Annotated in this window: 50 protein-coding genes (2 of these 50 running past the window's edge); 18 read left to right on the top strand and 32 right to left on the bottom strand. The window is 63.1% G+C overall.

The features are described from left to right. Positions 1-434 carry the beginning of a CysB family HTH-type transcriptional regulator gene (locus ACXZ1M_RS22030; protein ID WP_459049759.1) on the bottom strand. The gene continues 508 nt to the left of window position 1, outside the view, so 434 of the gene's 942 nt are visible here — the first part of the coding sequence; it begins with the start codon at positions 432-434; the stop codon falls past the left edge of the window. A gap of 153 nt (positions 435-587) precedes the next feature. Between ACXZ1M_RS22030 and ACXZ1M_RS22025 the strand changes: the two genes are divergently transcribed. The 8 genes from ACXZ1M_RS22025 to ACXZ1M_RS21990 all read left to right on the top strand — a co-directional run bounded on the left by ACXZ1M_RS22025 (position 588) and on the right by ACXZ1M_RS21990 (position 8,157). After that, the gene (locus ACXZ1M_RS22025; RefSeq protein ID WP_459049758.1) at positions 588-2,282 is read left to right on the top strand and encodes a nitrite/sulfite reductase; all 1,695 of its coding nucleotides are present in this window, start codon (positions 588-590) and stop codon (positions 2,280-2,282) included. Continuing rightward, entirely contained in the window at positions 2,275-2,862 is a 588-nt protein-coding gene (locus tag ACXZ1M_RS22020) for a DUF934 domain-containing protein (protein WP_459049757.1), read from the top strand. Before ACXZ1M_RS22025 ends, ACXZ1M_RS22020 begins: the two co-directional genes overlap by 8 nt. A gap of 11 nt (positions 2,863-2,873) precedes the next feature. Further along, complete coding sequence (locus ACXZ1M_RS22015) at positions 2,874-3,590, top strand: phosphoadenylyl-sulfate reductase (protein WP_459049756.1); 717 nt, start codon at positions 2,874-2,876, stop codon at positions 3,588-3,590. A 20-nt stretch (positions 3,591-3,610) separates the two neighbouring features. Beyond that, on the top strand, positions 3,611-4,540 hold the full coding sequence (gene cysD, locus ACXZ1M_RS22010) for a sulfate adenylyltransferase subunit CysD (RefSeq protein WP_373991195.1): 930 nt from the start codon (positions 3,611-3,613) through the stop codon (positions 4,538-4,540). After that, complete coding sequence (locus tag ACXZ1M_RS22005) at positions 4,540-5,838, top strand: sulfate adenylyltransferase subunit 1 (RefSeq protein WP_459049755.1); 1,299 nt, start codon at positions 4,540-4,542, stop codon at positions 5,836-5,838. The genes cysD and ACXZ1M_RS22005 overlap by 1 nt, the downstream gene beginning before the upstream one ends. A 17-nt stretch (positions 5,839-5,855) precedes the next feature. Further along, positions 5,856-6,575 (top strand): uroporphyrinogen-III C-methyltransferase, encoded by a 720-nt coding sequence (gene cobA, locus ACXZ1M_RS22000; RefSeq protein WP_459049754.1) that lies wholly within the window; start codon positions 5,856-5,858, stop codon positions 6,573-6,575. A 92-nt stretch (positions 6,576-6,667) separates the two neighbouring features. Next, a complete protein-coding gene (locus tag ACXZ1M_RS21995) occupies positions 6,668-7,384 on the top strand; it encodes a hypothetical protein (RefSeq protein ID WP_459049753.1) in 717 nt (238 codons plus the stop codon). Continuing rightward, positions 7,384-8,157 carry a glutaminyl-peptide cyclotransferase gene (locus ACXZ1M_RS21990; protein WP_459049752.1) on the top strand — a complete coding sequence of 258 codons (774 nt, stop codon included), beginning with the start codon at positions 7,384-7,386 and terminating at the stop codon, positions 8,155-8,157. The genes ACXZ1M_RS21995 and ACXZ1M_RS21990 overlap by 1 nt, the downstream gene beginning before the upstream one ends. Positions 8,158-8,166: 9 nt before the next feature. On the opposite strand, the gene ACXZ1M_RS21985 is transcribed toward ACXZ1M_RS21990, so the two are convergent. Genes ACXZ1M_RS21985 through lptF form a run of 3 tightly spaced genes read right to left on the bottom strand, consistent with a single transcriptional unit; the run spans position 8,167 to position 10,813 of the window. Then, positions 8,167-8,541, bottom strand: a complete 375-nt coding sequence (locus ACXZ1M_RS21985; RefSeq protein ID WP_459049751.1) for a sirohydrochlorin chelatase — start codon at positions 8,539-8,541, stop codon at positions 8,167-8,169. Continuing rightward, positions 8,541-9,710, bottom strand: coding sequence for an LPS export ABC transporter permease LptG (gene lptG / locus ACXZ1M_RS21980; protein ID WP_459049750.1), 1,170 nt, complete (start codon positions 9,708-9,710; stop codon positions 8,541-8,543). Before lptG ends, ACXZ1M_RS21985 begins: the two co-directional genes overlap by 1 nt. Continuing rightward, positions 9,707-10,813: an LPS export ABC transporter permease LptF gene (gene lptF / locus ACXZ1M_RS21975; RefSeq protein WP_459049749.1), complete on the bottom strand. Its 1,107-nt coding sequence runs from the start codon at positions 10,811-10,813 to the stop codon at positions 9,707-9,709. Before lptF ends, lptG begins: the two co-directional genes overlap by 4 nt. Before the next feature lie 116 nt (positions 10,814-10,929). Between lptF and ACXZ1M_RS21970 the strand changes: the two genes are divergently transcribed. Continuing rightward, positions 10,930-12,423 (top strand): leucyl aminopeptidase, encoded by a 1,494-nt coding sequence (locus ACXZ1M_RS21970; protein ID WP_459049748.1) that lies wholly within the window; start codon positions 10,930-10,932, stop codon positions 12,421-12,423. A gap of 31 nt (positions 12,424-12,454) precedes the next feature. On the opposite strand, the gene ACXZ1M_RS21965 is transcribed toward ACXZ1M_RS21970, so the two are convergent. Further along, positions 12,455-12,925: a hypothetical protein gene (locus ACXZ1M_RS21965; RefSeq protein WP_459049747.1), complete on the bottom strand. Its 471-nt coding sequence runs from the start codon at positions 12,923-12,925 to the stop codon at positions 12,455-12,457. 114 nt (positions 12,926-13,039) lie between these two features. Then, on the bottom strand, positions 13,040-13,450 hold the full coding sequence (locus ACXZ1M_RS21960) for a hypothetical protein (protein WP_373991185.1): 411 nt from the start codon (positions 13,448-13,450) through the stop codon (positions 13,040-13,042). A 419-nt stretch (positions 13,451-13,869) separates the two neighbouring features. Here ACXZ1M_RS21960 and xth point away from each other — a divergent pair, with 419 nt between their 5' ends. Continuing rightward, positions 13,870-14,634, top strand: a complete 765-nt coding sequence (xth, locus tag ACXZ1M_RS21955; RefSeq protein WP_459049746.1) for an exodeoxyribonuclease III — start codon at positions 13,870-13,872, stop codon at positions 14,632-14,634. Here xth and ACXZ1M_RS21950 read toward each other — a convergent pair. The 8 genes from ACXZ1M_RS21950 to prpB form a co-directional block, all read right to left on the bottom strand. Beyond that, positions 14,631-17,897, bottom strand: coding sequence for a bifunctional diguanylate cyclase/phosphodiesterase (locus ACXZ1M_RS21950; protein WP_459049745.1), 3,267 nt, complete (start codon positions 17,895-17,897; stop codon positions 14,631-14,633). The genes xth and ACXZ1M_RS21950 overlap by 4 nt on opposite strands. A 127-nt stretch (positions 17,898-18,024) precedes the next feature. Continuing rightward, positions 18,025-19,701, bottom strand: coding sequence for a cation acetate symporter (locus tag ACXZ1M_RS21945; RefSeq protein WP_459049744.1), 1,677 nt, complete (start codon positions 19,699-19,701; stop codon positions 18,025-18,027). Beyond that, positions 19,698-20,006 carry a DUF485 domain-containing protein gene (locus tag ACXZ1M_RS21940; protein ID WP_459049743.1) on the bottom strand — a complete coding sequence of 103 codons (309 nt, stop codon included), beginning with the start codon at positions 20,004-20,006 and terminating at the stop codon, positions 19,698-19,700. Before ACXZ1M_RS21940 ends, ACXZ1M_RS21945 begins: the two co-directional genes overlap by 4 nt. 82 nt (positions 20,007-20,088) lie before the next feature. Further along, positions 20,089-21,957, bottom strand: coding sequence for a propionate--CoA ligase (locus ACXZ1M_RS21935; RefSeq protein ID WP_459049742.1), 1,869 nt, complete (start codon positions 21,955-21,957; stop codon positions 20,089-20,091). A gap of 114 nt (positions 21,958-22,071) precedes the next feature. Further along, positions 22,072-23,253, bottom strand: a complete 1,182-nt coding sequence (gene prpF, locus ACXZ1M_RS21930) for a 2-methylaconitate cis-trans isomerase PrpF (RefSeq protein WP_459054062.1) — start codon at positions 23,251-23,253, stop codon at positions 22,072-22,074. After that, the gene (acnD, locus tag ACXZ1M_RS21925) at positions 23,253-25,850 is read right to left on the bottom strand and encodes a Fe/S-dependent 2-methylisocitrate dehydratase AcnD (protein ID WP_459049741.1); all 2,598 of its coding nucleotides are present in this window, start codon (positions 25,848-25,850) and stop codon (positions 23,253-23,255) included. The genes prpF and acnD overlap by 1 nt, the downstream gene beginning before the upstream one ends. Positions 25,851-25,852: 2 nt before the next feature. Further along, positions 25,853-27,001, bottom strand: coding sequence for a bifunctional 2-methylcitrate synthase/citrate synthase (prpC, locus tag ACXZ1M_RS21920; RefSeq protein WP_459049740.1), 1,149 nt, complete (start codon positions 26,999-27,001; stop codon positions 25,853-25,855). Positions 27,002-27,093: 92 nt separating this feature from the next. Beyond that, a complete protein-coding gene (gene prpB / locus ACXZ1M_RS21915) occupies positions 27,094-27,981 on the bottom strand; it encodes a methylisocitrate lyase (RefSeq protein WP_459049739.1) in 888 nt (295 codons plus the stop codon). Positions 27,982-28,126: 145 nt separating this feature from the next. On the opposite strand from prpB, the gene prpR reads away from it, so the two are divergent. From prpR to ACXZ1M_RS21895, 4 genes are all read left to right on the top strand, one after another. Continuing rightward, a complete protein-coding gene (gene prpR / locus ACXZ1M_RS21910) occupies positions 28,127-29,779 on the top strand; it encodes a propionate catabolism operon regulatory protein PrpR (RefSeq protein WP_459049738.1) in 1,653 nt (550 codons plus the stop codon). Positions 29,780-29,880: 101 nt separating this feature from the next. Further along, the gene (locus ACXZ1M_RS21905; RefSeq protein WP_459049737.1) at positions 29,881-30,753 is read left to right on the top strand and encodes an alpha/beta fold hydrolase; all 873 of its coding nucleotides are present in this window, start codon (positions 29,881-29,883) and stop codon (positions 30,751-30,753) included. A 4-nt stretch (positions 30,754-30,757) separates the two neighbouring features. After that, positions 30,758-31,792 carry a sensor histidine kinase gene (locus tag ACXZ1M_RS21900; RefSeq protein ID WP_459049736.1) on the top strand — a complete coding sequence of 345 codons (1,035 nt, stop codon included), beginning with the start codon at positions 30,758-30,760 and terminating at the stop codon, positions 31,790-31,792. After that, positions 31,792-32,484, top strand: coding sequence for a LytR/AlgR family response regulator transcription factor (locus ACXZ1M_RS21895; RefSeq protein WP_459049735.1), 693 nt, complete (start codon positions 31,792-31,794; stop codon positions 32,482-32,484). The genes ACXZ1M_RS21900 and ACXZ1M_RS21895 overlap by 1 nt, the downstream gene beginning before the upstream one ends. A gap of 7 nt (positions 32,485-32,491) precedes the next feature. On the opposite strand, the gene ACXZ1M_RS21890 is transcribed toward ACXZ1M_RS21895, so the two are convergent. The 4 genes from ACXZ1M_RS21890 to clpS form a co-directional block, all read right to left on the bottom strand. After that, on the bottom strand, positions 32,492-34,921 hold the full coding sequence (locus ACXZ1M_RS21890) for an FtsX-like permease family protein (protein WP_459049734.1): 2,430 nt from the start codon (positions 34,919-34,921) through the stop codon (positions 32,492-32,494). 95 nt (positions 34,922-35,016) lie between these two features. Then, a complete protein-coding gene (locus ACXZ1M_RS21885) occupies positions 35,017-38,334 on the bottom strand; it encodes a S41 family peptidase (protein ID WP_459049733.1) in 3,318 nt (1,105 codons plus the stop codon). A gap of 117 nt (positions 38,335-38,451) precedes the next feature. After that, positions 38,452-40,758, bottom strand: a complete 2,307-nt coding sequence (gene clpA, locus ACXZ1M_RS21880; RefSeq protein WP_459049732.1) for an ATP-dependent Clp protease ATP-binding subunit ClpA — start codon at positions 40,756-40,758, stop codon at positions 38,452-38,454. Continuing rightward, on the bottom strand, positions 40,755-41,057 hold the full coding sequence (gene clpS, locus ACXZ1M_RS21875) for an ATP-dependent Clp protease adapter ClpS (RefSeq protein WP_008446470.1): 303 nt from the start codon (positions 41,055-41,057) through the stop codon (positions 40,755-40,757). The genes clpA and clpS overlap by 4 nt, the downstream gene beginning before the upstream one ends. Positions 41,058-41,381: 324 nt before the next feature. On the opposite strand from clpS, the gene cspE reads away from it, so the two are divergent. After that, positions 41,382-41,585 (top strand): transcription antiterminator/RNA stability regulator CspE, encoded by a 204-nt coding sequence (gene cspE / locus ACXZ1M_RS21870; RefSeq protein WP_008446468.1) that lies wholly within the window; start codon positions 41,382-41,384, stop codon positions 41,583-41,585. Between the two features lie 108 nt (positions 41,586-41,693). Here cspE and icd read toward each other — a convergent pair whose 3' ends face one another. Next, positions 41,694-42,947: an NADP-dependent isocitrate dehydrogenase gene (gene icd / locus ACXZ1M_RS21865; protein ID WP_459049731.1), complete on the bottom strand. Its 1,254-nt coding sequence runs from the start codon at positions 42,945-42,947 to the stop codon at positions 41,694-41,696. A gap of 123 nt (positions 42,948-43,070) precedes the next feature. On the opposite strand from icd, the gene ACXZ1M_RS21860 reads away from it, so the two are divergent. Further along, a complete protein-coding gene (locus tag ACXZ1M_RS21860) occupies positions 43,071-43,625 on the top strand; it encodes a pseudouridine synthase (protein ID WP_459049730.1) in 555 nt (184 codons plus the stop codon). 77 nt (positions 43,626-43,702) lie between these two features. Here ACXZ1M_RS21860 and rpsT read toward each other — a convergent pair whose 3' ends face one another. After that, positions 43,703-43,969 carry a 30S ribosomal protein S20 gene (rpsT, locus tag ACXZ1M_RS21855; protein WP_131422548.1) on the bottom strand — a complete coding sequence of 89 codons (267 nt, stop codon included), beginning with the start codon at positions 43,967-43,969 and terminating at the stop codon, positions 43,703-43,705. A gap of 195 nt (positions 43,970-44,164) precedes the next feature. Between rpsT and murJ the strand changes: the two genes are divergently transcribed. After that, on the top strand, positions 44,165-45,703 hold the full coding sequence (gene murJ / locus ACXZ1M_RS21850; RefSeq protein ID WP_459049729.1) for a murein biosynthesis integral membrane protein MurJ: 1,539 nt from the start codon (positions 44,165-44,167) through the stop codon (positions 45,701-45,703). A 59-nt stretch (positions 45,704-45,762) separates the two neighbouring features. On the opposite strand, the gene ACXZ1M_RS21845 is transcribed toward murJ, so the two are convergent. The 12 genes from ACXZ1M_RS21845 to gspG all read right to left on the bottom strand — a co-directional run bounded on the left by ACXZ1M_RS21845 (position 45,763) and on the right by gspG (position 55,837). Further along, positions 45,763-46,278, bottom strand: a complete 516-nt coding sequence (locus ACXZ1M_RS21845) for an FxDxF family PEP-CTERM protein (protein WP_459049728.1) — start codon at positions 46,276-46,278, stop codon at positions 45,763-45,765. A gap of 229 nt (positions 46,279-46,507) precedes the next feature. Beyond that, entirely contained in the window at positions 46,508-47,239 is a 732-nt protein-coding gene (locus tag ACXZ1M_RS21840; protein WP_459049727.1) for a type II secretion system protein, read from the bottom strand. A gap of 1 nt (position 47,240) precedes the next feature. Beyond that, entirely contained in the window at positions 47,241-47,612 is a 372-nt protein-coding gene (locus ACXZ1M_RS21835) for a type II secretion system protein (protein ID WP_459049726.1), read from the bottom strand. A gap of 2 nt (positions 47,613-47,614) precedes the next feature. Next, complete coding sequence (locus tag ACXZ1M_RS21830; RefSeq protein ID WP_459049725.1) at positions 47,615-48,091, bottom strand: type II secretion system protein; 477 nt, start codon at positions 48,089-48,091, stop codon at positions 47,615-47,617. Positions 48,092-48,098: 7 nt separating this feature from the next. Beyond that, complete coding sequence (locus tag ACXZ1M_RS21825) at positions 48,099-50,093, bottom strand: secretin N-terminal domain-containing protein (protein ID WP_459049724.1); 1,995 nt, start codon at positions 50,091-50,093, stop codon at positions 48,099-48,101. Continuing rightward, entirely contained in the window at positions 50,093-50,626 is a 534-nt protein-coding gene (locus ACXZ1M_RS21820; RefSeq protein ID WP_459049723.1) for a hypothetical protein, read from the bottom strand. Before ACXZ1M_RS21820 ends, ACXZ1M_RS21825 begins: the two co-directional genes overlap by 1 nt. Then, positions 50,623-51,183 (bottom strand): hypothetical protein, encoded by a 561-nt coding sequence (locus tag ACXZ1M_RS21815; RefSeq protein ID WP_459049722.1) that lies wholly within the window; start codon positions 51,181-51,183, stop codon positions 50,623-50,625. Before ACXZ1M_RS21815 ends, ACXZ1M_RS21820 begins: the two co-directional genes overlap by 4 nt. Beyond that, positions 51,180-51,725 (bottom strand): hypothetical protein, encoded by a 546-nt coding sequence (locus ACXZ1M_RS21810; protein ID WP_459049721.1) that lies wholly within the window; start codon positions 51,723-51,725, stop codon positions 51,180-51,182. Before ACXZ1M_RS21810 ends, ACXZ1M_RS21815 begins: the two co-directional genes overlap by 4 nt. Next, complete coding sequence (locus ACXZ1M_RS21805) at positions 51,722-52,513, bottom strand: hypothetical protein (RefSeq protein ID WP_459049720.1); 792 nt, start codon at positions 52,511-52,513, stop codon at positions 51,722-51,724. Before ACXZ1M_RS21805 ends, ACXZ1M_RS21810 begins: the two co-directional genes overlap by 4 nt. After that, a complete protein-coding gene (locus ACXZ1M_RS21800) occupies positions 52,506-54,185 on the bottom strand; it encodes a GspE/PulE family protein (protein WP_459049719.1) in 1,680 nt (559 codons plus the stop codon). Before ACXZ1M_RS21800 ends, ACXZ1M_RS21805 begins: the two co-directional genes overlap by 8 nt. Next, complete coding sequence (locus ACXZ1M_RS21795) at positions 54,182-55,372, bottom strand: type II secretion system F family protein (RefSeq protein ID WP_459049718.1); 1,191 nt, start codon at positions 55,370-55,372, stop codon at positions 54,182-54,184. The genes ACXZ1M_RS21800 and ACXZ1M_RS21795 overlap by 4 nt, the downstream gene beginning before the upstream one ends. 21 nt (positions 55,373-55,393) lie before the next feature. Beyond that, on the bottom strand, positions 55,394-55,837 hold the full coding sequence (gspG, locus tag ACXZ1M_RS21790; RefSeq protein ID WP_459049717.1) for a type II secretion system major pseudopilin GspG: 444 nt from the start codon (positions 55,835-55,837) through the stop codon (positions 55,394-55,396). Positions 55,838-56,205: 368 nt separating this feature from the next. On the opposite strand from gspG, the gene ACXZ1M_RS21785 reads away from it, so the two are divergent. Beyond that, positions 56,206-56,582 carry the 5' portion of an NF038120 family PEP-CTERM protein gene (locus ACXZ1M_RS21785; RefSeq protein WP_459049716.1) on the top strand. 364 nt of this gene lie beyond the right edge of the window, so 377 of the gene's 741 nt are visible here — the first part of the coding sequence; it begins with the start codon at positions 56,206-56,208; its stop codon lies beyond the right edge, outside the window.

Genomic DNA, 56,582 nt, shown 5'->3' with positions numbered 1-56,582 from the left:
AGGTCGGCCTGGTCGCGCTGGACCATTTCGGCGATCTGCTGCGGATTTCCTTGCAATAAAGACAAGCGCACCTTGGGGAACTTCACCATGAAGGCCTGCACCACCTTGGGCAGCGTGTAGCGCGCCTGCGTGTGTGTGGTGGCGATGGTAAAGCTGCCGCTGTCCTGGGCCGCATACTCCTTGCCGATGCGCTTGAGCGAGTCGATTTCCTGCATAATCAACTCCACCGACTGCAGCACCAGCCGCCCCGGCTCCGTCAGGCCCCGGATGCGCTTGCCGTGCCGGGTGAAGATATCGACGCCCAATTCCTCTTCCAGTTCGATAATCGCCTTGGACACGCCCGGCTGCGAGGTGAATAGCGCCTTGGCGGCGTCGGTCAGGTTGTAGTTCTGGCGTACTGCTTCGCGCACAAAGCGCAACTGATGAAGGTTCATTGCAGGTCTTGGCCCATCTTAAAATTATTAGCGTCCATGCTTATGCCCAATCCTTATATAAGCAAATAAAGACTAAGTCGTATGGAATAAAGACGAAGTTTATTACTATTAGCGCTAGTTTGGGGAATCAGCGACTATTCAGGAAGAATATACATGTATCAATACGACCAATACGACCACCTCATCGTCCGTGAGCGCATCGCCCAGTACCGCGACCAGGTACGCCGCCGCCTTGCCGATGAGCTGACTGAAGCAGAATTCCTGCCGCTGCGCCTGCAAAACGGCCTGTACATGCAGCGCCACGCCTACATGCTGCGCATTGCCGTGCCCTACGGTTTGTTGGCAAGCAAGCAAATGCGCATGTTCGCCCACATCGCCCGCAAGTACGACCGCGGCTATGGCCACTTCACCACCCGTCAAAACATCCAGTTTAACTGGATCGAGCTGGAGCAGACTCCGGACATCCTGACCGACCTGGCCTCGGTGGAGATGCACGCCATCCAGACTTCGGGCAACTGCATCCGCAACACCACCTCCGACCCGTATGCCGGCGTGGCCGCCGACGAGATCATCGATCCGCGTCCGTACGCCGAGGTGCTGCGCCAGTGGTCGACCTTCCATCCTGAATTCCTGGCCCTGCCGCGCAAATTCAAGGTCGCCATCAACGGCGCCGTGGAAGACCGCGCCGCCATCGCGATTCACGACATCGGCCTGACCGTGGTGCGCAACGACGCCGGCGAGATCGGCTTCAAATTCATGGCCGGCGGCGGCATGGGCCGCACGCCGATCATCGGCAGCGTGATCCGCGACTTCCTGCCGTGGCAGCACCTGCTGACCTACACCGAAGCCGTGATGCGCGTGTATAACCAGCACGGCCGCCGCGACAACAAGTACAAGGCCCGCATCAAGATCCTGCTGAAGGCACTGGGCGTGGAAGAGTTCACCCGCCAGGTGGAAGCGGAATGGGTCGACCTGAAGGACGGTCCGGAAACCCTGACCATCGAAGAAATGCAGCGCGTGATCGACTACTTCCAGCCGCCGGCCTACAAGCAGCTGGACGACAGCGACGTGGTGGCTGCGCAGGCGGGCAACAAGGCCTTCTCGAACTGGGTCAACCGCAACGTCAAGCCGCACAAGACGCCGGGTTACGCCGCCGTGGTGCTGTCGCTGAAAAAAACCGGCGTGCCGCCGGGCGATGCCACCGCCGAGCAGATGGACTTCATGGCCGATCTGGCCGACCGCTACAGCTTCGGCGAACTGCGCGTCACCCACGAACAGAACGTGGTGCTGGCCGACGTCGAGCAATCGCAGTTGTTCGCGCTGTGGCAGGAAGCCAAGGCGCACGGCCTGGCAACGCCGAACATCGGCCTGCTGACCGACATGATCTGCTGCCCTGGCGGCGACTTCTGCTCGCTGGCCAACGCCAAGTCGTTGCCGATCGCCGCCGCCATTTCGGAGCGCTTCGACAACCTGGACTACCAGCACGACATCGGCGAGATCGAACTGAACATCTCGGGCTGCATCAACGCCTGCGGCCACCACCACGTCGGCAGCATCGGCGTGCTGGGTGTGGATAAAGACGGCAGCGAATGGTATCAAGTGTCGATCGGCGGCGCGCAAGGCAACAACGCCGCCATCGGCAAGATCATCGGCCCGTCGTTCTCCGCGCTGCAAATGCCGGAAGTGATCGATCGCCTGCTGAAGGTTTACCTGCGCGACCGTTTTGAAGATGAATCGTTTGCCGACTGCGTGCATCGCATCGGCATCGCGCCGTTCAAGGAATTTGTGTACGCCACGCCGATCGCTGAAAAAGGCGGCCGCCTGGTTGGAGAGGATGAATATGTCTGAAGCAGTGAAAAACCTGGTAATCAAGGGCCGTGAAGTCGTCGAAGATGCCTGGCAGGTGCTGCGCCTGGCCGAACCGGTGGAAGGCGCTCCGGCGCACGACCCGGCCACCGTCAGCGTCCCGGCGGGCAAATTCATCGTGCCGCAAAGCCTATGGCTGGTGCAGCGCGACGTGCTGGCTGCGCGCGCCGCCGCCGGCGAGATCGGCGTATGGATCGCCAGCGACGAACGCGCCGACACGATCAAGGACGATCTTTCGAAGTTCGCCGTGATCGCCGTCGACTTCCCGAAATTCACCGATGGCCGTGGCTACTCGATCGCCTACAACCTGCGCACCCGCCTGGGCTGGACCGGCGAACTGCGCGCCATCGGCGACGTGCTGCGCGACCAGTTGTTCTCGATGCAGCGCGTGGGCTTCAACGCCTACTCGGTGCGCGCCGACCGCGATCCGCACGACGCGCTGAAAGGCCTGTCCGACTTCTCCGAAACCTACCAGGCGTCGGTCGACCAGAAAGTGCCGCTGTTCCGCCGCTTTGCGCGTCCCGCGCCGGGCAGCGTCAATAACGACGGCGCTGGCATCTGATTGGAGCTGCAATGAGTGACCTGAGCAAGCTGATTGCGGATACGCGCGCCACGCTGTCCCGCATCGCCAGCGATTTTTTCCCGGCCGTCTTCGCCTCCTCGCTGGCGGCGGAAGACATGGTGCTGACCGACCTGATTCTGAAGGGCGGCTACGACATCGGCATCTTCTCGCTTGAAACCGGCCGCCTGCACAAGGAAACGCTGGCGATGGTGGACAAGGTGAAAGCGCACTACGGCTACGACATCGCGCTGTTCAAGCCGCAGACCGAAGCGGTGGACGCCTACGTTGCGCAGAACGGCTTGAACGCCTTCTACGACAGCGTCGAGATGCGCAAGGAATGCTGCCGCATCCGCAAGGTCGAGCCTTTGGGCCGCGCCCTGGCCGGCAACAAGGCCTGGGTCACGGGCCAGCGCCGCGCGCAAGCGGCCACCCGCACCTCGCTGATGGTGGAAGAGGATGATCCCGGCCATCTGATGACCAAGTTTAATCCGCTGGCCGATTGGTCGGAGGAGGATGTGTGGAACTACATCCGCGAGAACGGCGTGCCGTACAACGCGCTGCACGACCAAGGCTTCCCGTCGATCGGCTGCGAACCGTGTACCCGCGCCATTGAGCCAGGCGAAGATGTCCGCGCCGGCCGCTGGTGGTGGGAAAACCCGGAATCGAAAGAGTGCGGCCTGCACGTCGTTGACGGCAAACTGATACGCATTAAATCTGTCGCAGCATAAGCGACCTGAAAGAGATCGAAATGAACGCTTTAGTAGAAAACAATGTGCACGTGAATTCGCGCCACCTCGATGCCCTGGAATCGGAAGCGATCCACATCATGCGTGAAGTCGCCGCCGAATGCAGCAACCCTGCCCTGCTGTTCTCGGGTGGTAAAGACTCGGTGGTGCTGCTGCGCATCGCGGAGAAGGCTTTCCGCCCTGGCAAATTCCCGTTCCCTCTGGTGCACGTCGACACCGGCCACAACTTCGCCGAAGTCATCACCTTCCGCGACAAGCGCGTGGCCGAACTGGGCGAACGCCTGATCGTCGGCTCGGTGGAAGACTCGATCAAGAAAGGCACCGTGCGCCTGCGTAATCCGCAGACCGATTCACGCAACGCCGCGCAAGCGGTAACGCTGCTGGAAACCATCGCCGAACACGGCTTCGACGCCTGCATCGGCGGCGCCCGCCGCGATGAAGAGAAGGCCCGCGCCAAGGAGCGCATCTTCTCCTTCCGCGACGAATTCGGCCAGTGGGATCCGAAGTCGCAGCGCCCGGAACTATGGGACCTGTATAACACCCGCGTTCATCCAGGCGAAAACATGCGCGTGTTCCCGATCTCGAATTGGACCGAACTCGATGTGTGGCAGTACATCGCCCGCGAAAAGCTGGAACTGCCGCCGATCTACTTCGCCCACGAACGCAAGGTCATTCCGCGCAACGGCCTGCTGGTGCCGCTGACCGACCTGACGCCGGCGCGCGAAGGCGAAACCGTCGAAACCCAAGTGGTGCGTTTCCGTACCGTGGGCGACATCTCCTGCACCTGCCCTGTGTCCTCGGACGCGGCCACCGTGGAGCAGATCATCGCTGAAACCGCGATCACGCAGGTAACGGAACGCGGCGCCACCCGCATGGACGACCAGACTTCCGAAGCATCGATGGAAAAACGTAAAAAAGCAGGATACTTCTAATGAGCGCTACCAATACCTTGACCGAACGCGGACTGCTGCGTTTCATCACCGCCGGTTCCGTCGACGACGGTAAATCCACCCTGATCGGCCGCCTGCTGTTCGACAGCAAAGGCATCTTCGCCGACCAGTTGGACGCCATGTCGCGCTCCAAGCACAAACGCACCGTGGGCGACACCGTCGACCTGTCGCTGCTGACCGACGGCCTGGAAGCCGAACGTGAGCAAGGCATCACCATCGACGTGGCCTACCGCTACTTCGCCACGCCGAAACGCAAGTTCATCATCGCCGACACGCCGGGCCACGAGCAGTACACCCGCAACATGGTGACCGGCGCTTCGACCGCCGATGCCGTCATCATCCTGGTGGACGTGTCGAAAGTGAAGCTGCGTGAAGACGGCGGCGTGGACCTGCTGATCCAGACCAAGCGCCACTCGACCATCGCCCACCTGCTGCAGATCGAGCACGTGATCGTGGCGGTCAACAAGATGGACCTGGTGGACTACAACCAGGACATCTACAACCGCATCGTCAAAGCCTACGGCGAGTTCGCGCAGTCGCTGGGCCTGAAGGACATCACGCCGATTCCGCTGTCCGCGCTGAGCGGCGAGAACGTCGTTGAGAAAAGCGAGAAGCTGGACTGGTACCAAGGCCCGACGCTGATCGAGCTGCTGGAATCGCTGTCGGTGTACGACGAAGCGCACGACGCGCCATTCCGTTTCCCGGTGCAGCTGGTGGCGCGCCACAACGGCCACGAAGCCAACGACTTCCGCGGCTACATGGGCCGCATCGAGGCCGGCAAGGTGTCGGTGGGCGACAAGCTGGTGGTGCAGCCATCGGGCCAGAGCGCGACCGTAAAAGACATCCTGACGCTGGAAGGTTCGCACCAGTCGGCGGTGGTGGGTCAGTCGATCACGCTGCTGCTGAACGAGTACCTGGATATCTCGCGCGGCGACCTGCTGGCCAGCGCCGACAAGCCGGCCGCGCAGCTGAAACAGCTGAAGGCCGACGTCTGCTGGATGTCCGACGAGCCGCTGGACCAGCGCCGCAAGTACTGGATCAAGCACGGCACCAAGCAGACCTCGGCCAAGGTGACGGCCATCGAGTCCCTGCTGGACATCAACACCCAGCAGCGCCACGGCGCCGAAGGCCTGAAGCTGAACGACATCGCCAGCATTGCGCTGACCGTGCAACAGCCGCTGGCGGCCGACGACTACAGCGACATCCGCGCCACCGGCGCCTTCATCCTGATCGACGAAGTGACGCACCAAACCGTCGCCGCCGGCATGATCCGCCTGTAAGCCTTTTAGCCAGCACCATGCCAGCTCTCGGAAAAGTGTATTTGATCGGCGCCGGCCCCGGCGCCCAGGACCTCATCACCCTGCGCGGCGCGCGGCTGCTGGCGCAAGCCGACATCGTGCTGCACGACGCCTTGGTGACGCCCGAGATGCTGGAACTGTGCCCGCAGGCGGAGAAAATCTCCGTCGGCAAGCGTAGCGGCCAGCGCTCGGTGGCGCAGCAGGTCATCAACCAGCAACTGGTGGACTGCGCCGGCCGCGCCAAGCTGGTGGTGCGCCTGAAAGGCGGCGACCCGATGATGTTCGGCCGCGCCGACGAAGAGCTGCGCGCCCTGGAAGAAGCCGGCATCGAAGTCGACATCGTCCCCGGCATCACCACCGCGCTGGCGGCAGCAGCAGCCACCAAACAACCGCTGACCAAGCGCGGCGTGGCGCGCAGCGTCGGCTTCTTCACCTCCTCCACCGCCCCCGAGCATTCGGAGCACGATGCCATTCCGGAAACCGACACCCTGATCCAGTACATGGGCGGGCGCGAAGCCATCGCCACCGCAGAGCGCCTGCTGGCGCATGGCCATGCGCCGGACAAACCGGTGGTGGTCATCGAAAACGTCAGCCGCCCGGATCAGCAGATCCAGCGCATGACCGTCGCCGAGCTGACCCAGGGCCTAGGCACGCCGCACGGCCCGGTGCTGGTGATGATCGGCGAAGCCATGCGCGCGCGCGAGCACCAACAATCCTGATACCGGGATTAGCAGGATAATAGCCAGCCAACTCCGCGCCTGAATTCCGCTTTTCCGTAATAGAATGTCCACTCTGACCACAAGAGGTAGCAATGGACACTGTGCACGAAGTACTGGACCGCGCCTGGAACGCACACTCGGCCGGCGAATTCGACGCCGCCCTGCGCGATTACATCTGGCTGTTCGACGCCACCACCACCGACGCCGAAACCGCGCCGCTGCGCCTGTCCTACGTGCTGGCGGCGTGGGCCAAGCTGGCGGAAGAGCACCTGCCCGCGCGTCACGCGCTGGTGGCGCTGCGCGACCGCCTCACGCAACAACTGGCGACCGAGCCGGGCCTGTTCCACGACATCCGCGTCATCAACGACAAGCTGGGCGACTTGCAGAACACCTATCACCTGTTCCAGCGCCTGCCGGAAGCGCAGGCGCAGCAAAACGCCCGTGCCGCCCTGCCCTCGCTGATGGCCTGCGGCGACTACGAACTGGCGCAGCGCTACCTGCCGCATCCCGAGCACCACCTGGCGCTGGCGGCCATGCAGCTCAATGAACTCAAGAACAATATCAACGTCCTCACCACCGAAGGCATGGCCGAGCTGCTCGCCGACGTCTTCAACTACACGACCGAAGTTCTGCTGGTACTGGACTTGCTGAACGGCTGCGGCGATACTGCGGCTGCGGCGATCGCGCGCCAGCAGGCCATCTCGCTGGTGCAGTCGCCGGAAGCGCGCGCCTGCGTGCAGGCGGAGCTCGATGCTCCGGGCAGCACGCTCGACGCGATGGTGGAACTACAAAATTCGGTGACTGCATAGTGAACAAGATTGTTGCGCAAACCCTTATCCTGGCGGCCCTGCTGCCTGCCGCCGCTTCGGCGATTGCGGCCCTGCCGACGTATGACTACAAGGTAGTGCGAAGCTACCCGCACGACGCCGATTCGTTCACCCAGGGCCTGCTCTACCGCGACGGCTTCCTGTACGAGAGCACAGGCCTGAACGGCAAATCGTCGATCCGCAAAGTGAATCTCGAGAGCGGCAAGGTACTGCAAAACAAAGACATCCCGCCACAGTATTTCGGCGAAGGCCTGACGGTATGGGACGACACGCTGGTCGGCATCACGTGGCAGACGCAGACCGGCTTTGTGTTCGACCTGAAGACCTTCGAACTGAAAAACCAGTTCGCCTATCCGGGCGAAGGCTGGGGGCTGGCGCAGAACGGCAAGGAGCTGATCCTGAGCGACGGCAGCTCCACGCTGCGCTTCCTCGATCCGAAAACCTTTCTGGAAGTGCGCCGCGTGAAAGTCACGGCGGACGGCATCGCGGTCGATCAACTGAATGAATTGGAAATGGTGGAAGGTGAAATCTACGCCAACATCTGGCATACCAACACGATAGCGCGGATCGACCCGGCCACCGGCAAGATCACCGGCTGGATCGACTTCGGCAAGCTATATCCGGATGCGGGCAAAGGCCGCAACGGCGAAAACGTCATGAACGGCATCGCCTACGACGCCGAGAAAAAGCGCTTGTTCGTCACTGGCAAACTCTGGCCGAAACTCTACGAAGTAAAAATCGTCCCGCGCAAATAAGCGGGGACGTCAGGCAAGCGCGCCGAGGCAGTAGTCCGACAAGGCTTTCAACACTTCCGGATTTTCGCCGGCCGCTTCCACCACCTTGATGGTCACCTGCGGATACAGGGCGCGCTGTTCGTCCAGTATCAACGGCAAATCACGCAGCACATGGCCGCCCTGTCCCAGGAACACCGGCACCACGGTAATGTCGTCGACACCGTCGGCCGCCAGCGCCGCCACCAGCTCCGGCAAGCGCGGCGTCATTAGCTCCAGGAACGCCAACTCCACCCTGACCTGCGGTTCGCGCGCCTGCGTCAAATCGCGCAGGCGTTCAAACGGCGCCGCCCAGGACGCGGCGCGCGCGCCATGCGCAAACAACACCAGTGCACGTTGAGCAGCCATCAATGTCTCTCCACCCACCACAAGGCCCATAGCGCCAGCAGCATGAATAATAAACTCGGCGCTATCGCCGTCAATATCGCCGGCCAGGTACTCAGCACACCCAGATGCGAGAACAGCGTATTCACCAGCAGGAAGCTCACCCCCAGCATAATCCCGAGGAAGATCTTCAAGCTCACGCCACCACTACGCGTGTGCAGATAACCGAACGGCAGCGCCAGCGCCATCAACACAAAAATCGCCAGCGGATCGAACAGCTTTTTCCAGAACGCGATCTTGAAGCGCTCCGTCTCCTGCTTGTTCTCCTGCAGGTGGCGGGTGTACACCGCCAGCTCGTTGGCCGACATGCGCTCCGGGTCCGAACGCGACACCGACAAAATCTTCGGCGTAATCTCGGACAGCACATCCTTGCTGTCGCTGCGGCGCGTCTCGATCAGGCTCGATTCCTGCGCATAGTTGTTGGCCAGCGTCGCCTCCATGCCCGGCTTGAGCAGCCCGGGGTTGGTGAAGAGATTCTCCGTCACGTCCTTCAGCAGCCACTTGTTGTTGCCCTGGAAGGTGCCGGTCTTGGCCAGCGTGATCGAGCGCAGGCGGAAGCTGGTGTCGAACTCGTACAGCTTCACGTCCTTCAGCACGCCGTCCGCCCCCACTTCGCGCACATTGAAGAAGCGCGAGCCGATGACGGTGCCGGTCATGCCTTCCGACTTGACGACATCCTTGGTCCACAGCCCGGAGCGGAACTCGGTGGAGATGGTCGTGCCGCGCGAAGACAGCTTGATCTTCTCCGCCAGCGGCGCGGTGCGCGGCACCACCAATTCGCCGACGATGAAGGTCAGCACCACCAGCACCAGGCCGATCTTGGCCAGCATCCACGCCACCATGCCGGTCGACATGCTGGAGGCGCGCATGATGGTGAATTCCGACGTCGCCGCGAATTGCGCCATCGTGTAGATGGTGCCGATCAGCGCCGCCAGCGGCATCACTTCATACACGTGGCCCGGCAACTGTACCAACACGTAAAGGAAGGCATATTGAATAGCGTAGCCGTTCTTGCTGACCTTGGGCAGTTCGCCGGTCAGGTCCATGAACGCTTGCAGCGCCAGGAAGGCGACCAGCACGAAGGCCACCGCTTGCAGTATCGAGACCGCGAAATAGCGTTGCAGGATTTTCATTGCGAGACGACTTTCTTGTTCGCGCGGCGCGAGCGCTTGAACGACGCCAGCAACGCCAGCGGGTGATAGCGATGGTTCAGGTTCAAGCGCCATGCAAACAGGGCGAGCACGGTCAGCGCGACGACCAGGTGCAGCGGCCACCACGACAGCGCGAAGGTGTATTTGCCCTGGCGGACGCTGGCCTCCAGCAGCTTGACGAAGTTGTTATAGCTGAAGAAGACCAGCAGCGCGATGATCAGGTTGGCCGAGCTGCCGGCGCGCGGGTTGACGAAGCCCAGCGGAATCGCCAGCAGGATCAGCACCAGGCAGGTCAGCGGCGAGGCCACGCGCCACAGCAGCTCGGCGCGCGCGCCGTTGCTGTTGTCATGCAGCAGCTGCATGGTCGGGATGCTGTCGGTATCGTGATCGCCTTCCAGATCCTGGTTCTGGCTGGTGACGCGCATGCTGTAGCTCTCGAACTCCATGGTCTGGAAGTCGGACTGGCCGGGCACGCCCTGATAGCGGCGGCCGTTCTTCAGCACCAGATAACGCTCGCCTTTCGGGCCGGTGTTGATCACGCCTTCGCGCGCGACGATGACGGCGGTGCCCTTTTCATCGACCGTGTTGACGAACACGTTCTGCACCACGGCGGTCTTGCCTTCCACGCCTTCGACAAAGAAGATACGGTTGGACGACGCCGATTCCTTGAACTGGCCGGGCGAGACTTTTTGCAGGTCTTCGCGCTTTTCGAAGCGCTCCACATACTCCGTGCTTTTCTGTTTGGCCCACGGCGTGGCGACGAAACTGAGCACGCCGGTCAACAGCACGATGGGCAGGCCGAAGGTCAGCACCGGCACGACCCAGCGCGTCAGCGACAGGCCGGAGGCGAACCACACCACCATCTCGGAATCGCGGTAGCTGCGCGTGACCACCATCAGTACAGAAATAAAGCTGGTGAGGATGAGGATAGTTGGCAGATAATTCAGCGTCGCGAAGACGATCAGCGCGATCACGTCGCTGGACGCCACCTTGCCGCCTGCGGCCTTGCCCAGGACCGCGATCAGGGTCCAGGTGACGCAGATGCTGAACAGGACCGTGAAGGAAGCGCCGGCGGTGGCCGCCATTTCACGTCGTAAGGCGCGTTGAAATATCATTGAAGATTATAATTCGGTAGTTTTGGCCCATACATACACTGTATGGGACCACAAGTTTTAAGAACGTACACGACACGGAGAATCAAATGGACTTTAGCATAAAAGCATTCGACACAAAAAACACCATCGCTACGGCCAAAGCCGGCGTCATCGCCGTCGCGGTCTTCGAGAACAAGAAGCTGTCGCAAGCGGCCAAGGCGCTGGACGGCGCTGGTGAAATCACGGCTGCGCTCAAGTCCGGCGACATCACCGGTAAAACCGGCACCACCCTGCTGCTGCGCGGCCTCAAAGGCGCCGGCGCCGAGCGCGTGCTGCTGGTCGGCCTGGGCAACGACGAAACCGTCAGCGAGAAAAGCTTCGCCGGCGGCGTGGCCGCAGCACTGAAGGCTTTCGCTTCCCTGGGCACGAGCGACGCTATTATCGCATTGCCGATGACGGAAGTGAAAGAGCGCGATGTCAATTGGGCGATCCGCTGCGTGGTGCAGAGCGCGCACGAAGCCGTATTCCGCACCGATGGCCAGAAGAGCAAGAAGGATCCGGCCGCCGCCGGCGTGAAGAAAGTCGCCCTGGCCGTGCCGAACACCGCCGCCACCAAGTTGGCGCTGGCGCAAGCCGTCTCCATCGCCAACGGCATGGACCTGACCAAGGAACTGGGCAACCTGTCGCCGAACGTCTGCACCCCGACCTACCTGGCCAACACCGCCAAGAAACTGGGCAAGGACTACAAGTTCGACGTCGAAGTATTGGACCGCAAGCAGCTGGAAGCGCTGAAGATGAACAGCTTCCTGTCGGTGACCAACGGCAGCGAACAGCCGCCGAAATTCATCGTCATCAAGCACATGGGCGGCAAACCGAAGGACGCGCCGGTGGTGCTGGTCGGTAAAGGCATCACCTTCGACACCGGCGGCATTTCGCTGAAACCGGGTCCTGGCATGGACGAGATGAAGTACGACATGGGCGGCGCCGCTTCCGTGCTGGGCACCTTCCGCGCCATCGGCGAGATGAACCTGAAGCTGAACGTGATCGGCATTATCGCCTCGTGCGAAAACATGCCGTCGGGCCGCGCCACCAAGCCGGGCGACATCGTCACCTCGATGAACGGCCTGACCATCGAGATCCTGAACACCGACGCCGAAGGCCGCCTGATTCTGTGCGACGCCCTGACCTACGCCGAGCGCTTCAACCCGGCCGCCGTGATCGACATCGCCACCCTGACCGGCGCCTGCATCGTGGCCCTGGGCCACCACAAGAGCGGCCTGTTCACGCGCGACGACGACGTCCACAACAAGCTGGCCGACGAGATCATGGCCGCCGGTAAAACCGCCAGCGACACCGCATGGCGCCTACCGATCGGCGAAGAGTACAACGAGCAGCTGAAGTCCAACTTCGCCGACCTGGCCAACATCGGCACGCCGGGCGGCGCCTCGTGCACCGCTGCTGCGTTCCTGGAAAACTTCACCCGCAAGTACACCTGGGCGCATCTGGATATCGCCGGCACCGCGTGGAAATCGGGCGGCGCGAAAGGCGCAACCGGCCGTCCGGTGCCGCTGCTGTCGAACTTCCTGATCAATCGTACTTAACAGCGCGTACCTAACTGCGCGTACGTAGTTATCAGAACAGGGTCACGCCGGGCGCCGGCGGTTGCCCTTCTTCCTTCTCCGGCGCGGGATGCATGACCACGGTCAGTACGGCCGGATAGTCATAGCCCGCGCCGGTGTTCTTGTCGACGAGATAGCCGACACCGGCCGTCAGCGCCAGATTCCCCCACAGATTGCCGTCCGCCTTGGACTCCACCTTCTCGTAGGCCCAGCCCTTGTCCGCCTTCTGGCAGTCGATGCGCAGCGGACCCGCGCTCTTGCGCAGCGTCACGCGCGCCGGCGTGGTCACGAACCATTTGCCGACGTCGTTGTACAGCACGCAGCCGACCCCGGCGATCTCGCGGTGATCGAGCACGGTTTGCACCATGACGTTTTGTTCAGTGGATTCGGTGAGGGAAGCGCAACCGGCCAGGGTGGCCAGGATGGCCAGGATGGCCAACGGGGCCAATAGCACGGTTACCGCAGCGGCGGGACGGAGATACATGGTCTGCCTCAAAAAGTAGAGTCATGCCAGTGTAGCAGCCCGCCGTCGGGTTTATTCGCTGGATCAAACGGCGTAAAGCCTTGCACTTTACGCCTTGTACATCACATCTTTGCTTCAGGCGTTGTGGCGGTCCGGGGTTTTGGACACCATCGGCGTTTCCGCCTGCTCCTGCTGCTTCTTCTTCAAGCCCTGCACGACCTTCAGGATGTCGTCCATGCCGCGCTCGCCACCAAGGGTGGAGAACGCATCCAGCACTTCGTTCAGCACCTGGTTGCGGACAGCTGCCTCATCGGAATTGATCGCCGGTGCGCGCTGCACAGCTTCGGTGGCGCGCTTTTCAGCTGCTGCTGCCTCTTTCTGTGCGGCGGTCTTGCGGCCGCCAGGCGTTTTGCCATGTTCCAGCGCCGCTTGCCAGATGACCCAGCGGCGTTGCGTTTCAAAAACCAGATATTCGTCTGGTTTGTCTTCTCGGCGTCGCACGATGTGACCATCGCGCTGTGCCCATGCCTCAAATGCAGTTCGCATTTTCTATTCCTTTGTAAACGCGCTACGCGCAATTCACTATCAAGACGACTGTTTATTTCCGTATAGTATCATTTATTGCGCCATCACAACACATAAATATACGCAGGCGTGGTTATTTTTAGTTGCTAAACAGAAATACAAGTTTTCCATTCAATTTGTACCAGTATATTTCCTTTTTGCTTACTTTGTCTTGTTTTTCAGTTCTATTTTGACAACAACGAGACACTATTGGCAATTTTTTTTTAATTTCACACATTTTGCAACATTTTATGCCCTCCGGGCTCCGGAGCGAAGCGGTTTTTCATGTTTTTTCATACAGCTTTACAAACCTGCAAGTAGATCTGTTAAATCCCAATGCTGTAAGATGCAAGCCAGCCCGGGCAACCGCCCTCCCCGAACCCGCAAGGAACCTCAGCATCATGAAATTAGCCACCTGGAATGTTAACTCTTTGAACGTAAGACTGCCGCACGTTATGAAATGGCTAGAGGAGAACCCCACGGATGTGCTATGCATTCAAGAAACAAAATTAACTGACGACAAGTTTCCGCTGGCCGCCATCGAAGCCGCCGGTTACCACGTGGCGTACTCAGGTCAGAAGACCTATAACGGTGTGGCCATCATTTCCAAGTTGCCGCTGGCGGATGTTGTAAAAAACAATCCAAAATATCCCGATCCGCAGCAACGTATCCTTGCGGCAACGGTCGACGGCGTGCGCGTGGTCTGCGCCTACGTGCCGAACGGCCAAAGCGTCGACTCCGACAAATACGAATACAAGCTGGCCTGGCTGTCGGCCTTCCACGACTGGATCAAAGAAGAGGCGGCGCAGCACCCGCAGTTGGCGGTGCTGGGCGACTACAACATCGCGCCGGAAGACCGCGACGTGCACGATCCGGCCGCGTGGGAAGGCCAGGTGCTGGTGTCGGACAAGGAACGCGCGGCGCTCAACCGCCTGCTGGAGATCGGCCTCACCGACTCCTACCGCCTGTTCGAGCAACCGGAAAAATCGTTCAGCTGGTGGGACTACCGCGCACTGGGCTTCCGCTTGAACAAGGGCCTACGGATCGACCACATCCTGCTGTCGGCGGCGCTGGTCAAGCGTTGCAGCGCCTGCGTCATCGACCGCGTGCCGCGCAAATGGGAACAGCCGTCCGATCACGCACCGGTGATCGCCACGCTGGACTAGCAGCGCGGTAGCAGCAGCTGGGCCGTCACGTGCGGCACCGGCTGCGAGAACAGATAGCCCTGCGCGAACTGGCAACCGTCGCGCTGCAGCAGGGCGTACTGCCCTTCCGTCTCCACGCCCTCCGCCACCACCGACAGCTGCAAGCTGTTCGACAGCGCGATGATCGCCGCCACGATGGCGCGGTCTTCCGCACTCTCTTCCAGATCCTTGATGAAGGCGCGGTCAATCTTGATCTTCTTGACCGGGAAGCGCTTCAGGTAAGCAAGCGACGAATAGCCGGTGCCGAAATCGTCGATCGACAGCCGGATGCCCATGGCGTTGATATGGCCGAGAATCTCCAGCGTCTGCTCGCCGTGCTCCATCAGCGCCGTCTCCGTGATCTCGAATTCGATCAGCGCCGGATCGATGCCGGTTTCGTCGAGGATGGCGCGGATCGACTCCACCAGCCCGCGATGCATGAACTGGCGCGGCGACAGGTTGACCGCCAGCGGCACCGGCGTCATGCCCTGGCTTTGCCACGCCATGCTTTGCCGGCAGGCCTGGCGTATCACCCACTCGCCGATCGGCACGATCATGCCGTTTTCCTCGATGATGGGAATGAACTGGTCCGGCGTGATCAGCTCCGTGCCGCCGCGCCGCCAGCGCAGCAGCACTTCCATCGCGTGCAGGCGGCGCGTGCCGATGTCCATGATGGGCTGGAAGTACAGTTCGAACTCGCTCGCCGCCAGCGCGCCGCGCAGGCTGGACTCGAGCTCGAAGTGGCGCGCCGCCGTCTGGTTCATCGCCTCCTTGAAGAACTGGTAGTTGTTACGGCCGCTGGCCTTGGCGTGGTACATGGCGCCGTCGGCGTTGCGCATCAGCGTTTCGACGTCGGCGCCGTCGTCCGGATAGACGCTGATGCCGATCGATGGCGTGATGTGCAGGTTGCGACCCTCCAGCGGGAAGCTCTCGGCCAGCGCCTCGATGATCTTCTCGGCCACCTGGCTGGCCTCCTCGTTGCCGCGGATGCCGGGCACCAGCACCACGAATTCGTCGCCGCCCAAGCGGGCCACGGTGTCGCTGGCGCGCACCGCGCGGCATAGGCGGCTGGCCACTTCCTTGAGCAACTGGTCGCCGGTCATGTGGCCCAGCGAATCGTTGATCATCTTGAAGCGGTCAAGGTCGATGAACATCACCGCCAGCTTGCGCTCGGTGCGCTGGGCCGCCAGCATGGCGCGGTCCAGGCGGTCCGACAACAGCGCGCGGTTCGGCAGGCCGGTCAGGCTGTCGTGGTAGGCCATGTGGTGCACACGCGCCTCGGCCTGGCGGCGTTCGACGATCTCGCCCTGTAGCTGGGCGTTGGCGCCGGCCAGTTCGGCGGTGCGCTCCTGCACCCGCAGCTCCAATTCGTCGCGCGCGCGCGCCACCGCTTCGGCGGCCTCGCGCCGCGTGGTGATATCGTCCACCAGCCACACCGAGCGGCCGTTGGCCTGTTCCAGGTCGAAGGGACGGCCCGACAGGCGTCCCCAGAAGGTGCTGCCGTCCTTGCGCACCAACTGGTACTCGGCGACGTTCACCTGGCCGCGACGGAAGTCGTCTGCGGTGGCGGCGCGCGCTTCGTCCCACTCTTCCTTGCTGGCGTAGAAGGCCTGCACGCTCAGGTGGTTCATCTCGCCCGGCCCGTAGCCGAACAGCTCTTCCATCTTGCGGTTGCAGCGCAGGTTGCGGCCGTTCTCCACCACCGAAATGCCCAGCACCGCGCTGTCCAGGATGGCCTGGTTCTCCAGCAGGGCGTTGCGCAGCGCCTCCTCCGCGCGTTTCTGTTCGGTGCGGTCCTCGATCACCCAGATCGTGCCCTGGGTCGGATCTTCCGGATTGACCACGTAGCCGATCAGCTGCGCCCACAAGGTGGTGTCGTCGGCGCGGCGCATTTCGATCTCGGTCTGGAACGGCTTGCCGATCGAGAGGAAGGGATAGGCTTCCGCGCCGAGCCGGTCGTAGGCCTCCTGCGACGGGTACAGCGCGCGGCCCGGCAGGCTCAGACCGGATTGTTCATCATAGCGGAACATCTCGGCGAAGCCGCGGTTGTAGCGCGTGATCATGCGGTTCTTGGTGAACAGGATGCTCATCGAGGCGTTGGTCATGATGGCCTCGACCTCCATCTGCGTCTGTCGCGAATCCGTCACGTCTTCCAGGATCCAGATGGTGCCGCCGCCGCGATGCTCGTTGTCGATGGCGCGCGCGCGCACGCGGCACCAGATCAGGCTACCGTCCTTGCGCTTGAATTGGTAGGCATCTTTTTCATAGGGCTGGCCGGAGCCCAGCATCGGCGCGGCCTGCTTGCCGAATTCCTCGTAATGCTGCTGCGACTGGAACAGGATCACGGAAGGCCGCCCTTCCATCTCGTCCGGCGTGTAGCCGAACATCTCCGCCATGCGCGCATTACAGCTCAACATCAGCTGCTCTTTGGTGAACAGGATGCCGACCGAGGCGTTATCCAGGATAGCCTTCTGCTCCAGCAGCATGCGGCGCAGTTTTTCTTCGTCCAGCCGGTGCTCGTTGATGTCCTCCATGATCCACATGGTGCCATCCTGGGTATGCATCGGATCGATGGCGCGGCCGAACAGGCGGGCCCAGAACAGCGAACCGTCCTTGCGGCGCACCTGGATCTCGGCGGTGAAGGACTGCCCCTGCGACAGCGGCGGCCCGGCCTCCGCACCCAGCCTGGCGTGATCTTCCTCGCTCGGATAGACGATCACGCTGGCGGCGCCTTCCAGCTCATGACGGCTGTAGCCCAGCATTTCGGCGCAGCGGATATTACATTCGAGGATCATGCCGCCCTTGCTGAACAGGATGCCGACGGCGGCGTTTTCCAGGATGGCCTGCTGCTCCAGCAGCGTTTTGCGCAGCGCGCGCTGGTCGCGCTGGACTTCGGTGATGTCGTGGAAAACGATGGTGACGCCCGTGACGCCGGCAGCGGACGGCAAGGGCTTGCACCATGCCTCCACCGACAGGTACTGGCCATCGGCGCAGGTCAGGCAGCTGTCCCAGCGTCCGATGCTATCAGCGCTGGCCAAGTTGGCGATGCTGGCCGCGCGCACATGGCGGGCAAACAGGTCGCCGACCGGCCGGCCGGCCGGATCGAGCCCCAGCAGAGCGGTCAATTCGGTATTCGCGGCCAGCACCATCCCCTCCGCGCTGCAGGCGCAGGCGGGCACGCCGATCAACGCCAGCGCGTCGGCTACAAAATCAGAATGGGGCGACTCATCATACCTAGGGAGCATAGTTGGCAGATCATAAACCACATTAGTGGCATTCGCCATTAAAGCCGCTTAATGGACCAACCGTGCGCTCCTAAAAACGACAATGCCCGGTGAACCGGGCATCATCTGCGGACATCTTGTCAAATTATCAGTGCGCGGTGGCGCCGGCGGCGCCGATGCCGGTTTCGGAGCGCATCTGCTGCGCCTCGTAGCCGGCGCGGTCGATGCGTGCACGGGCGCTCTTGTCCAGCATCGAGAACACGTAGATGCAGACGAAGGCCAGCGGCATCGAGAAGATCGCCGGCGACGCGTAAGGGAACAGCGCCGCAGTGTGGCCCAGCACATCCACCCACACCGATTTCGACAGCACCGTCAGCACCACGGCGGTAATCAGGCCGATAAAGCCGCCGACGGTGGCGCCGCGCGTGGTGCAGTCCTTCCACAGCACGGCCATGAACAGCACCGGAAAGTTGGCCGACGCCGCGATCGCGAACGCCAGCGACACCATGAAGGCGATGTTCTGCTTCTCGAACAGGATGCCCAGCACCACGGCGACGATGCCGAGGATGATGGTAGTCACGCGCGACACCTTCAGTTCGCTGGCGCCGCTGGCCTTGCCCTTCTTGATGACCGTGGCGTACAGGTCGTGCGACACGGCCGATGCGCCGGACAAGGTCAGACCGGCCACCACCGCCAGGATGGTGGCGAAAGCCACGGCCGAGATAAAGCCAAGGAAGACGTTGCCGCCGACAGCTTTGGCCAAGTGGACCGCCGCCATGTTGTTACCGCCCAGGAGTTTGCCCGCCGCGTCCTTGAACTCTGGATTGGTGCTCACCAAAACGATGGCGCCGAAGCCGATGATGAAGGTCAGGATGTAGAAGTAGGCGATCCAGGTGGTGGCCCAGAACACCGACTTGCGCGCTTCCTTCGCGCTCGGTACGGTGAAGAAGCGCATCAGGATGTGCGGCAGGCCGGCGGTGCCGAACATCAGCGCCATGCCGAACGAGATCGCGGAGACCGGGTCCTTGATGAAGGTGCCCGGTCCCATGATGGCTTCCTTGTTGGCGTGCAGTTCCACCGACTTGGCGAACAGCGCCTCGGGGCTGAAGTTGAACTGCGCCAGCACGGCGATGGCCATGAAGCTGGCGCCGCCCAGCAGCATCACGGCCTTGATGATCTGTACCCAGGTGGTCGCGGTCATGCCGCCGAACAGAACGTAGATCATCATCAGCGTACCGACCAGCACCATCGCGATCCAGTATTCAAGGCCGAACAACAGCTTGATCAACTGGCCGGCGCCGACCATCTGCGCGATCAGGTAGAACGCCACCACCACCAGCGTGCCGGAGGCGGCGAAGATGCGGATCGGCTCCTGCTTGAAGCGGTAGGCGGCAACGTCGGCGAACGTGAAGCGGCCCAGGTTGCGCAGGCGCTCGGCCATCAGGAAGGTGATGACGGGCCAGCCGACCAGGAAGCCGATGGCGTAGATCAGGCCATCGTAACCGTTCAGGAACACCGCTGCGGAGATGCCGAGGAAGGATGCGGCCGACATGAAGTCGCCGGCGATGGCCAGGCCGTTCTGGAATCCGGTGATGCCGCCGCCGGCCGTGTAGAAGTCCGACGCGGAGCGCGTCTTGGCGGCGGCCCATTTGGTGACGAACAGCGTGAATATGACGAAGGCGCCGAACATCAGGATGGCGGTCCAGTTGGTGGGCTGGCGCTCGGCCTGGCCGAGGTCCGCACCGGCCGCCAAGGCGGCGCCGCTGGCGGTGGCCAACAGGATCAGCGACAGCGGCGCCGCGAGCTTGCGAATCAGGGCGTTCATGCTTTCACCTTCTCTTGAATCGCGTGGGTCAGTTCGTCGTAACGGTTGTTCGCGCGGCGCACGTACACGCCGGTGATGAGCACCGTGAACACGATGACGAACAGGCCGATCGGCATGCCCCAGGTCATGACGCCGTCGCCGGTTTTCGCGGCGAGGAATTCTTTATCGAATGCGATCAGCAGGATGTAGCCGTAGTAGACCAGCATCATCAACGCGGTGAGCGTCCAGCCGAAACGGGAGCGCGACTTGACCAGCTCATGATAGTTGGGGTCGCGCTTTATTTTTTGTACGAGGTCGTCGTGCATGGTGTGTCTCCTTCTTTTATATGTGCTGCCACATTAAAGGAGGAGACTTACCGCTTGCTTACGTCCACCTTTACGTGCGCTGTTATTTTTCCAGCGCGCGTTGAATCTGCTGCAGCGATGCAGGATCTTCGATCGACGTCAGGTCGCCGGGATTGCGGCCTTCGCAAATCGCCTGGATCGAACGACGCAGCAATTTTCCCGAGCGCGTCTTCGGCAACTGCGTTATGAAGTAGACGCGCGCAGGACGCGCCACCGCGCCGAGCTGGCGATCCACAACGGCCATGATGTCCTGCTCGCTCGTGGCCGCGTTGGCATCCTTGAGGATCGCAAACGCCACCGCCACCTGGCCCTTGATCTTGTCCTCCACGCCCACCACCGCCACCTCGGAGACGTTGGGATGGCTGGTGATGGACTCCTCGATCTCGCGCGTGCCGAGCCGGTGCCCGGCGACGTTGATCACGTCGTCGGTGCGGCCCAGGATGAAGTAGTAGCCGTCCGCATCGCGCACGCCCCAATCGAAAGTCGAATACAGCATCGTGCCGCCGGACTCGGTCCAGTAGGTATCGACAAAACGCTGATCGTCGCCGTACACGGTCTGCATACAGCCAGGCGGCAGCGGGCCCTCGATCATCACCACGCCTTTCTCACCAGCGCCGCACTCCGCGCCGGTGGACTCGTTCACCAGCTTGACCTGGTAGCCGTACATCGCCACGCCGGGACTGCCCAGGCGCGTCGGCGCATCGTCCACACCCTGCGCGATGGACAGAATGGGCCAGCCGGTCTCGGTCTGCCAGTAGTTGTCGATGATCGGCACGCCCAGCTCTCCGGAGATCCAGCTCGACGTTGTTTCATCGAGCGGCTCTCCGGCCAGGTACAGCGCCTTCAATGACGACTTGTCGTACTTGCGCATGAAGTCCGGTGCCTGCTTGCGCAGCACGCGGATCGCGGTCGGCGCCGAAAACATGCGCGTGACCTTGTACTTCTCGACGATGTTCCACCAGATGCCCGGATCGGGACAGATCGGCAAGCCTTCGTACATGATGGTCGCCATGCCCGCGATCAGCGGACCATAAACAATGTAAGAGTGGCCCACCACCCAGCCGATATCCGAAGTGGCGAAGAAAGTCTCGCCGGCCTTGGCGCAGAAGTTGTACTTCATCGACGCCGCCAGCGCCACCGCGTAACCGCCGACATCGCGCTGCACGCCCTTCGGCTTGCCAGTGGTGCCGGAGGTATAAAGAATGTACGACGGCTCGTTCGACTCCAGCCACGTTACTGGCACATGCGCGGCCAGATGCGACGCGCGCAAGGCGGCGTAGTCGACGTCGCGCCCTTCCACCCTGTTCATGGGCGCCAGGCCGCGATCAACCAGCAGCACCCGTGACGGCTTGGCCGAGGACAGTGAGATCGCCTCATCCAGCAGCGGTTTGTAGGGAATGGCCTTGCCGTTGCGCGAGCCGGCATCGGCGGAGACGATCAGCACCGGCTTGGCGTCGTCGATGCGGCTGGCCAGGCTGTTGGCGGCAAAGCCGCCGAACACCACCGAGTGCACCGCACCGATGCGCGCGCAGGCCAGCATGGCGAAAGCGGCTTCGGCGATCATCGGCATGTAGATCAGCACGCGGTCGCCTTTGCGCACGCCGAGCGCCTGCATCATGGCGGCCCAGCGTTCGACTTCGGCTTTCAGTTCGTTGAAGGAGTAGCTGCGCTCCGTGTTGGTTTCGGTGGAGATGGCGATCAGCGCGGGCTGGTCGCCCTGCGTGGCGCACCAGCGGTCCACCGCGTTGTGACACAGATTGGTCTTCCCGCCCACGAACCAGCGTGCGAATGGCGGATTTGAATAATCCAGCACTTGCGTGCAGGGCGTGTTCCAGTCGATGAGCGCAGCTTCGTCCTGCCAGAATTGTTCAGGCGTGGCGATAGAGCGCTGATAAAAATCAGCGTACTTCATGTCTCCTCCAGTTGTTCAACTTCGGGGTCAGTTCCGACATTCGGACACGAGCACAACCGTAGCGCCCGCTACGGTTGGGCTCGTGTCCGAATGTCGGAACTGACCCCGAATTAGTTAGGCAGGTACGCGTACCCAGCCTTCCATCAGCACGCGGGCGCTACGGCTCATGACCGCTTTTTTTACGCTCCACTCTCCGTTCTGTTGTACCGCTTCCGCGCCGACCCGCAAGGTGCCGGATGGGTGGCCGAAGCGCACCGAGCCGCGTTCACCGCCGCCGGCAGCCAGGTTCACCAGCGTGCCCGGAATCGCCGCCGCTGTGCCGATGGCCACCGCAGCGGTGCCCATCATGGCGTGATGCAGCTTGCCCATCGAGAGCGCGCGCACCAGCAGGTCGATATCGCCGGCAGCCACTTGCTTGCCGCTGGAGGACACATAGGTCGCCGGCGGCGCCACGAAGGCCACCTTCGGCGTGTGCTGGCGCGTGGCCGCTTCGCTCAAGTCCTTGATGAGGCCCATGCGCAGCGCGCCGTGTGCGCGGATGGTCTCGAACATCGCCAGCGCCTTGCTGTCGCCGTTGATGGCGTCCTGCAGCTCCGTGCCGGTGTAGCCGATGGCGTCGGCGTTGATGAAGATGGTCGGGATGCCGGCGTTGATCATGGTGGCCTTGAGCGTGCCGATGCCGGGCACTTCCAGGTCATCCACCAGTTTGCCAGTCGGGAACATCGCCCCACCACCGCCCTCTTCTTCCGCCGCCGGGTCCATGAACTCCAGTTGCACTTCGGCGGCTGGGAAGGTGACGCCATCGAGCTCGAAGTCGCCGGTCTCCTGCACTTCGCCGTTGCTGATCGGGATGTGGGCGATGATGGTCTTGCCGATATTGGCCTGCCATACGCGCACCACGGCGACGCCGTTCTGCGGCACGCGCGCCGCGTCAACCAGGCCGCCGCTGATGGCGAACGCGCCCACCGCAGCGGACAGGTTGCCGCAGTTGCCGCTCCAGTCGACGAAGGCCTTGTCGATCGAGACCTGGCCGAACAGGTAGTCGACGTCGTGATCGGGCTTGCTACTCTTCGACAGGATCACCGTCTTGCTGGTGCTCGAAGTCGCGCCGCCCATGCCGTCGATCTGCTTGCCGTAGGGGTCGGGGCTGCCGATCACGCGCAGCAGCAATTGGTCGCGCGCGGCGCCGGGCTGCTGCGCCGCCTCCGGCAGATCCTGCAGACGGAAGAACACGCCCTTGCTGGTGCCGCCACGCATATAGGTGGCGGGGATTTTTATTTGCGGTTTATGAACCATCATGCAGCCTTTGCTGATTCAAGGAAGTCCTGCGCGAAGCGCTGCAGCACGCCGCCGGCTTCGTAGATGGACACTTCTTCCGCCGTATCGAGACGGCAGGTCACCGGCACGTCCAGGCGCTCGCCGTTGCGGCGATGGATCACCAGCGTCAGCGTCGAGCGCGGCGTGCGGTCGCCGATCACGTCGTAGGTTTCCGTGCCGTCCAGCGCCAGCGTCAGACGGTTCACGCCCGGCTTGAACTCCAGCGGCAGCACGCCCATGCCCACCAGGTTGGTGCGATGGATGCGCTCGAAGCCCTCGGCCACGATGGCCTCCACGCCCGCCAGACGCACGCCCTTGGCCGCCCAGTCGCGCGACGAGCCCTGGCCGTAGTCGGCGCCCGCAACGATGATCAGCGGCTGCTTGCGCTCCATATAGGTCTCAATCGCTTCCCACATGCGCAGCACCTGGCCTTCCGGTTCCACGCGCGCCAGTGAGCCGGCTTTCACTTTGCCGTCCGTATCGCGCACCATCTCGTTCTTCAGCGTTGGATTGGCGAAGGTGGCGCGCTGCGCGGTCAGGTGGTCGCCACGGTGGGTGGCGTAGGAATTGAAGTCCTCTTCCGGCAGACCCATTTTGTGCAGATACTCGCCGGCTGCCGAATCCATCATGATGGCGTTCGACGGCGACAGGTGGTCGGTGGTGATGTTGTCGCCCAAAACCGCCAACGGACGCATGCCGCTCAGCGAGCGCTTGCCAGCCAGTGCGCCTTCCCAGTACGGAGGACGACGGATGTAGGTGGTCTGCGGACGCCAGTCGTACAGCGCGCTGACCGAAACGCCGTCATCCGCCTGCTTGGCAAACATCGGAATGTAGACCTTGCGGAACTGCTCCGGCTTGACGGCGCTGGCGACGATGGCGTCGATCTCTTCGTCCGTCGGCCAGATGTCCTTCAGCGTCACCGGCTGCCCGTTGGCGTCGATGCCTAGCACGTCCTTCTCGATATCGAAGCGGATGGTGCCGGCGATGGCGTAGGCCACCACCAGCGGCGGCGAGGCCAGGAAGGCCTGCTTGGCGTATGGGTGAATGCGGCCGTCGAAGTTCCGGTTGCCCGACAGGACGGCGGTGGCGTACAGGTCGCGCTCAACCACTTCCTTCTGGATCACCGGATCGAGCGCGCCGGACATGCCGTTGCACGAGGTGCAGGCATAGGCCACCACGCCGAAACCGAGCTTTTCCAGCTCAGGCATCAGGCCAGCTTCTTCCAGGTACAGCGTCACGGTCTTGGAGCCAGGTGCCAGCGATGACTTCACCCACGGCTTGCGCGTCAGGCCGCGCGCGTTGGCGTTGCGGGCCAACAGGCCTGCGGCGATCATGTTGCGCGGGTTGTTGGTGTTGGTGCAGCTGGTGATGGCGGCGATGATGCAGGCGCCGTCCGGCATCAGGCCCGGCTCATTTTCTACCACGCCGCTGATGCCGCGCGCGGCCAGCTCACTGGTCGGCACGCGGCTGTGCGGATTCGATGGGCCGGCGATGTTACGCACCACGGTCGACAGGTCGAACGTCAGCACACGCTCATACTCTGCGCTGGCCAGCGCATCGCCCCACAGGCCGGTCTCCTTGGCGTAGGTTTCCACCAGTTTAACGGTTTCGTCATCGCGACCGGTCAGCTTGAGGTACTTGATGGTCTGCTCGTCGATGTAGAACATCGCGGCGGTGGAACCGTATTCCGGCGCCATGTTGGAGATGGTGGCGCGGTCGCCCAGCGTCAGGTGCGAAGCGCCTACGCCATAGAACTCCAGGTAGGACGACACCACCTTCTGCTTGCGCAGGAATTCGGTCAGCGCCAGCACGATGTCGGTGGCGGTGATGCCCGGCTGCGGCTTGCCGCTCAGCTCAACACCGATGATGTCCGGCAGTCGCATCCACGATGCGCGACCGAGCATCACGCTCTCCGCTTCCAGGCCGCCGACGCCGATGGCGATCACGCCCAGCGCATCGACCATCGGCGTGTGCGAGTCGGTGCCGACCAGCGTGTCCGGGAAGGCCACGCCGTCCACGGACTGAATCACCGGCGACATGCGCTCCAGATTAATCTGGTGCAGGATGCCGTTACCCGGCGGGATCACGTCGACGTTCTTGAACGCCTTCTTGGTCCAGTTGATGAAATCGAAGCGGTCTTCGTTGCGGCGGTCTTCAATCGCGCGGTTCTTGTCGAAGGCCTGTGGATCGAAGCCGCCGCATTCCACCGCCAGCGAGTGGTCCACCACCAACTGCGTCGGCACCACCGGATTGACCTGCGCCGGATCGCCGCCTTGCAGCGCAATCGCGTCGCGCAGGCCGGCCAGGTCGACCAATGCGGTCTGGCCCAGAATGTCGTGGCACACCACGCGCGCAGGGAACCATGGGAAGTCCAGGTCGCGCTTGCGCTCGATCAGCTGCGACAACGAGGCGTTCAGCGTGGCCGGATCGCAGCGGCGCACGAGGTTTTCAGCCAGTACGCGCGAGGTGTACGGCAGTTTGGCCCAGGCGCCTGGCTGGATCGCATCGACAGCGGCGCGCGCGTCGAAGTAGTCTAGCTGGGTGCCCGGCAAGGGCTTGCGGAAATTGGTGTTCATGATTATTGACGGTCCTTGATCGGGACGAATTGCAGGTCTTCAGGGCCAACGTAGTTGGCGCTTGGGCGAATGATCTTGTTGTCGATGCGCTGCTCGATGATGTGCGCCGACCAGCCGGAGGTGCGCGAGATGACGAACAGCGGTGTGAACATCGCGGTCGGCACGCCCATCATGTGGTACGACACGGCCGAGAACCAGTCCAGGTTCGGGAACATCTTCTTGATTTCCCACATGACGGATTCGAGGCGCTCGGCGATATCGAACATCTTGGTCGAACCGGCTTCCTCGGACAACTGACGCGCCACGTCTTTAATAACCACATTGCGCGGATCGGAAACCGTGTACACCGGGTGACCGAAGCCGATCACCACTTCCTTGTTGGCGACGCGGTTGCGGATATCGGCTTCCGCTTCGTCCGGATTGTCGTAGCGCTTCTGGATTTCGAAAGCGACTTCGTTGGCGCCGCCGTGCTTGGGACCGCGCAGCGCGCCGATGGCGCCGGTGATGGCCGAGTGGATGTCGGAGCCGGTGCCCGAGATCACGCGGCTGGTGAAGGTGGACGCATTGAACTCGTGTTCCGCGTACAGGATCAACGAAGTATGCATCGCGCGCACCCACGAATCGCGCGGCTTCTCGCCGTGCAGCAGGTGCAGGAAGTGGCCGCCGATGGAATCGTCGTCGGTTTCCACTTCGATGCGCTTGCCGTTGTGGCTGTAGTGATACCAGTACAGCAGCATGGAGCCGAAGGACGCCATCAGGCGATCGGCGATGTCGCGCGCGCCTGGGGTGTTGTGGTCGTCCTTTTCCGGCAGCACGCAGCCCAGCACGGAGACGCCGGTGCGCATCACGTCCATCGGATGGGCGGAGGCAGGCAGTGCTTCCAGCGCCGACTTCACCGCTTGCGGCAGGCCGCGCAGCGAGCGCAGTTTGGCTTTGTAGCCGCGCAGCTCGGACTCGGTCGGCAGTTTGCCGTGCACCAGCAGGTAGGCGATTTCTTCGAACTCGCAGGTGGTGGCGACGTCCAAAATATCGTAGCCGCGATAGTGCAGGTCATTGCCGGTTTTACCGACGGAGCACAGCGCGGTGTTACCGGCGGCGACGCCGGACAGGGCGACGGATTTTTTAGGCTTGAAAGTGGTGGCTTCGGTCATTTACGGTCTCCGGTAAGCCGTCATTCCCGCGCAGGCGGGAATCCATACCCTGCATGGGTTCCCGCCTGCGCGGGAACGACGGCGGTGGTTAATTATTTTTTCTGTGCGGCGAACAGTGCATCCAGCTTCTGTTCGAAATCGTGATAGTTGATGCGCTCATAGAGTTCGGCGCGGGTCTGCATGGTGTCGACCACGTTCTGCTGCGTGCCGTCGCGGCGGATGGCGCCGTAGACGTTTTCCGCCGCCTTGTTCATGGCGCGGAAGGCCGACAGCGGATACAGCACCAGGCCCACATCGGCGCTGCGCAACTCGTCCACGGTGAACAGCGGCGTCGAACCGAATTCGGTGATATTGGCCAGCACCGGCACCTTGACGGCGGCGGCGAATTTTTTATACATATCGAGACTGATCATCGCTTCCGGGAAGATCATGTCGGCGCCCGCTTCCACGCAAGCGACGGCGCGCTCGATGGCGGCGTCCAGGCCTTCCACGGCCAGCGCATCGGTGCGGGCCATGATGACGAATTGGTCGTCGGTGCGCGCATCGACGGCGGCGCTGATGCGGTCGACCATCTCCTGCTTGCTGGCGATCTCCTTGCCCGGACGGTGGCCGCAGCGCTTGGCGCCAACCTGGTCTTCGATGTGCATGGCGGCGGCGCCGAACTTGATCATCGACTTGACGGTGCGGGCGACGTTGAAGGCGGAAGCGCCGAAGCCGGTGTCCACATCGACCAGCAGCGGCAGGTCGCACACGTCGGTGATGCGGCGCACGTCGGTCAGCACGTCGTCCAGATTGGAGATGCCCAGGTCCGGCAGGCCGAGCGAACCCGCCGCCACGCCGCCGCCCGACAGGTAGATCGCCTTGAAGCCGGCGCGCTTGGCCAGCAGCGCATGGTTGGCGTTGATGGCGCCGACAACCTGCAATGGGGATTCTTCCTGGACGGCTTTGCGGAACGCGGCGCCTGCGGAGTAGTGACTCATGGTGTGACCTTTCGGTGTTGCGTTAAAGTTGGCTTCACTAGTGCAAGGGCTGTGCCAGACCATCAAGCTATATAAATCAACAAGTTACGCGTACACTACTGTTTCACAATGAAACAGTGAAACAAAATTGAACTATAATTGAAACATGCGCCATTCTACGCCCCTGCCCTTCGACGCCAACGAGAAACCGGTTATCTGGACGGTTTCCGTCTCGCGCCTGTCCGATCTGTTCCGCGACATCACACTGGAATACGACAACCTGGCCACCATCGAGCCGATCAACCTCGGTTTCGACGAAGCGGCGAAACACATCCGCGAACGCCTCGCCACCGAGCGTTGCGACGCGGTGATCGCGGCCGGCTCCAACGCCGCCTACCTGAAAGGCCGGCTATCGGTTCCGGTGGTGATCGCCAAATTCAGCGGCCTGGATGTGATGCAGGCGCTGGCGCGCGCGCGGCGCGTATCGGACCGCATCGGCATCGTCACCTATCAGGAGCGGCTGGCGGAGCTGGCGGAATTTGCCAGCACCTTCGGCTTCCAGGTCGAGCAGCGCACCTACGTCACCGAGGAAGACGCGCGCGCGCAGATCAACGATTTGAAAGCGGCCGGCATCAAGGCCATCGTCGGCGCCGGGCTGATTACCGATCTGGCCGAGGAAGCGGGACTGACCGGCGTGTTCGTCTACTCGGCCGCTTCGATCCGTCACGCGTTTGACGATGCGTTGGAAATGGCACGCTTGACGCAGCTGGAATCCAACCGCAGCCGCGTGCGCGGTGCGGTGGTGACGGACACGCTGCGCGCCAAACACGGCATCAACGATCTGCGCGGCGACTCGGCGGCGATGGAGACGGTGCGGCAATCGGTGGTGCTGTATGCGAAGTCGCCGGCGACCGTGCTGATACAAGGCGAAACCGGCTGTGGCAAGGAGCTGGTGGCGCAAGCCATCCACCGCGAGGCGCCGCGCACGCTGGGGCAGAACCGTCCCTTCGTGGCGGTGAACTGCGGCGCGATTGCGGAATCGCTGCTGGAGTCGGAACTGTTCGGCCACGAGGAAGGCGCCTTCACCGGCGCACGGCGCGGCGGCCATGCGGGATTGTTCGAAGCGGCCAATCGCGGCACGCTGTTCCTCGATGAGATAGGCGAAATGCCGCTCACGCTGCAAACGCGCTTGCTGCGGGTGCTGGAGGAGCGTGAGGTTGTGCGTGTGGGCGGCACGCGACCGATACCGGTCAGCGTGCGCATCATCAGCGCCACGCATTGCGATCTGGAGCAGCGCGTGCGCGAGGGCCGCTTCCGCGCGGACCTGTTCTACCGGTTGGCGGTGCTGCGCCTGACGCTGCCGCCGCTGCGCGCGCGCGCCGAAGATGTGCTGCCGCTCGCGGAGTGGTCATTGAAAAACGCGCTGGCCTCGTTGGGTGCGCGGCCGCATCCGAACCTGCATGCGGAAATGGCGGCCTGCGCGCCGCTGCTGCAGCGCTACGACTGGCCGGGCAACATGCGCGAGCTGCGCAACCTGACCGAGCGCCTGGCGCTGTTCCTCGCGGCCGAGCCGCTGCAAGCGCTGACGCCGGCCTTTGTCCTCAGCGTCGCCCCGGAGCTGGCAGCGCGGCCGGAAGCGCCGCTCATCGCCAACAGCGCCGCCGCATGGAGCGCCGATGATCCAGCCGCCGGCGCTCGGCCGCAAGCGGAAACCGTGGCCAACGTCCTGGCCCGCTTCGGCGGCCGCCGAGACGCCGCCGCCGACTACCTCGGCATCAGCCGCACCACACTCTGGCGCAAACTCAAGGCCGAAGGCTGATTTACCGCTCATCACGGCTGCAAACCGTTCATCCCAAATCCGTCGCCGCCGCCGCGACGCACCGATAGCATGGCTCCACTTACTCACCAACGGAGAACACCATGCTGATCAAATCCATCGCCGCCCTTGCCGCCGCCCTCACCCTCGGCCACGCCGCAGCAGCACCAGCAACAGCGCATCCCGCCTTCAAGGTCGACGTCACCGGCACCGGCGCACCGATCATCCTGATTCCCGGCCTTGGCTCCCCCGGCAGTGTGTGGGACGGCACGGTGGCGCATTACTGCGGCAGCGGCAAGCATCAGTGCCACGTGCTGACGCTGGCCGGTTTCGCCGGCCAGCCCGCCATCGACACGCCGCTGTTACCAGCCGTGGAACAGCAACTGAGCAGCTACATCGCCGAGAACAAACTGCAACGCCCAATCGTCATCGGCCATAGCCTGGGCGGCTTCCTCGGCATGAAACTGGCGGCCGGCCACCCGGAACAGGTGGGCCGTCTGGTCATCGTCGACACGCTGCCGGCATTGGGCGCCACCCAGGTGCCGAACATCACCGGCGCGCAGCTTAAACAACTGGCCGAAGGCATGCGCGCCAACATGAAGTCGCAGGACGCGGAAACCTTCAAGGCCGGCCAGATGAACATGCTGCGCACCATGATCACCAAACAGGAGGACATGGACCGCATCAAGGCCGCCGGCAAGCTGTCGGACCGCAACACCGTCATCGACGCCATGGCCGACCTGATGGCCAGCGATCTGCGCGAAGACATCAGCCGCATCACCGCGCCGACACTGGTGCTGGGCACATGGATCGCCTACAAGGACTACGCGCCCAAGCCGGCCATCACCGCCATGTACACCACGCAGTACGCCAAGCTGCCGGGCGTGCGCGTTGAGATAGCCGACAACGCCCGTCACTTCATCATGTACGACGATCCGGCTTGGATGTATGATCGTATCGATAACTTTTTGAACTAAGACCATGAGCCACCAACGCCCCCTGCTTGCGCGCCTGAACTGGTACTGGATCTTCCAGATCGCCGGCTGGGGCTTCCTGCCCCTGTTCGCCGCCGCCATGGGCGCCACGCGCATGCCCGGCCTGCTGTGGGTGATGTGCTGGGGCGCCGCCAGCGGCATCGTCATCTCCGACCTGTGGCACCGGCTGATCAAGCGCCGCGTGCACAGCGGACGGCGGGTCGGCTGGAAGATGGTGCTGGGTGGTGTGCTGGTGCTGGGTACTTTCCACACCGCCGTGCAGTACCTCGGCTTCCTGATGTTTGCGTCGTCGGGCATGGTGCGCGGCTTCGGCTGGATTCCTTCCGCGCTGATGTCGTGGTGGTCGATCTACCTGGTGTGGCATATCTTCTACATGGCCGTGCTGTCGCTGCGGCGCGCCAACCGCGCCGAGGCGGAAGCGCTACGGCTGGAGGTGGCAGCCAAGGACGCCGAGCTGCGCGCACTACAGGCGCAGGTCAATCCGCACTTCTTCTTCAACAGCATGAACAGCGTGCGCGCATTGATTTACGAAGACCAGAACGCCGCCGCACAAATGATCGACCAACTGGCCAGCGTGATGCGCTACGCGCTGCAATCGGGCCATCACGACACGGTGCCGCTGTCGGCGGAGATCGAGGCCGTGCAGGCCTACCTCGCCATCGAGAAGATCCGCTTCGAGGAACGCATGCGGGTCAGCGTGGAAATCGGTGTCGGGCTGGAACTGGTGCGCATTCCGCCGATGGCCCTGCAAACGCTGGTGGAGAACGCCGTCAAGTACGGCGTTGAAACCAGCGCCACAGGCAGCGAGATCCGCATCCGCGCGCAACGCATGGATGATGGCGCTGTGCATATCGAAATCGCCAACCTCGGCGCCATCGTGCCGTTTGCGAATTCCACCAAGGTCGGCCTGGTCAACACGCGCAAGCGCCTGGCGTTGGCACTCGGCGCGAACGCGCAACTGGACCTGTCTGAAAACAGTGGCTGGGTACGCGCCACCCTCACCTTGCCGGAGGCCGCGTAATGCGTGCATTGCTGATCGATGACGAGCGCCTGGCGCGCGCTGAACTGCGCCGCCTGCTGGCGGCGCACCCGGAAGTGGAAATCGTCGGCGAAGCCGTCAACGCCGCCGACGGCCTGCAGCAGATCGCCGCGCTCAAGCCGGACCTGATTTTCCTCGACGTCCAAATGCCCGGCGGCTCCGGCTTCGACATGCTGGCGGCCCTGGAGAATGCGCCGGAAGTGATCTTCACCACCGCCTTCGACCAATACGCCTTGCAGGCATTCGAAGTGAACGCGCTCGATTATCTGCAGAAGCCGATTCAGGCCAACCGCATGGCGGCCGCCCTGCAACGCTGCGCTGTGCGCCAGCGCGCGGCGGTGTCCACGGCGGCCCGCAAGCTGTTCATCAAGGACGGCGAGCGATGCTGGTTTGTGGCGCTGCAGGACATCCGCCTGTTCGAATCCGACGGCAACTACACGCGCGTCTACTTCGGCGACCAACAGCCGCTGATGCTGCGTTCTCTCAACCAGCTGGAAGAAAAGCTGGACCCGCAAAGCTTCTTCCGCGCTAGCCGCCGCCACATCGTCAATATCGACCACGTCGAGCAAGTCGCCCCCAATGATGCGGGCGGTCTTGATCTCACGCTGCGCGACCAGGCGGTGGAAGTCTCGCGCCGCCGCACGCCGCAGTTCAAAGCCTTGACCAGCCTGTAGCTCCGGCCTAACTACGCAGCGCTTCCACCGGCGACAAGCGCATGGCCAACCAGGCATGGCGGCTGATGGCGCTGAGTGCGATCAGCAACGTCAACGCCAGTGCGAACAGCAAGGTCCAGTAGCCCACTGGCGCGTGTTCAACGTAGCCTGCCAGATAGCGCTGAATGGCGATCGCCGCCAGCGGCAGGCCGATCACGGCAGCGATCAGGATCAGTGTTCCGATCTCGCGTAGCACCAGCAGGCCGATGTCGCCGCGCCGCGCGCCATGCAGTTTGCGCAGGACGATTTCCCTGGCGCGGCGTTGCACCGTGTTGGCGGACAAAACGTAGGTGCCGACGCCGGCGATAATCAGCGCCAGACAGGTGGCGCTCGCCAACAGCTTCGCCATGCGCGCATCCTCGGCATAGTTCACGGCCAATACCTCTTCCGCGCGATGCATGCGCAGCAGCGATTCGGGGAAGTAACGCGGCCACAGTTCACGCACCTCGCGTTCGACGTCCGCCATCGGTCCATGCACGCGCGCCGTCAGCGAAGCGCCGGCGGTGCGCAATTCGTAGGCGGTGGAGCGCGGCGCTTCGCGCAGCGAGCGGAAACGCAATTCGGGGGCGATGCCGATGATCGTCTTGCGGATGGTCTTGTTGTCGTAGCCCGTGAACAGTACCGTTTCGCCCACCGCCGCCTCCGGCGACGGGAAGCCGAGTGCGCGCGCGGCGATGGCGTTGATCACCACCGGCACGACATCATCGTCGGTATCCAGGCCGCGCTGGAACAGCCGTCCCGTCACCGGCTGGATGCGCAGCTGTTCGAAGAAATTGGTGCTCACCGACTTCATCTCCATCGTCGCCGCCTGGCCGCCAGGGCGTTGCAGGTCGCGCGACCAGCTCCAGTCAAGACGCCCGACCGGATCGTCCGAAATGGCCACGCCTTCCACGCCGGCCTGCGCCGACAGCGCCGCATGGAATCCGCGCGCCACCGCGCTATCCTTGACGCGTTCCGGCATGTCGACCACTAGCAGTGGCGACGGGTCAAAACCGGGCGATGAGGTCAATGCATAATGCGTTTGCCATGCGATGGCGATGCTGACGCCGGCCAGGCCCATGGCCGCCGCGATCTGTATCACCGTCAGCACGCGTCGCAGCCGCATGCTGGCGCCGGACTCGGTGCCGGGACGGCCGGCCAGCACCTGAGTCGGATGCACGCGCAGCGCAATAACAGCGGGATAAATCGCGCTCACCACGCCCAGCAAGACGCCAATGCCGAAGGCCGCAGCGATATTCGACGCCGTGAACAGATCGTCCAGCTGGCGATTGACCAATTCTGAAAACATCGGCAATGCCAGCCAGGCCAGCAGCAATCCCAGCACCGTGGCCAGCATCGACACCAGCAGCGACTCCAGCATGAACTGCAACGTCAACTGCGGCAGGCCGGCGCCCAGCACCTTGCGCATCGCCACTTCGCGCTGGCGCCGTAGCATCCGCACCGTGGCCAGGTTGACGTAATTGATCGCCGCCAGTACCAGCACCAGCACGGCGATGGCGGCCAGTCCGGCGATCACCACCGGATCGCCACGGTCGCCCACCAGCGCGATGGTGTTACGCAGGTTCTGAGTCAGATAGGCGCCGCGCAATGGCGACAATGAAATCTCCATGGTCTTGCGCTTGCCCAGGCGCGCCATCACCTCGGCAGGAAAGCTTTGTACGCTGGGCGTGTGGTCCACCACCTGCTGCAGACTGTCGGTCAGCGCGGAGATCGAAGTGCCGGGACGGACCCGGATCAGTATCTTGCCGATCCATCCGTGCTCGCCGGTCACCATCTCGTGGCGGACTTCGGCGGCGAAGGTCGAGTTCACGCCGAACAGCATCTCGAACGGTATGGTGGTATTCGAAGGCGGCGTGGCGACGACTGCGCCAACCTGTTGTGGCTTGCCTTCCATATGGACGATGCGGCCGACCACGTCGGCGGTGCCGAAGAAGCGCAGCGCCGCCGCCTCGGTCAGCACGATGCGGTCGGGACGCTCCAGCGCTCCCGCCAGGTCGCCGCGCAGCGCGCGCAGGCCCAGTATGCGTTCAAAGCCAGGAAGCACGACCAGCGCACGCACGCGCAGCATCTTGCGGTCGATGCGCACGGCGATCGGCAGCACTTCTTCACGCGCCGGGATGTAGCTGGTGGCATCAACCACGCCGGGCATTTTCAGCGCCGCGTTCCGCAGGAACATCGGTGCCAGGTCGTACAACGGTTCGGTGGGATCGACATTGAAGCGGTGGCGAACCACGTAGATGTTGTCCACGTCCGGCACGAAGGCGTCGTACTCCAGCGAGTAACGCACGAAGCCAAGCAGCAGCAGGCACGCCGCCAGGCCCGCGCTCAGTCCGAGCATGACCGCCAGCGTGTACGCCGGTTCTTGTATCAGGGTGCGCCAGCCGATGCGAAAGTCCATGTATGAATCCCGTTATGAAGTTATCGCATCCAACTGCAACATCCATGCCACGCGTTTTTCGCCGCCTATTGTCCGATCCTGAACAAGACTACTGTTCAATTCCGGACATTCAGGCCCGGGATCACCTGCGGCGCGTAGGGTTTCACCGGCTGCTCCTTCAGCTTTTTATCGAGCAGCTCCAACGCCACTTCCAGTTGACGGTCCTGGCCTTGATAGGTGGCGTGCGGCGGATTATCCACCACCACATTCGGCGACACGCCCACGCCTTCGATCAGCCACTGGCCGTCCTGCGTGTTGAACTGGCCCATCTCGGCCACGCGCGCCATGCCGTTGTCGCTCAGGCGGTTGTTATCGCTGAGCCAAACGCCGGCGCCGGCGGTGCGCTTGCCCACCAGCGGCCCAAGGCCCAAGGCCTTGATGCCGGCGGCGAAGGTCTCGCCGTCCGAGTAAGTGTATTCATCGATCAGCACCACCAGGTGGCCGCGGAAAGTGTTCTGCATGTTCGGCGACGGCGCCACGCCCGGCGGCGCCCAGAACGCCCACGCCTTGCGCAGCAGCTTCTCGATGATCCAGCTATCGATGTTGCCGCCGTTGTTGCGGCGGACGTCGATAATCAGGCCGTCGCGATTGACGTTGGCGTAGAAGTCGCGCGCGAAGGAGGCGATGTCGTTGGCGCCCATGGCGCGCAGGTGCAGGTAGCCGATGCGTCCCTTCGACAGCGACTCCACCTGGCGCGCGCGCGATTGCTCCCAATCGCTGTAGCGCAGCGCCGTTTGCCGGACCATGGTCACCGGCAGCACGATCACCGCGCGCGTTTCATTCTTGCGCTTCACCTGCAGCAGCACCTGCTTGTCGGCCTGGTTGAGCAGCAGGTCGGCAATGTCGCGCGCTTCCAGCACCGACCTGCCGTTGACAGCGGTGATGATGTCGCCCTCCTTCACATCCACGCCGGCTTGCGCCAGCGGGCCGCGCAGCGACGGTAGTTCCGGTTCGCTGGTGTAGATGTGGTCCACGCGATAGCCGTCCACGGTGCGCGACAGCAGCGCGCCCAGTCCGGCCGGCGTGCCTTCCGGCGCCGAGCGGCGGATGTCGCCTGGACGAATCTGCGAATGCAGCGCGCCCACTTCGCTGATCATCATGCCCAGCACATCGTCCAGCTCCGCGCGGTCGGTCACGCGCTCCACCAGCGGCGTGTACTTGGCGCGCACGGCAGGCCAGTCGGCGCCGCGCATCTTCACGTCGTACAGGAAGTCGCGGTGCATGCGCCAGGCGTCGTTGAACATCTGCTTCCATTCCAGGCGCGGATTGGAGGTGAAGGTCCAGTCGTCGACCTTGACCTTGGCCTTGCTCACATCGGTCGGCGCCTTGGCGCCGGCATCGACCACCAGCATGTCGCCGGCGCCGGTGGCGAAGCTGCGGTAGTAGACGTGCTTCCTGTCGAGCGAGAGGTCGTACTCGCGCACGCCGGCCACGAAGACTTCAGGCTGCGGGCCGTTGCTGGCGATGGCCAGGGTTTTCAGGCTGGCCTTGCCGTCGTTGCCGTCCGCGTCGAGGAAGTACAGGCGCTTGTCGTCCATCTGCAGCGCACGGTAATTGCCGGCGGCCAGCGGCACTTCGTACAGCCGCTCGGACAAGCCGGCGTAGACGATGGCGGGCAGCGATTTGCCGGCGGCCTTGGGCGCGGCCTTGGCCACGACTTTTTCGGCCGCTTTCTCCGCCGCCTGCTCGGTGGCGCCTTCGGCCGGCTTGTCGCCCGGCTTGCTCAGTTCATCGTCCGGCTTGAAGGGGAAACGGTTGTCCGGCTGCAGCGCCAGCGCAAACACGCCGGTGCGCTTGTCGAACACCGGTCCCATATTGCGGTCGCCCCACGGCGAGCCATTGGCCAGCTGGAAGTTGCGGGCCGACAGGAAGTACAGCCACTTCCCGTCCGGCGAGAACACCGGCGAGCGCGAGGTGTAGCGGTCGCTGGTGACGAAGGCCAGCTGCTTGCTGTCGACGTTGAACAGGCCGATTTGGTTGCGCTGCTCGGTGCTGGCGGCGCGCACCAGCGCCAGGTTCTTGCTGTCCGCCGACCACATGATTTCGTCGTACTCGCCCAGTCCGGCCTTGCCGGCGTCGTCGATCACGGTGTTGGTCTTGCTGGCCAGGTCCAGCAGCCAGAAGCGGCCCTTCTTGTCGGTGTGGCCCAGCCAACGGCCGTCCGGCGACGGGTACAGCTGCCAGCGGTGGTTGTTGCCGTCCCTGGTCAGCTGCTCGCCCTTGCCGGAACCGTCGGCGGCGAATTTCCAGATTTCGTTTTCGCCGGTGCTGTCGACGATGGCGTAGATGGATTTGTCGTCGTGGCTGAACACGGCCTGGCGCGCGCGGGCGCCTTCCGGTATCGCGATCTCCACGCGGCGCTGGGCGCCGGTGCCGGCCACGCTGACGCGGCCGCGTGCGGTCAGCACCAGGCGCTCGAACTTGCCGGCGATTTGCACATTGGTCAGGCTCTCCAGCGGCGAGCGGATCTGGCGCGTGCGCTGCTGGTCGAAGTCCGACACCAGGTTGATGGCCAGCTGCTGGTCCTTGCCGGCGCCGACGTCGAACACGTGCAGGTCGGCGCCCAGCTGGTAGGCGATGCGGCCGTCGCCCATGCTGGCGTTGCGCACGTCCCAGGCGCTGTGGCTGGTCAGCTGGCGCGGATCGCTGCCGTCGGCGGCCATGCTCCATAGATTGTCCGAACCGCTGCGGTCGCTGATGAAGTAGGCCCGTCCCTGCCACCACATCGGCCGCTTGTTGTTGCCGGTGTCGGTGGCCAGCAATTGCACCGCTTCGTCGGCGCCGGTTAAATCGTAGCGCCACAACTGCGCGTGCGCGCCGCCACGGTAGCCCTTGACGTTGTCGTTGGTCAGCGCCAGGCCGTTGCGGGTGAAGTAGACGGTGTTGCCGCTGTCGTCGAGCGCCACGTCGTTGGCGTCGGCCAGCGGGAACACGCGGCGTTGCAGGATGTCCGGCTTGATGGCCGCCACCACCACGCTGCGGCCCGGTCCGGTGCCGGCGGCCATGCTCACCAGCACCTCGCCCTGCGCGCTCCAGCCGAGCACCGAGACGGCGCCGTTCTCAAACGTGATGCGCTTGGGCAGGCCGCCGCCCAGCGGCATCACATAGGCCTCCTGCGCGCCCTCGTAGGCGGCCGAGAAGGCCACCCAGCGGCCGTCGCGCGAGATGGCGGCGTTGGTCTCGGCGGACGGGTGCGTGGTCAGGCGCACGGCTTGCCCGCCCTGCGCGCCGGTGCGCCACAAGTCGCCTTCGGCGGTGAACACGACGCTGTCGCCGCGCACGGAGGGGAAGCGATAGTAGGCATCGGCGGCAGATGCCGTGGACAGCAGACCGGCGGACAGTAACAGCAAGGCAAGCGGGCGAGACGGGTTCATGTGACAGTGTCCAAAGGTTGTCGAATGGATCGGCAATTTTGGCACAGCTTGCCCAGTCCTCCTATCACGGACGAAAAAAAACCCGCACGCGGCGGGTTTTTCTGGCAGCCGTCAGGCTTATTCGACTTCGACCGTCTCTGGAGCCTGGGTAGGCGCCGCGTCGGGCGGTTCCGGGAAGTCCAGCTTGACCGCATCCTTGTCGTCCAGGTCCACCACCACCTTGCCGCCGGTGACCAGGCGGCCGAACAGCAGCTCGTCGGCCAGCGCCTTGCGGATCATGTCCTGGATCAGGCGCGACATCGGGCGTGCGCCCATCAGCGGATCGAAACCTTTCTTGCCCAGGAAGGCGCGCAGCTTCTCGGTGAAGATCGCTTCGACTTTCTTCTCGTGCAGCTGCTCTTCCAGCTGCATCAGGAACTTGTCGACCACACGCAGGATGATTTCCTCGTCCAGCGCGCGGAAGCTGATGATGGCATCCAGGCGGTTCCGGAATTCCGGCGTGAACATGCGCTTGATGTCGCCCATCTCGTCGCCGGCCTGCTTGCTGTTGGTGAAACCGATGGTCGACTTCTGCAGGCTCTCTGCGCCCGCATTGGTGGTCATGATGATGATCACGTTGCGGAAGTCCGCCTTGCGGCCGTTGTTGTCGGTCAGCGTGCCGTGGTCCATCACCTGCAACAGGATGTTGAAAATGTCCGGGTGGGCTTTTTCAATCTCGTCCAGCAACAGCACCGTGTGCGGCTTCTTGGTGATGGCTTCGGTCAGCAGGCCGCCCTGGTCGAAACCGACGTAACCCGGCGGCGCGCCGATCATGCGCGAGACGGCGTGACGCTCCATGTATTCCGACATGTCGAAACGCACCAGCTCGATGCCCAGGATGAAGGCCAGCTGCTTGGCCACCTCGGTCTTGCCGACGCCGGTAGGACCGGAGAACAGGAAAGAGCCGATCGGCTTGTCGGTCTTGCCCAGGCCGGCGCGCGCCATCTTGATGGCCGACGCCAGCGCTTCGATCGCCGGATCCTGGCCGAACACCACGTTGCGCAGGTCGCGGTCGATGGTTTGCAGCTTGCTGCGGTCGTCCTGGTTGACGGTTTGCGGCGGGATGCGCGCGATCTTGGAGATGATGTCCTCGATCTCGGTCTTGCCGATGGTTTTCTTCTGCTTCGACTTCGGCAGGATGCGTTGCGCCGCACCGGCTTCGTCGATGACGTCGATGGCCTTGTCCGGCAGGTGGCGGTCGTTGATGAAGCGTGCCGCCAGTTCGGCCGCAGTCGACAGCGCCGACGACGAATATTTCACGCCATGGTGCTCTTCGAAGCGCGACTTCAGGCCGCGCAGGATCTGCACGGTCTGCTCGACGGTCGGTTCATTGACGTCCACTTTCTGGAAGCGGCGGCTCAGCGCATGGTCTTTTTCGAACACGCCACGGAATTCCGTGTAGGTGGTCGCACCGATGCACTTGAGCTGGCCATTGGCCAGGGCCGGTTTCAGCAGATTGGACGCGTCCAGCGTGCCGCCCGAGGCCGAGCCGGCGCCGATGATGGTGTGGATCTCGTCGATGAACAGGATGCCGTTCGGATTGTCCTTCAATTGCTTGAGGACGGCCTTCAGGCGCTGTTCGAAATCGCCGCGATACTTGGTGCCGGCCAGCAGCGCGCCCATGTCCAGCGAATACACCACGGCGTTCGACAGGATGTCCGGCACGTCGCCCTGGGTGATGCGGTAGGCCAGGCCTTCGGCGATGGCGGTCTTGCCGACGCCGGCTTCGCCCACCAGCAACGGATTGTTTTTGCGGCGGCGGCACAGGATCTGGATCACGCGGTCCACTTCCTCTTCACGGCCGATCAGCGGATCGATCTTGCCTTCGGCGGCCGACTTGTTCAGGTTCTGGGTGAACTGATCGAGCGGGCTTTCCTTGGTCTGCCCTTCGGCGCCCGGTGCGCCCTCTTCCACGCCTTCCGACGCCTTGGCGGTGTCGGTCTGCTGGTCCTTGCGCACGCCGTGCGAAATGAAATTGACAACGTCCAGGCGGGTCACGCCCTGCTGGTGCAGGTAGTACACCGCGTGCGAATCTTTTTCGCCGAAGATGGCCACCAGCACGTTGGCGCCCGTGACTTCCTTCTTGCCGTTGGAAGCGGACTGGACGTGCATGATGGCGCGCTGGATCACGCGCTGGAAGCCGAGCGTGGGCTGGGTATCGACCTCGCCGGTGCCAGGCACAGTCGGCGTGTTGTCACCAATAAAATTGGTCAGGGTCTTGCGCAGATCTTCAATGTTGACGGCGCATGCGCGCAACACTTCGGCAGCCGAAGGGTTGTCCAGCAAGGCCAGCAGCAAGTGCTCCACCGTGATGAATTCATGCCGTGCCTGTCGGGCTTCGACAAACGCCATGTGCAAACTTACTTCCAATTCCTGCGCAATCATACTTCCTCCATCACGCACTGCAGGGGATGCCCCGCCTTGCGCGCATGCGTTAAAACGAACTCCACTTTAGTACAGGCTATATCTTTCGAGAACACGCCACATACACCTTTGCCGTAGCGGTGCACACTGAGCATGATCTGTGTTGCGGTTTCGCGATCCTTGTTGAAATACTCCTGAATGATCGCGACCACGAATTCCATCGGGGTGTAGTCGTCATTCAGCAACGCCACCTGGTACAACGGTGGCGGCTTCAGCGTTTGCCGCTCCAAGAGGGTTTCGGTGTCATGCTTGGTTGCCATACGCTTATATTCTAATGCTTTCGAGGTTGATGCAATGTGCATTTCGCTGCACATATCCAATTGTTTTCCATCTTACGCGCTTTCTCGACTTGCCGCAGATGGCGCCCCATTCCGCAAAATCAAGAGTTGCATTTTCACCAATCGTCTCAAAAGTAGCAAAATGCATACAAATCTGCTTGACTTTCAAATTTGGTCCGCTAACAATGCGTTATCGGCTGCGTGCAGAAATGTACATGTTGATAAGAAGTGGGCGTGAGGAGAGGGGCAGGAAGCTTCTTGCTTTTATGGCTCGTGTGATCCGATTTAATTTTGAAAGTTCTTTTTATGGCAACAGGTACTGTTAAGTGGTTCAATGATTCCAAAGGTTTTGGCTTCATCACTCCTGATGACGGCGGTGAAGATTTGTTCGCTCACTTCTCCGCAATCAACATGAACGGTTTTAAGACCCTCAAAGAAGGTCAAAAAGTTCAATTCGAAGTCACGCAAGGCCCTAAAGGCAAGCAAGCTTCCAACATCCAGTCGGCTTAAGTTTTTAAGCTGTCCGATGTAAAAAACCCCGCGCGCGGGGTTTTTTTTCGTCTGCGCGGCGGGCCGGCCCTCCACAAAGTGTTGTAGAAGTCCGACGTTCGCCGTGGCCTACATTTGTTCGATCATCACCTCGCCAAAGCCCGAGCAGGAGACCTGGATGGCGTTCTCCATCAGGCGCGCGAAGTCGTAGGTGACCTGCTTGGAGCCGATGGCGCGTTCCATCGATTTGATGATCAGGTCGGCCGCTTCGGTCCAGCCCATGTGGCGCAGCATCATCTCGGCCGACAGGATCATCGAGCCCGGATTGACGTAGTCCTTGCCGGCGTATTTCGGCGCCGTGCCGTGGGTGGCTTCGAACATGGCCACCGAGTCCGACAGGTTGGCGCCCGGCGCGATGCCGATGCCGCCCACCTGGGCCGCCAGCGCGTCCGAGACGTAGTCGCCATTCAGGTTGAGGGTGGCGATCACGCTGTACTCCGCCGGACGCAGCAGGATCTGCTGCAGGAAGGCGTCGGCGATCGAATCCTTGATGGTGATGTCGCGCCCGGTCTTCGGATTCTTGAACTTGCACCACGGGCCGCCGTCGATCAGCTCGGCGCCGAATTCCTTTTGCGCCAGCGCGTAGGCCCAGTCGCGGAAGCCGCCTTCGGTGTACTTCATGATATTGCCCTTATGGACAATGGTCACCGACGGCTTGTCGTTGTCGATGGCGTACTGGATCGCCTTGCGCATCAGGCGCTCGGTGCCCTCGACCGAGACCGGCTTGATCCCCAGGCCCGAGGTGTCAGGGAAGCGGATCTTGTTGACGCCCATTTCCTTGACCAGGAAGTCGATCAGGCGCTTGGCGCCGTCCGAACCCTGCGCGAACTCGATGCCGGCGTAGATGTCTTCCGAGTTTTCGCGGAAGATCACCATATTGGTTTTTTCCGGCTCCTTCAGCGGCGACGGCACGCCGGTGAAGTAGCGCACCGGGCGCAGGCAGACATACAGGTCCAGCTGCTGGCGCAGCGCCACGTTGAGCGAACGGATGCCGCCGCCGACCGGGGTGGTCAGCGGCCCCTTGATCGAGACCACGTAATTCTTGACCGCGTCCAGCGTTTCCTCGGGCAGCCACACGTCCGGGCCGTACACCTGGGTGGCCTTCTCGCCGGCGAAGATTTCCATCCACTGGATGCGGCGCTGGCCGTTGTAGCACTTGGCCACGGCGGCATCGACCACCTTCAGCATCACCGGCGTGATGTCGCGGCCGGTCCCATCGCCCTGGATATAGGGAATGATGGGATTATCTGGTACATTCAGGGAAAAATCCGTATTGACGGTAATTTTCTGGCCGTCCGCCGGTACTTTGATATGTTGATACATCGTGGTTCTCCGAAGGGGAATTGCTAGTCTTCTATAAGATATAAGACGCGTGTTTCACATTATGCATGAGTATGTAGTGAGGCGCCATGACTTTCAAGCCTACACCAATTTGCGTTTTCCATAATGTCCCTGATTCTATTCAACAAACCATTTCAAGTGCTGTGCCAGTTCTCGGCGCAGGACGACAAGGCCACCCTGGCCGACCATTTGAAGATTCCGAACATCTACCCTGCCGGCCGCCTGGACTATGACAGCGAAGGCCTGATGCTGCTGACCGACGACGGCAAGCTGCAGCACGCCATCGCCCATCCCGACCACAAGGCCGGCAAGACCTACCTGGTGCAGGTGGACGGCGTGCCGGACGCGGCGGCCATGGCGCGGCTGCAGGCGCCGCTCGACCTCGGCGATTTCATCACCAAGCCGTGCAAGGCCGTGCAGATCGCCGCGCCCGAGTGGCTGTGGCCGCGCAACCCGCCGATCCGCCAGCGCGCCGAACAGCCCACCAGCTGGCTGGCCATCACGCTAACGGAAGGCAAGAACCGCCAGGTGCGGCGCATGACGGCGGCAGTGGGCCTGCCGACGCTGCGCCTGGTGCGCAGCGCCATCGGCGGCATTTCGCTGGCCACGCATCCGCTGATGCCGGGCGAATGGATGGAAGTCTCGCCCAAGGATCTGTAAATACGGCGGCCACAGACGAAAAAAGCCGCACTGGCAATACCAGTGCGGCTTTTTGCTTTGCTTTCCCGTGAGGGAAATTAAGCGGCCAGTGCCTTCAGGGCAGCTGCCAGACGGCTCTTGTGGCGAGCTGCCTTGTTTTTGTGGATGATCTTCTTATCGGCGATGCTGTCGATTTTCGACACCGAGGTTTGGAAGATGGTCGTCGCAGCTGCTTTGTCGCCAGCCTGGATCGCCTTACGTACAGCCTTGATAGCGGTACGCAGGGTCGAACGCTGAGCCGAGTTGTGAGCGTTTTGCTTAACTGCTTGACGAGCGCGTTTACGCGCTTGTGCGGTATTTGCCATGAAATTTCCTAAACAGGTAAATGATGCGTTTGCAAACGTTAATGTTTGGCAAACAGGTGCGTCCTAGGTTGCCATAAGAGCGAACCATGTGAGTCAAACTACTGCCTGCCAAACATTAATGTCTGCGCAACAGAATTTTGTACAGCCTGTGATTATAGCGATGTTTACCTGCAGGAGCAACTATAATCACGTCCCATGAACTTGCTAAAGACACTAACAGCCATCTCCAGCATGACAATGCTGTCCCGGATCACCGGACTCCTGCGTGAAACCCTGATCGCCCGCGCCTTTGGCGCCGGCGGCATGACCGATGCCTACATCGTCGCCTTCCGCATTCCCAACCTGCTGCGCCGCCTGTTCGCCGAGGGAGCCTTCTCGCAAGCGTTCGTGCCCATCCTGGCCGAATACAAGAACAAGCAAGGGCCCGAGGCCAGCAAGAAGCTGGTCGACCATGTGGCCAACACCCTGGTGTGGGCCACGCTGATCGTCACCATCGCCGGCATTATAGCCTCGCCGCTGTTCATCTACCTGATCGCCAGCGGCCTGGAAGAGTTCGACGCGGCGGTCTGGATGACGCGCGTGATGTTCCCTTATATTACCTTCATGGCCTTCGTGGCCATGGCCGGCGGCGTACTCAACACCTGGCGCGAGTTCAAGATCCCGGCCTTCACGCCGGTGTTGCTCAATATCTCCTCGATCCTGGCCTCGCTGTTCCTACAGCAGCACCTGGCGCAGCCGATCTACGCCATGGCCATTGCCGTGTTCGTGGGCGGCGTGCTGCAGGTGGCGATCCAGGTGCCGGCCCTGATCCGGATCGGTATGCTGCCGTCGCTGTCGTGGAACCCGTTGGCGGGCATGGGCGATCCCGGCGTGCGCCGCGTGCTCAAGAAGATGGGGCCGGCCGTGTTTGCCGTCTCGGCCGCGCAGATCAGCCTGATGATCAACACCAGCATCGCCTCGCGGCTGGCGGAGGGCAGCATCTCCTGGCTGTCCTATGCCGACCGCCTGATGGAATTCCCCACCGCCCTGCTGGGCGTGGCGCTGGGCACCATCCTGCTGCCCAGCCTATCCAAGGCCAAGGCCGACGACGACCCGCAGGAATATTCCGACCTGCTGGACTGGGGCCTGCGCCTGACCTTCCTGCTGGCGTTGCCGGCGGCGGTGGGCATGGCGGTGCTGGCCGAACCGCTGATCACCACCCTATTCCACTACGGCGCCTTCACCGACGAGGCGGCGGCGCAGTCGGCGCGGCCGCTGGTGGCCTATTGCGCCGGCCTGCTCGGCATCATTCTGGTCAAGACGCTGGCGCCGGCCTTCTACGCGCAGCAGGACATCCGCACGCCGGTGCGCATAGCGATCGGCGTGCTGATCGCCACCCAGCTGATGAACCTGCTGTTCGTGCCCTATCTGCAGGTGTCGGGACTGGCGCTGTCGATCGGCCTGGGCGCCTGCCTGAACGCTGGCTTCCTGTACGCCGGCCTGCGCAAGCGCAATATCCACCGTCCCAAGCCGGGCTGGACGCTATTCTGCGTCAAACTGGTGATAGGCTGCGCGCTGATGGGCGCGGCGGCCTGGTTCGGCGCCCATCAGATCGACTGGATGGGCTTGCAGCACCACGCCGTGCTGCGCGCCGGCGCCCTGCTGCTGTTGATCGGGGCGTGCGCGGCGGTCTACTTCGGCGCCCTGCTGGCGATGGGCTTCCGCCTGCGCGACTTCAAGCGCATCGCGCGCTGAACCAAGTAATCGAGGACGAAAAAAAACCCGCCGAGGCGGGTTTTTAAAGTTCAGCAGAATTAAGCTGCTTTTTTGCGGCGGGCAATCGCACCAACCAGAGCCAGGCCACCCAGCATCATGCCGTAGGTGGTTGGTTCTGGAACTGGCAGCGCCGACACGGTAGCGGTGTACTGGGTGTTTTTCAGGGCGGTGGTGCCCCAGATGTGCACGGTGTACTCGCCGGCGGCCAGGGTGCCGGACCAACCCAGGGTCTGCTGGTCGTCTTTTACCGACGCTGGATCGAAGGTGCCGTAGCCAACCAGTTCGCCACCGAAGCCGGTGATCGCGCCGGCTGGTGCAGCGAAGGTTTGCTGGGCGCCGAACGAGGTTGCCGATGGCACGTCGATGGTGAAGGTCCAGGTGTCGTAGAAAGCTACGACTGGATTCAGCGTGGTGCCATATTTGGCCGACGGCAGCGACGTGGTGTCGAAGCCGCTCGAATCCAGAACGCCCAGGTCCTTGGTGGTACCAGCAGCAAAGGCGCTGAAAGAGGCAGCGACCATGACGGCGCCAGCAACGAAAGATTTCAATTTCATAAGATTATCCTTAATCAAACGAATGGTGGCTGTGCTTGCGCAAACCACTTTGGGGTTTATAGGAGTGCTGCTGAACTGAACAATAACATAAAAACATTAATTACGATTGCAAATTTTCTATTTTAAATTGTATTTAGACAACTTCTTCCGCAATGCAGAAAAACCCTATCTGCACCGCAACATTTTGATCATGATTTCGGTAGTTTTCCCAACAACAGTTGATTCGCAGTCATAGATTAACGCGCTGTTCGGGTGCTTCCCGCGGCGCCTCGCTTGGTGGCGTAGCAGGAGAAACGGGCTCTTCCTCTGGGACGGGCGCGATTTTTTCCGGCGTCGCTGGGTCGATGACAGGCACCGCGGGCGATACGGGCAAAATTTGTTGCTGACCGGCTGAATTCTGTGGTGGAACGGATACATCAATGGTAGTTGGTGCCGGCTTCTCTGGTGTAAGAGACGCTGCGGACGAGGCTGCGGCCATCGTAAATTTCCATTCGGAAATTCGATTCTTCCCCTCGAAACCGCTAAATCGCGCAGGGAAGTTGCCTATTTTTACCGGCTTGGCGTCCGACAGGCTATACACCGCCAGCACGCCGGTTTTATTGCCCAGGTAAGTGATACCCCATTCCGCGTTGCCGGTCATCGGATCGACAAAAATCTTGCGCAAATGACGGCGCGTGCCCGGGAAGCGCGGATCCTTGAGCAACTCCTTCAGCGAGGGCGGCTGCGTAGCCTGCCCTTGCGGCGTGGCGTCGGCGTAACTCTTCAGCGCGTCACTGAACGCCGCGCCGATACTCAACAACTCCTGCTCCGCCATGCTGCGCTGCAACACTGAACCCAGTTTCAGGGCCGAAGCAGCCACCAAAGCGATGATCGCCACCACGATAATCAAGCTTAAATAGGTAAATCCCCGCACATGGTTAATGCGGCGCGGCATTCTGCGCAATGTTGGTGCTTCAACCATATCACCAGTCGGCGTAAGGCTTGCCGCTGCGATCGTTGCCGGCGGCGCCGCTGCGCAGGTTGTACACGTTGCCCTTGGTGCTGTCTTCCGGCGGCACCAGGATCCAGCTGGCATCGCTCTCGGCGATGGGGTCGTAGGGCAGCGCGCGCAGATAGTGTTTTTCCACCAACTGCTCCAGCGAATCCGGATAGCGGCCGGTATCGCCATAGTATTGGTCCAGCACCTGGCGCACGTTGCGCAGGTTGTCGGCCAGTACCACTTCCTTGGACTTGTCGATGCTGGGGAAATAGCGTGGCACGGCCAGCGTCAGCATCAGGGCGACGATGCCGAGCACCACCAGCAATTCGATCAGCGTGAATCCTTTGCGCTTCATGGTTACCACTTCCTGTAGGGGACGCCGTTGAGACCGGCCTTTTCACTCAGGCTGTAGACATCGTAGACGTCCTCGCCCTCTTTCGGCTGGTCGGCCTCGCTGGCGTAGCTGCGCTTGCCCCAGGTCTGGCCGTCGCTCAGGGTGGCGTCGGCGTTGAACGGATCGCGCGGAATGCGGCGCAGGAAGAATATCTTGGTGTGCTTCGGATTTTGCAGGTCCGGCACGCCCTCCACCAGCAGCTCCAGCGTTTTCGGATAGCCGGTGGCCGCCAGCGACTTGGTGATGCGGCCCTGGTCGTAGGCCTGCTTGTAGGCGTCCAGCGCGTGGCGGATCTCGCGCAGCGACTCGCGCAAGTCCTGCTCCTGGCGGCGCTGCACCACCACCTGCGCGGTCGGAATCACCATGGCGCTGAGCAGGCCGAGGATGGTCAGCGTGACCAGCAGCTCGATCAGGGTGAAGCCACGCGCGCGCATCGTCATGTCCAGCTTATTGCTGCACCGGCGGCGACGGCTCGGCGGCCGGCGGCTGCACCGCCTGCGGCTGCACCGCCTGCGGCTGCGCGCCCTGCGAAGGCGGCAGCGGCGCCGGCTGCGATTGCGACAACGAGGTGGCCTGCACGGGCGAAGATGCAGCCGGCGTGGCAGTTGCGGCAGGCGGCACGGCTCCCGACTCGGCGCCAGGCGCCGGGCGGGCGGCGCCCGGCAGCGGCACGGTGGCGCGCGGCGTCAGGTCGGGACGGCGGCGGAAGCTGGCCTCCGTGCCGGCCGAGAATTCCGAAGCCGACGCTTCCGGACGCTGCACGTTGCGGATCAGGTGCGGCGTGATCGACAGCACGATCTCGGTCTTCTGATTGTCGTCGCGCTGGCTGCCGAACAGGCGGCTGATGATCGGCAGTTCGCTGAAGCCCGGCACCTTGTTGGACGAGTTACGCTCTTCGTTGTTGATCAAGCCGGCCAGCACCTGGTTCTCGCCATCCTTCAGCTGCAGCATGGTCGACGCCTGGCGCGTGCCCAACTGGTAGGCGGTGGTGCCGTTCTTGGTGGTGATGGTGTTGACCAGGTTGCTGACCTCCAGCTGCATGCGGATCGCCACCTCGTTGTTCAGGTAAATGGTCGGCTCGGCGTTCAGGGTCAGGCCCACGTCCACGTAGGTGACGGAGTCGCTGGCGAAGCCGCCCACGCCGGACGATACGGTGGAGGTGATCACCGGCAGCTTGTCGCCGATGACGATCTTGGCCTTCTCCTTGTTGCGCACGCGGATGCGCGGATTGGCCAGCAGGTTGGAGTCCGCATCGTTTTTGTTGGCGTTGACCGTCAACTGCACGCCGGTGACGCCGATGGTGCGCTGGTTCAGGTTATTCAGGTCGCGGATCGTGATGCCGGTGCCGCCCGAGGTGGACAGCGGCGCGAAGCCCACGGAGGTCGGCCACACCACGCCCAGGTCCATCAGGCGCGAACGCTTCACTTCCAGGATCTCCACTTCCAGCATCACTTCCGCTTCCGGCGCGTCCTGCAGCGTGATCAGGCGATCGGCCAGGCGGATCGCTTCCGGCGTGTCGCGCACGATGATCAGATTGAGCTTTTCGTCCACCACCACGTCGCGCGACTTGAGGATGGTCTTGAGCGTATTGGCCACCAGCTTGGCCTCGGCGTTGGCCAGGAAGAAGGTCTTGACCGTCATCTCCTGGTATTCCTTCAGCTTGGCCGCCACGTTCGGGTAAATCAGGATGGTGTTGGCGTCCATGACCTGCTGTTCCAGCTGATTGGTCAGCAGCAGGAAGTAGATCGCCGATTCGACGGTGCTGTTCTTCAGCAGCACCGTGGTTTTCTGGTCGGTCTTCACGTCCTTGTCGAACACGAAGTTCAGGCCGGAGCGGCGCGAAATCACTTCAAACACCTGCTTCAGCGGGGCGTCGCGGAACTCGATGGTGATCGGCTGCTTGTAGGACTTGGACAGGCCCGATTCCACCGCCTGCGGCGCGCTCTTCTCCACCACTTCGCGCAGCATCGCGCGCGCCTTGTCGTTGGTCGGCGATTCGGTCAGGATGGCGTTGAGCTTCTGCTTCGCCAGTTCGTACTCGTTTTTATTGACATGCTGGGTCGCCGCTTCCATCAGCTTGGCCTGACGGGCGTCGCGGTCCATCGCGCGCAAGCCTGCATTGGCGCGCTCGTTCTTCGGGTCCAGGACCAGCACGCGACCATAGCCCTGCTCCGCCTGCGCGCTGCGGCCTTCGGCCTGGTCGCGTTCCGCAGTGTCCAGCAGGCGTTGCGTGGCGCGGTCGCGCGCCGCCAGGTAGGCACTACGGTATTTCGCGTTGTACGGGTCGGCCTGCACCGCTTCCTGGTACTTGGCCAGGCCCGCTTCGACCTGGTTTTTCGCGATCAGCTCATTGCCGTCACGGTAGGCCATTTGCGCAGCGCAGCCGCTCAGCAAGATCGCCAGCACGGCGCACACGCCGATTTTCTTCAAAGGGCTAGCCATCACTCAAGAGCTCCAATATTCATCTGTTGTTGCTGATTCAAAGGCAAATAGGTCAGGGACATCTGCGGCGGCGCGATCTTCTCCACCCGGTAGGTTCCGTCGATGACGCTCTGCGCACGCACCGAATAAGTCTTGTCGCCGCGCGCCAGGAACACTTCCCAGGCGCCGTCGGCCAGCGCCTTGCCGATGTAGGTGAACGGCATGGGCGGCGCCATCGGCGGCGGTGGCGGCGCGTTCGATGCCGGCGGCGGAGGCGGTGGCGGCGGATTCCAGTTCTGGCCCATGAATACACCCTCGCCCGAGGCGAAGGAAGCCTCGCCGGACTCGCCCACCAGTTGTGCGCGCGGAATCAGCGGCAGGATGGCGACGTCGGCTTGGCTGGTTTCTTTTTCAGCCCTGGCCGGGGCCGATGGTGTCGTGGTCTTGCGCGCGACCGGTTCGGCGATGTCGCTCGATGGCGAGTTATCGCCGAACAGCACCAGCCCCGCCGCGCCGGCCAGCGCCAGCGCCATCGCAATCTGATAGGGCTTCATGGCTCGGCGTCCTTCAAGTACAGGGTAAAGCGCAGGCGGGCCTCCACCGTGGGTTCGGCGATGGTGTCGCGGCGGAAGCCCACTTCGTCCAGCGAGGCATACGGCATGTCGCGCAAGCCCTGCATGGCGAACTGCCAGATCGATTGGTACGAGCCCTTCACCGGCAGGATGATCTGGTAGGTGCTGACGCGGCTGGCCTTGTCGTAATTGGCCTTGTACTCGCCCTGGTTCAGCGTCAGGCTGGATTTGGCGGCCAGGTCGAATAGCACCTTCACCTGCTGCTCGGCGTAGCGCTTTTCACCGAGCGTGTCGTAGAAGGCGGCCAGGTTCTGGTTGGCCGACGGCGGTGGCGGCGGCGCCACCAGCGTGGACGGCGCCGGCAAAGGCCGCGCCATCAGCTCCGCCTGGGCGGCGCGCTGCGGCAGCAGCCAGGCCCACGCGGCCACACCGGCCGCGCACAGCACGATCGCCACGCAGGCCGGCACACCGATGCGCAGCACGGCCAGGCGCGCGCGCAGCAGCAGCGCGGACAGGTTGACGTTGTTCATATGACTCATCGCGCCATCCATGTCGCCTCCAGCTGGAAGCGCAAGGGCCGGTTCGGGTCGGCATCGTTGATTTCATGGCGGGTCAGGATCACGCCGCTGAAGCTTTCCTGTTCCTTCAGCGCCGCCACGTAATCCACCATCTCGTCGCTGGTCCTGGTTTCGGCGGTGATCTTCAGGCTGCGCTTGCGCGGATCGGGCTCCAGCGCGATCAGCGCCACGCCGCGCGGCGTGGCGGCCAGCACGGCGTCCTGCAGCTCGCGCCACGGCAGGTTCAGTTGCATCACGGCTCCGTTGACGAAGGCCGCCTGCGCCTCGGGAATGGCGACGCGCGCCACTTCCGCCGGCCGCACCGAGAGCGCGGCCACGCGCTGCTGCAAATGCTGCAGCTGCTGCTGGCGTTCGCGCTTCTGCTCGACCAGTTTCCAGCCGCCGAAGGCCGCGCCGACGCACAGCAGCAAGCCGGCGCCGGCCAGCGCCAGCACGCCGGGATGGATGTGGAACAAGGTGCGGCGCAGGCTGCGCGGCGCGAAATCGATGTGGATCGCCCTCATCGCGCACTCCCCGCCAGCACGCTGCACGGAATGTGCGCGGCGTTGGCCGGCGGCGCGCTCCATGCGGCCGGCGCGTCACCGTCCACCTGCAGCAGCACCGGCACTTCCATATCCAGCAGCAGCGCTTCGCGTTGCAGCGTCTGCGTCAGCCACTGGTGGTCGGCATCGCGCGGCAGCGGCAGCGGACGGATGGCGCGCAGGCTTTTGCCGTCCGCCTCGGCGGCGCCCAGGGTCAGCAAGTTATCGTGCACATGGCCGAACCAGGCGCCGGGCTTGAAGCTGCGACGGCTGCGGTTCCACGCGCCGATGAAGCGCGGCTCGATGGCGACGATGCTTAGCTTGCAGTCCTGCGCCACCAGCTGCAGCGCGGCCAGCAAGGCGCGCGGCACGGCGGCGGCGAAGAACGGCCGCACCGCATCCCAGTCGGCCGAGACCTGCCACACGGCCGGCGATTCGCCGTACAGCGATTGGAAGCGCAGCGCGGCCGCCGCTTCCAGGTCGGCCATGCGCGCAGCGCCTGCAGGCGGCGTGACGCGCCAGGTGCGCGTCAATTCGTCGGCCAGCGCAAAGCTCACCGGCCAGCCGCCCACCTCCAGCTCACCCAAGAGCGCGCGCAAGGCGTTGGCGATGGCGTCGATCGGGTGCTCGGCGGATGGCGCGATGGCCTGCGACGCCAGCACCACGGGACTTCCCGATCGGCTCCAGCGGTTCCAGTTGCTCGCGCGCTGCACGCTCACCGCATGCGGCGAGACATCGATGCGCAGGAATTGTCCGATTGCTCTACGCATGCAAGGTCACCCGTTTAATCTCGGTCAGCGTGGTGCCGCCGCGCTTGACCAGTTCCAGCGCCGCCTGGCGCAGGCTGCGCGTGCCGTTCTCATACGCCGCCTGCTTGATCTGGCGGATCGGGCGCTTGTCGACGATCAGCTCGCGGATCTCGTCGTTCAAGGTCAGGATCTCGGCGATCGAGCGGCGGCCCTTGTAGCCGGTGCCGCGGCAATCGCCGCAGCCCTTGCCCTGCATGAAGCGGTAGTCGTAGGCTTCGGCGCGGGTCATGCCGACGCTGGCCAGCTCGTGGTCGTCCGGCGTGTACTCGGTGGCGCAGTGCGGGCAGTTGGTGCGGATCAGGCGCTGCGCCCAGATGCCGTTCAGCGCCGACACGAAAGCATACGGATCGATGCCCATGTGCGTGAAGCGGCCAAACACGTCGAACACATTATTCGCGTGCACGGTGGTCAGCACCAGGTGGCCGGTCAGCGCCGACTGCACGGCGATTTCCGCCGTCTCGCGGTCGCGGATCTCGCCCACCATGATCTTGTCCGGGTCGTGGCGCAGGATGGAGCGCAAGCCTTTCGCAAACGTCAGGCCCTTCTTCTCGTTGACCGGAATCTGCAGGATGCCCGGCAGTTGGTACTCCACCGGATCTTCAATCGTGATGATCTTTTCGCGGCCGTTGTGGATCTCGGTCAGCGCCGCATACAGCGTGGTGGTCTTGCCGGAGCCGGTAGGCCCGGTCACCAGCAGCATGCCGTAGGCTTCCTGCGCCAGCGTGCGCAGCGTCGACAGCGAGGGCGCGTCGAAGCCCAGCGCTTCCAGCGTCAGCGAGCCGTAGGCTTCGATCATGGCGCGCTTGTCGAGGATACGGATCACCGCGTCCTCGCCGTGGATGCTTGGCATGATGGAGACGCGCAGGTCGATCTCGCGCGCATTGGCCTCCACGCGGAAGCTGCCGTCCTGCGGCACGCGGCGCTCGGCGATGTCCAGCTCCGCCAGCACCTTCAGGCGCGAGATGATCTGCTCGGCCACGTCCACGCCGTTGACCGAGGTGGCGTGATCGAGCACGCCGTCCACGCGGTACTTGACCGCCAGGCCGCCGGCCGTGCTTTCCAGGTGAATGTCGGAAGCGCCGGCCTTGAGCGCGTCGTACAAGGTCGAATTCACCAGGCGCACGGCCTGGCTGGCGCCTTCGGACACCGAAGCGAACGACAGCACCGCCGCCGTCTTGCCGTCGCGCCGTCCTTCGCTGGCGCCGGGCAGCAGCGAGTCGGTGGCGCGCGCCGATTCCTCCTGCTTGGACAGGTAGGCCTGGATGTCGGCCTGCAGCGCCAGCCGGGTGGCCAGCGGCGCGGCGGCGGTGGCGCGCGCCTGCGTACCGAGCCAGGTGCGCAGGTCCAGATCGAAGGGATCGGCGATCACGCCGACCACCCTGCCGTCAACCCCGCGCAGCAGCACGCAATGGCGCGCCATGGCTTGCGACAGCGGCAGCAGGTCCCAGGCCGGCTCGCAGGCCAGCATGTCGACCGTCTCAAGAACGGTCATCTCGAAAGGCTGCGCCAGCGCACGCACCAGCAGGCGTGCTTCGGTGCCGGTCAGCGCTTCCAGCTCCTCCACCAGGGTGCGTTTCGATTGCTGGCGCAAATGCCGGGCGCGCGCCAGCAAGGTCGCGTCGATCGCGGTCATGACATGTCTCCGGCCAAATCAAAGATCGGCATATACAACAGCACCACGATGGCGCCGACCACCAGGCCGATGGCGGCCATCAGCAGCGGTTCAAAAGTGCGGGTGAAACGCTCGATCCAGCGGCTGATTTCGCCGTCGTAGAACGCCGCCGACTGGGTCAGCATCGGCCCCATGTCGCCGGTGCGCTCGCCCACGCGCAGCATGCGCAGCGAAATCGGCGTGGTCAGTTGTGCCGCCTCGAAGGCGGTCGACAGCGGCAGGCCGGACTCGATCGCCGCGCGGGCGCTCTGCAAATTGGTCCGCATGGACGGCGACACCATGCCCTGCACGGTCTCGATGGCGTGCACGATGGTGATGCCGCCCTCGCTCAGCATGCCGAGCGTCAGGTACAGGCGCGACAGCTCGTAGATGCGCACCCGCTCGCCGATGCCGGGCAGCTTGCCGAGCAGGCGCGCCATGCCGCCGTTGGCCAGCACGCGACGCACGCCCAGCACCAGCGCGCCCAGTACGGTGGCGATACCGAGCAACAGCAGCGTGGTGTGGGCGCTGGCGAACTGGCCCCAGTTCAGCATCTGCTGCGACAGCCAGGGCAGGTTGCGGCCGGCGCCCTGATACACCTCGGCAAAGCGCGGCACCACGTAGCCGATCAGGAACAGGCTGACGCCGCCGCCCACCAGCAGCAGGATGCAGGGATAAATCGCCGCCGACACCAGCTTGGCGCGCACCAGGTCGATGCGCTGCTGGTAGTCGATGAAGCGCGCCAGCGAGCGTGGCAGATCGGAGGTGCCCTCGGCCGCCTTGACGATGCCGACGTACAGCGGCGGAAACAAGTCCGGCTGGTCGGCCAGGACGGCGGAAAAGCGCTGGCCTTCGCGCAGGCCGTTGAGCAGGCGCTCCAGCACGCCGCGCGTGGCCGGGCTGCTTTCCTTTTCCAGCAGCGCCTCCAGTCCTTCGACGATGCCCAGGCCAGCCGTCAGCAGCGCCAGCAGCTCCTGGCTGAACAGCACCAGCGACAGCGCGCCGCGCTTGCCGCCGCGCCGCACCAGGCCGCCGCGCACCGGCGCGATGGAACTGACGAACAGCCCGCGCGCCTCCACCTGGCGGCGCGCGTCCGCCTCATCGCGGCCATCGATCACCAGATGGGAGATGACCATTTCGGCCGACAAGGTGCGCACGTCGTACTGCATGGGCAAAGGGGACGGTGAAGGTTAACGCGAAGTGATGTCGGCGTCTTCGCCGGCGCCGCCGGGCTGGCCGTCGCGGCCTTCCGAAGTGATGATGAACTCGGCGCCCGCTTCCGGGCCCTTGTATTTGTACAGATGGCCCCACGGATCGGGCGGCACGCCCTTCTTCAGGTAGGGGCCGTTCCACTTGGCGCCGACGCTCGGCACGGCGGTGACCAGCACGCCCAGGCCTTCCTCGGTGCTCGGATAGCGGCCGACGTCGAGGCGGAAGGTGTCGAGCGCTTTTTCAAACGATTCGATCTGCGCCTTGGCGATGGTCACTTCCGACTTGCCCAGCTGGGCAAAGTACTTGGGGCCCACATACGCGGCCAACAGGCCGATGATGACGATCACCACCAACAGTTCCAGCAAGGTGAAGCCGGCCGCCTTGCGCAGGCCGGTTTTGCCGCCATTCTTTGCCACGTCCATCCCTGCAACTCCTCGTGATAAACCTGCCGATTCAAAGCCAGAGGCTACCACGTCATTTGCATCTAAGACAATCTTTTCTTGCGCCCCCCGATGCGCCGACCACGCCGGCGCCGCTTCCTCGATGCCTTGCGACTTGGCGGCCTGCGTTTTGTCGCGTTTTTCGTACACACCGGCTCAGCTTGCCATCTCCGGGTTTCATTCTCGCCGCGAAACAAATATGCATGGACCCTGCGAATAAACAAATTAAATGCATTGTCATTATCCTCACTTTATTGGTATTAAGCCTATACTTGGTGACAATCTTTTTTGTTGCTAGCCACACCCAGCCGCATGTTGTTTCCCACCACTTTTGCTGAGAAGGAATACTCATGAAACGCGCTTTACCTGCAATGATGCTAGGTTTGTCCATGCTTGCCGCCGGCCCCGCCGCGCGAGCGTCGAGCTGGGTGGATGTCAATCTCGATTTCGACAATTTGGCGCCGGGCATCGTCCTGCATACCGACTCCTTCGATCTCGGCAACGGCTTCTACATGGGCGCCTACTCCAACGTGGTCGGCGCCAGCGGCGCCGACCTGGTCGGCATGGTGGTCGACGGCACCTACGCCTCGGAGCAATGCGGGCCGCTGCAATGCCCGGCCGCCGCCAGCAACTACATGGCGGGGCTGAACGACGCCTACCTGTACATCACCAGCGACCCGTCGGTGCACAACACCTTCAAGCTCAAGTCGCTCGACGCCAGCTTCCT

Source organism: Duganella paludis (assembly GCF_054461335.1).
This window is presented reverse-complemented; position numbering and strand designations above follow the sequence as displayed.

What these genes read in the sequence shown, in the direction of transcription:
- lptF (WP_459049749.1), bottom strand. Translation starts at nt 10,813, where the DNA reads ATGGCGGCCACCGCCGGCGCTTCCTTCACGGTCCTGTTCAGCATCTGC.
- cspE (WP_008446468.1), top strand. Translation starts at nt 41,382, where the DNA reads ATGGCAACAGGTACTGTTAAGTGGTTCAATGATTCCAAAGGTTTTGGC.
- rpsT (WP_131422548.1), bottom strand. Translation starts at nt 43,969, where the DNA reads ATGGCAAATACCGCACAAGCGCGTAAACGCGCTCGTCAAGCAGTTAAG.
- ACXZ1M_RS21795 (WP_459049718.1), bottom strand. Translation starts at nt 55,372, where the DNA reads ATGCAGTACGACGTGCGCACCTTGTCGGCCGAAATGGTCATCTCCCAT.
- ACXZ1M_RS21960 (WP_373991185.1), bottom strand. Translation starts at nt 13,450, where the DNA reads ATGCGAACTGCATTTGAGGCATGGGCACAGCGCGATGGTCACATCGTG.
- prpR (WP_459049738.1), top strand. Translation starts at nt 28,127, where the DNA reads ATGCGCCATTCTACGCCCCTGCCCTTCGACGCCAACGAGAAACCGGTT.
- ACXZ1M_RS22015 (WP_459049756.1), top strand. Translation starts at nt 2,874, where the DNA reads ATGAGTGACCTGAGCAAGCTGATTGCGGATACGCGCGCCACGCTGTCC.
- ACXZ1M_RS21830 (WP_459049725.1), bottom strand. Translation starts at nt 48,091, where the DNA reads ATGACGATGCGCGCGCGTGGCTTCACCCTGATCGAGCTGCTGGTCACG.
- ACXZ1M_RS21840 (WP_459049727.1), bottom strand. Translation starts at nt 47,239, where the DNA reads ATGGTTGAAGCACCAACATTGCGCAGAATGCCGCGCCGCATTAACCAT.
- ACXZ1M_RS21815 (WP_459049722.1), bottom strand. Translation starts at nt 51,183, where the DNA reads ATGAGTCATATGAACAACGTCAACCTGTCCGCGCTGCTGCTGCGCGCG.
- ACXZ1M_RS21900 (WP_459049736.1), top strand. Translation starts at nt 30,758, where the DNA reads ATGAGCCACCAACGCCCCCTGCTTGCGCGCCTGAACTGGTACTGGATC.
- ACXZ1M_RS22020 (WP_459049757.1), top strand. Translation starts at nt 2,275, where the DNA reads ATGTCTGAAGCAGTGAAAAACCTGGTAATCAAGGGCCGTGAAGTCGTC.
- ACXZ1M_RS21945 (WP_459049744.1), bottom strand. Translation starts at nt 19,701, where the DNA reads ATGAACGCCCTGATTCGCAAGCTCGCGGCGCCGCTGTCGCTGATCCTG.
- ACXZ1M_RS21905 (WP_459049737.1), top strand. Translation starts at nt 29,881, where the DNA reads ATGCTGATCAAATCCATCGCCGCCCTTGCCGCCGCCCTCACCCTCGGC.
- lptG (WP_459049750.1), bottom strand. Translation starts at nt 9,710, where the DNA reads ATGAAAATCCTGCAACGCTATTTCGCGGTCTCGATACTGCAAGCGGTG.
- ACXZ1M_RS21810 (WP_459049721.1), bottom strand. Translation starts at nt 51,725, where the DNA reads ATGAGGGCGATCCACATCGATTTCGCGCCGCGCAGCCTGCGCCGCACC.
- ACXZ1M_RS21935 (WP_459049742.1), bottom strand. Translation starts at nt 21,957, where the DNA reads ATGAAGTACGCTGATTTTTATCAGCGCTCTATCGCCACGCCTGAACAA.
- ACXZ1M_RS21860 (WP_459049730.1), top strand. Translation starts at nt 43,071, where the DNA reads ATGTCCCTGATTCTATTCAACAAACCATTTCAAGTGCTGTGCCAGTTC.
- clpA (WP_459049732.1), bottom strand. Translation starts at nt 40,758, where the DNA reads ATGATTGCGCAGGAATTGGAAGTAAGTTTGCACATGGCGTTTGTCGAA.
- ACXZ1M_RS22005 (WP_459049755.1), top strand. Translation starts at nt 4,540, where the DNA reads ATGAGCGCTACCAATACCTTGACCGAACGCGGACTGCTGCGTTTCATC.
- prpB (WP_459049739.1), bottom strand. Translation starts at nt 27,981, where the DNA reads ATGAGTCACTACTCCGCAGGCGCCGCGTTCCGCAAAGCCGTCCAGGAA.
- ACXZ1M_RS21805 (WP_459049720.1), bottom strand. Translation starts at nt 52,513, where the DNA reads ATGCGTAGAGCAATCGGACAATTCCTGCGCATCGATGTCTCGCCGCAT.
- ACXZ1M_RS21845 (WP_459049728.1), bottom strand. Translation starts at nt 46,278, where the DNA reads ATGAAATTGAAATCTTTCGTTGCTGGCGCCGTCATGGTCGCTGCCTCT.
- ACXZ1M_RS21825 (WP_459049724.1), bottom strand. Translation starts at nt 50,093, where the DNA reads ATGGCTAGCCCTTTGAAGAAAATCGGCGTGTGCGCCGTGCTGGCGATC.
- ACXZ1M_RS21950 (WP_459049745.1), bottom strand. Translation starts at nt 17,897, where the DNA reads ATGCTCCCTAGGTATGATGAGTCGCCCCATTCTGATTTTGTAGCCGAC.
- prpF (WP_459054062.1), bottom strand. Translation starts at nt 23,253, where the DNA reads ATGGTTCATAAACCGCAAATAAAAATCCCCGCCACCTATATGCGTGGC.
- ACXZ1M_RS21835 (WP_459049726.1), bottom strand. Translation starts at nt 47,612, where the DNA reads ATGAAGCGCAAAGGATTCACGCTGATCGAATTGCTGGTGGTGCTCGGC.
- prpC (WP_459049740.1), bottom strand. Translation starts at nt 27,001, where the DNA reads ATGACCGAAGCCACCACTTTCAAGCCTAAAAAATCCGTCGCCCTGTCC.
- ACXZ1M_RS21965 (WP_459049747.1), bottom strand. Translation starts at nt 12,925, where the DNA reads ATGTATCTCCGTCCCGCCGCTGCGGTAACCGTGCTATTGGCCCCGTTG.
- xth (WP_459049746.1), top strand. Translation starts at nt 13,870, where the DNA reads ATGAAATTAGCCACCTGGAATGTTAACTCTTTGAACGTAAGACTGCCG.
- murJ (WP_459049729.1), top strand. Translation starts at nt 44,165, where the DNA reads ATGAACTTGCTAAAGACACTAACAGCCATCTCCAGCATGACAATGCTG.
- acnD (WP_459049741.1), bottom strand. Translation starts at nt 25,850, where the DNA reads ATGAACACCAATTTCCGCAAGCCCTTGCCGGGCACCCAGCTAGACTAC.
- ACXZ1M_RS21995 (WP_459049753.1), top strand. Translation starts at nt 6,668, where the DNA reads ATGGACACTGTGCACGAAGTACTGGACCGCGCCTGGAACGCACACTCG.
- cobA (WP_459049754.1), top strand. Translation starts at nt 5,856, where the DNA reads ATGCCAGCTCTCGGAAAAGTGTATTTGATCGGCGCCGGCCCCGGCGCC.
- ACXZ1M_RS21800 (WP_459049719.1), bottom strand. Translation starts at nt 54,185, where the DNA reads ATGACCGCGATCGACGCGACCTTGCTGGCGCGCGCCCGGCATTTGCGC.
- icd (WP_459049731.1), bottom strand. Translation starts at nt 42,947, where the DNA reads ATGTATCAACATATCAAAGTACCGGCGGACGGCCAGAAAATTACCGTC.
- ACXZ1M_RS21820 (WP_459049723.1), bottom strand. Translation starts at nt 50,626, where the DNA reads ATGAAGCCCTATCAGATTGCGATGGCGCTGGCGCTGGCCGGCGCGGCG.
- clpS (WP_008446470.1), bottom strand. Translation starts at nt 41,057, where the DNA reads ATGGCAACCAAGCATGACACCGAAACCCTCTTGGAGCGGCAAACGCTG.
- ACXZ1M_RS22025 (WP_459049758.1), top strand. Translation starts at nt 588, where the DNA reads ATGTATCAATACGACCAATACGACCACCTCATCGTCCGTGAGCGCATC.
- ACXZ1M_RS21940 (WP_459049743.1), bottom strand. Translation starts at nt 20,006, where the DNA reads ATGCACGACGACCTCGTACAAAAAATAAAGCGCGACCCCAACTATCAT.
- ACXZ1M_RS21890 (WP_459049734.1), bottom strand. Translation starts at nt 34,921, where the DNA reads ATGGACTTTCGCATCGGCTGGCGCACCCTGATACAAGAACCGGCGTAC.
- gspG (WP_459049717.1), bottom strand. Translation starts at nt 55,837, where the DNA reads ATGGACGTGGCAAAGAATGGCGGCAAAACCGGCCTGCGCAAGGCGGCC.
- ACXZ1M_RS21885 (WP_459049733.1), bottom strand. Translation starts at nt 38,334, where the DNA reads ATGAACCCGTCTCGCCCGCTTGCCTTGCTGTTACTGTCCGCCGGTCTG.
- ACXZ1M_RS21985 (WP_459049751.1), bottom strand. Translation starts at nt 8,541, where the DNA reads ATGGCTGCTCAACGTGCACTGGTGTTGTTTGCGCATGGCGCGCGCGCC.
- ACXZ1M_RS21970 (WP_459049748.1), top strand. Translation starts at nt 10,930, where the DNA reads ATGGACTTTAGCATAAAAGCATTCGACACAAAAAACACCATCGCTACG.
- ACXZ1M_RS21895 (WP_459049735.1), top strand. Translation starts at nt 31,792, where the DNA reads ATGCGTGCATTGCTGATCGATGACGAGCGCCTGGCGCGCGCTGAACTG.
- cysD (WP_373991195.1), top strand. Translation starts at nt 3,611, where the DNA reads ATGAACGCTTTAGTAGAAAACAATGTGCACGTGAATTCGCGCCACCTC.